45 protein-coding genes (1 of these 45 running past the window's edge) are annotated in these 57671 nt (G+C 51.7%); 22 read left to right on the forward strand and 23 right to left on the reverse strand.

Features of this window, described 5'->3' with window-relative positions:
• Positions 1-382: hypothetical protein (locus AJE_RS18790; protein WP_008950852.1), on the forward strand; the 382-nt coding region annotated here is incomplete at its 5' end.
• A gap of 146 nt (positions 383-528) precedes the next feature.
• Positions 529-1548, forward strand: coding sequence for a serine hydrolase domain-containing protein (locus AJE_RS10710; RefSeq protein ID WP_008950853.1), 1020 nt, complete (start codon positions 529-531; stop codon positions 1546-1548).
• A 429-nt stretch (positions 1549-1977) separates the two neighbouring features.
• Here AJE_RS10710 and AJE_RS10715 read toward each other — a convergent pair whose 3' ends face one another.
• Together AJE_RS10715 and AJE_RS10720 are read right to left on the reverse strand one after the other, a co-directional pair.
• Complete coding sequence (locus tag AJE_RS10715) at positions 1978-3303, reverse strand: type II toxin-antitoxin system HipA family toxin (RefSeq protein WP_008950854.1); 1326 nt, start codon at positions 3301-3303, stop codon at positions 1978-1980.
• On the reverse strand, positions 3304-3558 hold the full coding sequence (locus AJE_RS10720) for a helix-turn-helix domain-containing protein (RefSeq protein ID WP_008950855.1): 255 nt from the start codon (positions 3556-3558) through the stop codon (positions 3304-3306).
• Positions 3559-4803: 1245 nt separating this feature from the next.
• On the opposite strand from AJE_RS10720, the gene yjjJ reads away from it, so the two are divergent.
• Positions 4804-6117, forward strand: coding sequence for a type II toxin-antitoxin system HipA family toxin YjjJ (gene yjjJ, locus AJE_RS10725; RefSeq protein WP_008950856.1), 1314 nt, complete (start codon positions 4804-4806; stop codon positions 6115-6117).
• A 148-nt stretch (positions 6118-6265) separates the two neighbouring features.
• On the opposite strand, the gene AJE_RS10730 is transcribed toward yjjJ, so the two are convergent.
• Positions 6266-10261: a DEAD/DEAH box helicase gene (locus AJE_RS10730; protein ID WP_237709343.1), complete on the reverse strand. Its 3996-nt coding sequence runs from the start codon at positions 10259-10261 to the stop codon at positions 6266-6268.
• 227 nt (positions 10262-10488) lie between these two features.
• Between AJE_RS10730 and AJE_RS10735 the strand changes: the two genes are divergently transcribed.
• Complete coding sequence (locus tag AJE_RS10735; RefSeq protein ID WP_008950858.1) at positions 10489-10902, forward strand: GNAT family N-acetyltransferase; 414 nt, start codon at positions 10489-10491, stop codon at positions 10900-10902.
• Between the two features lie 20 nt (positions 10903-10922).
• Here the strand turns inward: AJE_RS10735 and AJE_RS10740 are convergent, their stop codons facing one another.
• Positions 10923-11255: a hypothetical protein gene (locus tag AJE_RS10740; protein ID WP_138984230.1), complete on the reverse strand. Its 333-nt coding sequence runs from the start codon at positions 11253-11255 to the stop codon at positions 10923-10925.
• Between the two features lie 301 nt (positions 11256-11556).
• Positions 11557-12465, reverse strand: coding sequence for a LysR family transcriptional regulator (locus AJE_RS10745; RefSeq protein ID WP_008950860.1), 909 nt, complete (start codon positions 12463-12465; stop codon positions 11557-11559).
• A 112-nt stretch (positions 12466-12577) separates the two neighbouring features.
• Here AJE_RS10745 and AJE_RS10750 point away from each other — a divergent pair, with 112 nt between their 5' ends.
• From AJE_RS10750 to AJE_RS10760, 3 genes are read left to right on the forward strand one after another with little or no spacing between them, the layout of a single operon-like run.
• The gene (locus tag AJE_RS10750; RefSeq protein ID WP_008950861.1) at positions 12578-15328 is read left to right on the forward strand and encodes a TonB-dependent receptor; all 2751 of its coding nucleotides are present in this window, start codon (positions 12578-12580) and stop codon (positions 15326-15328) included.
• Positions 15329-15370: 42 nt separating this feature from the next.
• Complete coding sequence (locus tag AJE_RS10755; RefSeq protein ID WP_008950862.1) at positions 15371-16249, forward strand: N-formylglutamate amidohydrolase; 879 nt, start codon at positions 15371-15373, stop codon at positions 16247-16249.
• On the forward strand, positions 16249-17682 hold the full coding sequence (locus tag AJE_RS10760) for a YfcC family protein (RefSeq protein WP_008950863.1): 1434 nt from the start codon (positions 16249-16251) through the stop codon (positions 17680-17682). Before AJE_RS10755 ends, AJE_RS10760 begins: the two co-directional genes overlap by 1 nt.
• A 77-nt stretch (positions 17683-17759) precedes the next feature.
• Here AJE_RS10760 and msrA read toward each other — a convergent pair whose 3' ends face one another.
• Positions 17760-19055 carry a peptide-methionine (S)-S-oxide reductase MsrA gene (gene msrA, locus AJE_RS10765; RefSeq protein WP_008950864.1) on the reverse strand — a complete coding sequence of 432 codons (1296 nt, stop codon included), beginning with the start codon at positions 19053-19055 and terminating at the stop codon, positions 17760-17762.
• A gap of 466 nt (positions 19056-19521) precedes the next feature.
• Between msrA and AJE_RS10770 the strand changes: the two genes are divergently transcribed.
• Entirely contained in the window at positions 19522-20517 is a 996-nt protein-coding gene (locus AJE_RS10770) for a catalase family peroxidase (protein ID WP_008950865.1), read from the forward strand.
• Positions 20510-21037 (forward strand): cytochrome b, encoded by a 528-nt coding sequence (locus tag AJE_RS10775; protein ID WP_008950866.1) that lies wholly within the window; start codon positions 20510-20512, stop codon positions 21035-21037. The genes AJE_RS10770 and AJE_RS10775 overlap by 8 nt, the downstream gene beginning before the upstream one ends.
• 57 nt (positions 21038-21094) lie before the next feature.
• Here the strand turns inward: AJE_RS10775 and AJE_RS10780 are convergent, their stop codons facing one another.
• The gene (locus AJE_RS10780) at positions 21095-23365 is read right to left on the reverse strand and encodes a TonB-dependent receptor (RefSeq protein WP_008950867.1); all 2271 of its coding nucleotides are present in this window, start codon (positions 23363-23365) and stop codon (positions 21095-21097) included.
• A gap of 249 nt (positions 23366-23614) precedes the next feature.
• On the opposite strand from AJE_RS10780, the gene AJE_RS10785 reads away from it, so the two are divergent.
• The gene (locus AJE_RS10785) at positions 23615-24646 is read left to right on the forward strand and encodes a LacI family DNA-binding transcriptional regulator (protein ID WP_039928601.1); all 1032 of its coding nucleotides are present in this window, start codon (positions 23615-23617) and stop codon (positions 24644-24646) included.
• Between the two features lie 7 nt (positions 24647-24653).
• Here the strand turns inward: AJE_RS10785 and pgmB are convergent, their stop codons facing one another.
• Both pgmB and AJE_RS10795 read right to left on the reverse strand, forming a co-directional pair.
• Complete coding sequence (gene pgmB, locus AJE_RS10790; RefSeq protein WP_008950869.1) at positions 24654-25298, reverse strand: beta-phosphoglucomutase; 645 nt, start codon at positions 25296-25298, stop codon at positions 24654-24656.
• Entirely contained in the window at positions 25295-27601 is a 2307-nt protein-coding gene (locus AJE_RS10795; RefSeq protein ID WP_008950870.1) for a glycoside hydrolase family 65 protein, read from the reverse strand. Before AJE_RS10795 ends, pgmB begins: the two co-directional genes overlap by 4 nt.
• Positions 27602-27782: 181 nt before the next feature.
• Here AJE_RS10795 and AJE_RS10800 point away from each other — a divergent pair, with 181 nt between their 5' ends.
• Positions 27783-29012: an MFS transporter gene (locus AJE_RS10800; RefSeq protein WP_008950871.1), complete on the forward strand. Its 1230-nt coding sequence runs from the start codon at positions 27783-27785 to the stop codon at positions 29010-29012.
• 82 nt (positions 29013-29094) lie between these two features.
• On the opposite strand, the gene AJE_RS10805 is transcribed toward AJE_RS10800, so the two are convergent.
• Positions 29095-30858 (reverse strand): alpha-amylase domain-containing protein, encoded by a 1764-nt coding sequence (locus tag AJE_RS10805; RefSeq protein ID WP_008950872.1) that lies wholly within the window; start codon positions 30856-30858, stop codon positions 29095-29097.
• Positions 30859-31219: 361 nt separating this feature from the next.
• Positions 31220-32056 carry a DMT family transporter gene (locus AJE_RS10810; RefSeq protein WP_237709350.1) on the reverse strand — a complete coding sequence of 279 codons (837 nt, stop codon included), beginning with the start codon at positions 32054-32056 and terminating at the stop codon, positions 31220-31222.
• A gap of 173 nt (positions 32057-32229) precedes the next feature.
• On the opposite strand from AJE_RS10810, the gene AJE_RS10815 reads away from it, so the two are divergent.
• A complete protein-coding gene (locus tag AJE_RS10815; protein WP_008950874.1) occupies positions 32230-32559 on the forward strand; it encodes a hypothetical protein in 330 nt (109 codons plus the stop codon).
• Here the strand turns inward: AJE_RS10815 and AJE_RS10820 are convergent.
• Both AJE_RS10820 and AJE_RS10825 read right to left on the reverse strand, forming a co-directional pair.
• Positions 32546-33562: an AraC family transcriptional regulator gene (locus AJE_RS10820; RefSeq protein WP_008950875.1), complete on the reverse strand. Its 1017-nt coding sequence runs from the start codon at positions 33560-33562 to the stop codon at positions 32546-32548. The genes AJE_RS10815 and AJE_RS10820 overlap by 14 nt on opposite strands.
• A gap of 4 nt (positions 33563-33566) precedes the next feature.
• Entirely contained in the window at positions 33567-34466 is a 900-nt protein-coding gene (locus AJE_RS10825) for a GGDEF domain-containing protein (RefSeq protein ID WP_008950876.1), read from the reverse strand.
• A 226-nt stretch (positions 34467-34692) separates the two neighbouring features.
• Between AJE_RS10825 and AJE_RS10830 the strand changes: the two genes are divergently transcribed.
• From AJE_RS10830 to AJE_RS10840, 3 genes are all read left to right on the forward strand, one after another.
• A complete protein-coding gene (locus tag AJE_RS10830; RefSeq protein ID WP_008950877.1) occupies positions 34693-37527 on the forward strand; it encodes a TonB-dependent receptor in 2835 nt (944 codons plus the stop codon).
• 62 nt (positions 37528-37589) lie between these two features.
• Entirely contained in the window at positions 37590-38999 is a 1410-nt protein-coding gene (locus tag AJE_RS10835; protein WP_008950878.1) for a purple acid phosphatase family protein, read from the forward strand.
• A gap of 14 nt (positions 39000-39013) precedes the next feature.
• Positions 39014-40393: a histidine-type phosphatase gene (locus AJE_RS10840; protein ID WP_008950879.1), complete on the forward strand. Its 1380-nt coding sequence runs from the start codon at positions 39014-39016 to the stop codon at positions 40391-40393.
• 148 nt (positions 40394-40541) lie between these two features.
• Here AJE_RS10840 and AJE_RS10845 read toward each other — a convergent pair whose 3' ends face one another.
• From AJE_RS10845 to AJE_RS10860, 4 genes are all read right to left on the reverse strand, one after another.
• Entirely contained in the window at positions 40542-40730 is a 189-nt protein-coding gene (locus AJE_RS10845; RefSeq protein WP_008950880.1) for a hypothetical protein, read from the reverse strand.
• 233 nt (positions 40731-40963) lie between these two features.
• Positions 40964-41467 (reverse strand): CC0125/CC1285 family lipoprotein, encoded by a 504-nt coding sequence (locus AJE_RS10850; protein WP_237709344.1) that lies wholly within the window; start codon positions 41465-41467, stop codon positions 40964-40966.
• Positions 41468-41483: 16 nt separating this feature from the next.
• Positions 41484-42188 (reverse strand): anti-sigma factor, encoded by a 705-nt coding sequence (locus AJE_RS10855; protein ID WP_008609449.1) that lies wholly within the window; start codon positions 42186-42188, stop codon positions 41484-41486.
• Positions 42179-42673: an RNA polymerase sigma factor gene (locus AJE_RS10860; protein WP_008609448.1), complete on the reverse strand. Its 495-nt coding sequence runs from the start codon at positions 42671-42673 to the stop codon at positions 42179-42181. Before AJE_RS10860 ends, AJE_RS10855 begins: the two co-directional genes overlap by 10 nt.
• A 120-nt stretch (positions 42674-42793) precedes the next feature.
• Here AJE_RS10860 and AJE_RS10865 point away from each other — a divergent pair, with 120 nt between their 5' ends.
• Positions 42794-44161: a S8 family serine peptidase gene (locus tag AJE_RS10865; RefSeq protein WP_008609447.1), complete on the forward strand. Its 1368-nt coding sequence runs from the start codon at positions 42794-42796 to the stop codon at positions 44159-44161.
• On the opposite strand, the gene AJE_RS10870 is transcribed toward AJE_RS10865, so the two are convergent.
• From AJE_RS10870 to AJE_RS10890, 5 genes are all read right to left on the reverse strand, one after another.
• Complete coding sequence (locus AJE_RS10870; protein ID WP_008950882.1) at positions 44144-45079, reverse strand: surface lipoprotein assembly modifier; 936 nt, start codon at positions 45077-45079, stop codon at positions 44144-44146. The two genes, AJE_RS10865 and AJE_RS10870, sit on opposite strands and share 18 nt — an antisense overlap.
• 51 nt (positions 45080-45130) lie before the next feature.
• A complete protein-coding gene (locus AJE_RS10875) occupies positions 45131-45826 on the reverse strand; it encodes a hypothetical protein (protein ID WP_008950883.1) in 696 nt (231 codons plus the stop codon).
• A gap of 144 nt (positions 45827-45970) precedes the next feature.
• The gene (locus tag AJE_RS10880) at positions 45971-48661 is read right to left on the reverse strand and encodes a M14 family metallopeptidase (RefSeq protein ID WP_008950884.1); all 2691 of its coding nucleotides are present in this window, start codon (positions 48659-48661) and stop codon (positions 45971-45973) included.
• Between the two features lie 132 nt (positions 48662-48793).
• Positions 48794-49120 carry a helix-turn-helix domain-containing protein gene (locus tag AJE_RS10885; protein ID WP_008950885.1) on the reverse strand — a complete coding sequence of 109 codons (327 nt, stop codon included), beginning with the start codon at positions 49118-49120 and terminating at the stop codon, positions 48794-48796.
• A gap of 204 nt (positions 49121-49324) precedes the next feature.
• Complete coding sequence (locus tag AJE_RS10890; protein ID WP_050858391.1) at positions 49325-50002, reverse strand: HipA N-terminal domain-containing protein; 678 nt, start codon at positions 50000-50002, stop codon at positions 49325-49327.
• Between the two features lie 214 nt (positions 50003-50216).
• Between AJE_RS10890 and AJE_RS10895 the strand changes: the two genes are divergently transcribed.
• The 6 genes from AJE_RS10895 to katG all read left to right on the forward strand — a co-directional run bounded on the left by AJE_RS10895 (position 50217) and on the right by katG (position 56862).
• A complete protein-coding gene (locus tag AJE_RS10895; protein ID WP_008950886.1) occupies positions 50217-50714 on the forward strand; it encodes a YqhA family protein in 498 nt (165 codons plus the stop codon).
• Between the two features lie 98 nt (positions 50715-50812).
• Positions 50813-52507 (forward strand): class I SAM-dependent methyltransferase, encoded by a 1695-nt coding sequence (locus AJE_RS10900; RefSeq protein ID WP_008609440.1) that lies wholly within the window; start codon positions 50813-50815, stop codon positions 52505-52507.
• A gap of 176 nt (positions 52508-52683) precedes the next feature.
• Positions 52684-52824, forward strand: coding sequence for a hypothetical protein (locus AJE_RS18560; RefSeq protein WP_008609439.1), 141 nt, complete (start codon positions 52684-52686; stop codon positions 52822-52824).
• 3 nt (positions 52825-52827) lie between these two features.
• A complete protein-coding gene (locus AJE_RS10905; RefSeq protein ID WP_008950887.1) occupies positions 52828-53721 on the forward strand; it encodes a ribose-phosphate diphosphokinase in 894 nt (297 codons plus the stop codon).
• A 31-nt stretch (positions 53722-53752) separates the two neighbouring features.
• Positions 53753-54370 (forward strand): TatD family hydrolase, encoded by a 618-nt coding sequence (locus AJE_RS10910; protein WP_008950888.1) that lies wholly within the window; start codon positions 53753-53755, stop codon positions 54368-54370.
• A 266-nt stretch (positions 54371-54636) separates the two neighbouring features.
• Positions 54637-56862 (forward strand): catalase/peroxidase HPI, encoded by a 2226-nt coding sequence (gene katG / locus AJE_RS10915; protein WP_008950889.1) that lies wholly within the window; start codon positions 54637-54639, stop codon positions 56860-56862.
• Positions 56863-56907: 45 nt separating this feature from the next.
• On the opposite strand, the gene AJE_RS10920 is transcribed toward katG, so the two are convergent.
• Positions 56908-57671, reverse strand: partial view of a GGDEF domain-containing protein gene (locus AJE_RS10920; RefSeq protein ID WP_008950890.1) — the 3' portion only. Its footprint extends 412 nt past the window's final position; only the last 764 of its 1176 coding nucleotides appear in the window; its start codon lies off the right edge, out of view; its stop codon occupies positions 56908-56910.

The raw sequence follows: 57671 nt of genomic DNA on the forward strand, positions 1-57671 counted from the left end.
TACACTTTTGTTTTCCGCTGCTTTAAGCGTTAGGCTCGTAAAGTCAAAGAGAGGAGTTTCCATGGCAACGAAGTGCCCTTTCTGTGGTAGCGACATCTTGCCACAGGCAACCGTTTGCAGAGGTTGTAATGCCCAGTATGGGTATAATTTCGGCAACGAAAAAATTGGAGAATTAGGCCCCGCGCTTCGATCTGTAGTTATTATGCTTGGAATTTTCGCAGCATCAATGCTTGGGCTACTGCTAATAGACTTGGACTCAAGCACATTCGCAACAGTGTTTGTGCTATTCGGCATCGCGGGAGTCTTAATTGGGCTATTTGGAGCTTACTCGTTTCTCGTTCTCATAATGGCATTGATGAGAGGGAGAAAATGGTGGCGATAAAAATCAATGATTTTTTCTATTACGTCTAACAAACAAAAGCAGGCGGAACGAAAATGCCTAACCAAGCGCTGTTGTCGCCGCTATCGCGGCAGGGACGGCTTACGCTGTGTTCCAGCCGCCCCAAAGCTTGTCGTTAGGCTATCAGTGTGAATAGACAGTTCGACGAAAACATTAAAGCCTTTGTTGCTAAATCTTCTATTCCTCAATTAGCGGTTGGAGTTTGGCACAATGGTGAATCGTATTACGCCAACTACGGTCATGAATCACAAGCATGCGTTGATGTTTTTGAAATAGGCTCTGTCGGGAAAACCTTTACAGCGACATTACTTGCTGTTTTGGTCGATAAAGGACTAGTCAGTTTAAATGACAACGTTAATAAGTTTAAGCCTGAACTACCATTTGCAAAAGATGTGACCTTGTTGCAGCTTGCCACCCATACATCAGGGCTGCCAAGCGATCCTTTTACAGGTTTTGTATTACATGCTAAAAAAGCCGTTCAAAATTTTAGCCACTCGGATTACTGCAATTTTTTGAATGGGCTTAATAAGCCTTTGAAGAGCGGCAAGTTTAACTATTCAAATATTGGTATGGCACTGCTTGGTAATCTTTTGGCTGATCATGTGGGGAGCACTTACGAAGAGGCAGTAAAAACCTATATTCTCGATCCTCTTGGTATGAGCGATACGCATGTCTCGAATACAGTTTATGACGAGCATCGTTTAGCTATTGGGCACGGTGGTGATGGTAAAGCAGTAGCTCATTTTAAATGGGACAGTATGGAACCTGCGGGGCTTTGGCGTTCGACAACCAAGGATATGATTGTTTTTTTAAAAGCACATTTGGGTTACTCCGGTGAACAATGGAAGAACCTATTGGCTAAAACAACTGTGGCGGCAATTAATGATCCAAAATGTGATCATGTAGGACTGGCCTGGATGCTTGCCTGCGGTGACGTGGTCGGGGATTATGCCTGGCACAATGGGCAAACATTGGGGCAAAAATCTATGGCGGTTTGTTGCCCAAATCAAGATACAGCAATAGTAATGCTATCTAACAAAGCTCCAAGGCTTTGGCACAATTTTTTTAGCAGTTATAGCATTGAGCAGTTATCGTTTGAAATGTTAAAAGAATTAATAGGTGGCAAAGAGCATGAAGAAAAAGCCTAACAAAGTGCGGCATTCGTGTCCTTCGGCCACTGCGACGCTCACAAGTTCGCGCGCATGCGCACGGCGTTCTGCTAACACCTAAAAGCGGACTTTACAGCCTTAAAGTTGGAATGTCTGCAATTGGCACAAAGCCGAGATCCGACGAAGTGGTACTTTCCGTGAAATTTGTGGTGCGATTAATTTGCAACACGTGGTAAGGAGCGGTTGCAATGTGGTGGTAAATTAAGTGCAATTAATCAGCTTAACATACTTTTTGCGAGCGTAACCGAGTATGCTGCCAAGGGTTCGAATATTTGAAACAGTCAACACAACGTTTAAATTCACTTGAACTACGCCGGAATGTCGACCGGCAAGGACAAAACGCTGATCGCTGCGCAAATAGAGATATTCAAAGCTGTGTGCAAGTGTAGGAAAAAGTTTTTATAAAAGTTAGCGCTGTTTAGCTAAGCTAAGTAGTCGCTGGCTATATCTTTGCATACCTTCAAATATCGGTTCGGCTATAAAACTAGGAAAACCAGCGGGCAATTCACCAGCAACCTTATTAATCAAATCTGCAGTCATGCTTCCCATTTCATGTAGTATCCGCTCCATGCTCGATAATGGAAAACCGACTTCACCAGCGGTGTTAAAAAAGTGTTCAGGGCCGATCAACCGGCATTCTGTTTCTCTGCCTTTGGAGCCCTTTAATGACATTGCCAAACGCAAGTCTTTTTCATGTAGACCTTTTTTAGAGATTGCAGGGAAGGCGGACAAGATATCGTATAGCGGGGTTAGCCGGTATTGATCTTGCCGTTCAAGAAAAATGGAGAAATTCTTAGCGTGACCATCTGTTGCACCCAGCAGCCAGAATAAAACCTGGGTGCGCATAAAGGTTTCCCGGTCATGTATGGGGTTCGCAGCACCAAGTAACTCTTGCATGATAATGGAAATGCTGGGACCGCCGTCTACTTCATATTTTCTAGCGGGGGAGGTGCCGCTAACCTGGCAGAAATCCTCTTGTGGTAGTCGCATGATCCAACTGTTATCAGGCGCCATCTTGCGATCAAAGCGCTCAACCGCCAACGCCTTAATGCCGTCCGGCATTATCATCTGACAGTTTGCCGTTTCAAAGCCGTAGGCTTTGGCGATTTTAAGACATAGATACTCATTCTCAACACTGTGTGTCATATCAATCACACGATCATGTGAGCGTATTTCGCCTATTGGCAGCTTAATAATATGCGTCGTGGGTGTCGCATTATGTGGTAGGCACCAATGGCCTTGATGAAATAATAGTGCCGTTTTTTCCTGAGCACCGGCCAGTGAAATACGAAAATCTTGAGTATCGTCCAGCATGCCTAATGGTTTTTTTGCCTGATAGCCATTTAATATCTTTGCAAGTTCAGTATCTGTTAGCGCACTCGCCTCAATCCGCTTTATGGTAGGCGCAGCTGCACCTGATGGAACCAGCTGTATTGCACCGACACAATCCCTTCCAACCTGGCTAAGGATATCAAAAGGCTCGGTTGAATTGGCTTTAAAACGTGCCACCATTCGCTCGCGAATTTCGCGAGAGTCGGGCAGTAAGTTATCAAAAAAGTTATAGACTTGCGGTCCTGTATAACGTTCTGGTCGAAGTGTTAAGGAAAGCGATAAGCTTCGACGTCCTGGCGAGCTTAGCCAATCAGTATCGTAAGTGAAAATATTCGCTCCTCGTCTATCGCGCTGGTATTCACCAACCCTGATCCCATTCATGTAAATATCAAGCGTGTCCATTTACCAGCCCTCCTGCCATTTATTTTCGTCTGGCTGTAAGGATGTTTCGCGGGGCGAGATATCCAGCTGAAGTTGCAATGCGGCAAGGATTTTGAAAAATGTGGCTAACTTACAGGATTCAGGTTTGTTCTCAAAATCAGAAATCGTCGCCACCCGGAGACCGACCAGCTGAGCGATCTCTGCTTGCGTAACACCATGCTTTTTGCGATATGCTTTTATCAGTGTGCTAAGTTGTTCTGGACGGGTAATCTGCATCAAACACACTCCACCTTGTTAGATGTAATTTGTTATGAGTGTATACGCCTTACCGTAATTATTGTCAATATACGCTAGGGCGTAATTTAAATTGGTATACGCTAAGGCGCAATAAAAGATGTTGAGTTTGGTGCTTCATGGCTGGAGCATTTCTGGTATTTTTAGCTGTTCAAATGCCAAAAGTTATCTAAAAAGTGTCGAAAAAATTCGACATAAAAACTCAGATTTTTTTTCGGTTTTAAAAAATTTTGTCGTAGGCCTCCTGAGGAAAAGGTCAAACTTTTGGTACCTAAAAGTGACTAAAAATGTGACTAATTGGGTTTAAATGGTAGTGTTTTTGGGTTAATCTAGGTGTCGATCTTTATATAAGCATCTGATATATATAAAATATTGTGATTTGGTGAGATAGGTTTCTGCGCTCCGGAGGCAGAGGTCTCAGGTTCGAATCCTGACGGGTGCGCCAAACGTCAAAACCGCCATAGGGCGGTTTTTTCGTTTGTGGACCTTGTCGGATGAGAGCCTGTCGTTCGACAAAACGGCAGGAAAGCCGTTTTGGACGTTGCGTAGCAACGCCCGCAGGGCGAGGTACAGGATGTACCGAGTCAATCCTGACGGGTGCGCCAAAACAAACAACCAACCGCCATTTGGCGGTTTTTTGTTTTGTGGTACTCGCAGATTTGAACCTTCTTCGACACCAATTTGCCTGGAGCAAATTGGAACAGCGCAAGCTGGCCCCTCTGGGGCGAGTATCAGGATGATACGAGTGAATCCTGACGGGTGCGCTATATAAATCAAACGCTTACGTGAAAGCTAAGTGGTTTTTTTGTGCCTTGTGACCATCTGGTGACCATTCAGTTTTCATGAAACAAACTTAACCAGGTTTTTTGATCTCTGCTTGTTTTAATATGTCTAAAACTTAGTAGGCAAAATAAGCTAATATTTCATCCTAAGACTTAGCGGGGCAACTCTGGTTAAGTAAAGTTGCTCTAATGCTTCTGGAATTGTCATTTCTTCATTCTCTCTCAGATATCGTTCAACTTGCTTATGAACAAAGACGATACGTTGTTTTTGCCTGCGGTATTTTTCCATCTAGTGAGATCCTTAAATTTAACGTCTGATTTCGTAAGGTAGCTAAACTCTGAAGGTATACGTCAGCTATAAATTTACTAATTATTGATGCAAATATTGATGCGGTAATTGTGGTAAGCTTTTATAGGACACTGAAATTAAGAGTTTTAAAGAAATATGCCTAGCTCAGCTATTGATGCAATTGTTGATTTTTTACGGCGTGAACCTGCAAGTTCAAGCGAAATCGCCAGCTTTTGTGGTTGCGATCGCTCAACGGTGACACGTCATCTGAAGCGACTTGAAAAGCAACTCGTTACGACAGGCCGTGCCCGCTCTACACGTTATTATTTACGCAAGGGAACAGGCGCTGAGTTACCACTTTATCGAGTCACTGAGGCTGGCCAAGCAGAGCTTTTTGGCACTATGGTCGCAGTGATGCCGCGAGGCTACATTGTAAATACACATCATCACGCCGAGTTTTGTTACTACGATGATTTACCTTGGTGGATGCAAGATTTAAGACCTCAGGGGTTTCTCGGCCGAAATCTCGCCAAGGCGCTTTTCAGAAGAGAGATTGTTGACACTGAAGATATTACTTACTGGAAAGATCAGGATATTTTTAACGCGTTATTGCATGCCAAAGGTGATACACCGGGAAACTTACTGATCGGGACCTTAAGTTATCAGGAATGGCTACAGCATGAACCGATAGCAAGATCTGAAGGTGATTTTGTGATGCTGGCAGAGCATGCCATGTCAGGAGAAGTAGTGGGTTCTTCTGCCGGTGGCGAGCAACCTAAGTTTTGCGCTTTTGTTGATGGTAAACACCGTCTGGTTAAGTTCACTGAACCGGTTATCAACGCGAACAGTCAGCGCTGGGCTGATTTATTGGTGGCAGAGCATCTTGCTTTAAACACCTTAGCGAATGATGGCATTCCAGCAACCTGTTCTAAAATTGTCAGGCGTGAACAACGCACATTTTTAAGTTGTGCGCGTTTTGACCGAATAGGCGAGATCGGACGCAAAGGTCTGGTCTCCTTGCGTATGGTAGAGATGCAATTTGTCGGCAAGCCAGCGGAGTGGCCAGTGATAGCGATGCATTTGCAGCAGGATAGACATATCACTGCTGAAGAGGCAGATACAATCTCCGTGATTTGGTGTTTCGGCCGTTTGATTGCGAATACAGATATGCATACCGGTAACTTATCTTTTTTCTACTCAGCAGAGGGGGGGCTTACTCTGGCACCTGTATACGATATGTTACCTATGGCCTTTGCGCCTTTACGCAGTGGCGCTATGGCATCTCACCATAACTTAACCATTAACGCGATTGCTCAAGGCAAACACTGGCGACAAGCTTATATCCTGGCTGAGCGGTTTTGGAATGACTTAGCCAATCATGTTGAAATATCCCCAGATTTCAGGCGTGTCGCCGAATCGATGCGACTTGAACTTAAGGCTATAAAGCGTTTGGTGGATAGGATGGCATGATTAACATAATGGACGCGAACCGGCCAAAATAGTTGACGCCGAACACTCCCATTTGCCATAGCGCGACAATTTCTATAAGCCAGTAGCGCATTAATAGCGACCAGCGCACCGGCCAGCCGCTGCTAACAAAACCGCCATTGCATCTAGGCTATTGCGCCCGCAACAGCTGCAGTAATTGCTCGGTGCTTAAACGTGCTGCCATATCGCCACCTTCTAACAACGAATCGGCGAGCTCGCGTTTTTGCTGGTGCAATGCCAAGATTTTTTGCTCGATGGTGTTTTCAGTTACCAGTCGGTAAATGGTTACCGGCCGGGTTTGGCCAATACGATGCGCACGATCTGATGCCTGATCTTCTACTGCCGGGTTCCACCAGGGATCAAGATGGATTACATAATCCGCTGCTGTCAGGTTTAAGCCGGAACCTCCCGCTTTTAAACTAATCAAAAACACCTCGCCATCACCTTGTTGAAAGGCGCTGACGCGCTTTTGGCGTTCGGCAACGGGTGTGCTGCCATCCAGATATTGATAGCGGATCTGTTGCTGTTCCAGATACTGCCGCACCAGTGCCAGATGATCAACAAACTGGCTAAATACCAGCACTTTATGCTGGTTATCCAGAATTTCTGTTAAGGTTTCTGCAAATACCTGGAGCTTACTGCTGCTTAACTTATATTCTGGCACGACCAGGCTGGGGTTACAGCAAAAACGGCGTAACTTCATAATTTCAGCCAGCACCTGAATGGCCTGGCCGCTTTCGGCATTAGCCAGTTGCTCTATTGCTTGTTGACGCAGCGCTTCATATAAATGGCGCTCATCGTCGCTTAGCTCTACCGCCAGGGTGATTTCGGTACGTGAGGGTAATTCGGTTAATACCTGCGTTTTGGTGCGGCGCAGCACAAAGGGACTAAGCAGTTTCTTTAATAGGGCGCGGGTTTCAGTGTTACCCTTTTCAATTGGTGTAGCGAAGCGTTGGTTAAATTGTTCCTTAGTGCCCAGCAAACCGGGATTTAAGAAATTAAATAAGCTCCACAATTCGCCAAGATGGTTTTCAATTGGTGTACCGCTAAGTGCCAGTCGAAAATCAGCGTTAAGCGCCATCGCAGCTTTCGCTCGTTTAGTACTATCGTTTTTAATGGCCTGGGCTTCATCCAGTACCAGGGTGCGCCACTGCACCGCAGTAAATTGTTCAGTGTTATTTTGCAGCATGCCATAGCTACAGATCACCAGATCAAAGGGGCCAACAGCAGAGAGATCACGGTTTTCATAGAACCAGTGGATTTTTAAAGTTGGCGCAAAACGAGCCGCCTCGGTTTGCCAGTTATTAGCGACCGATACCGGTGCCACAACTAAGGCCGGGCCTTCTGCTGCGCGTTGTAGTAATAGTGCCAGAGTTTGCAGGGTTTTGCCGAGCCCCATATCATCCGCCAGGCAGGCGCCAACGCCCCAATGTGCTAATTTAGTTAACCACTGAAACCCCTGTAATTGATAATCACGAAGCTCTGCCTGCAAGGTGTTTGGTAACTCAGGCTGCAATTTCTCCATCTGCTGTAGTCGCTTGAGTTGGCTTTGCCAGGCTTTGTTGCTGCTTAGCTGTTGCGCGCCTTCTGCAAACTCGGCGACGAAAGGCGCCGTTAGGCTATTTAGCTGTAACTTGTCTTGTTTGCCTGGGTTTGCCAGTGCGGCTAAATCTTTTAACTGTTTATGAAATGCGGCACTCAGTGCCAGATAATGTTTATCTGTTAGGGGAATGAAACGGTTATGACTTTGCTGCAGCAACTCCAGCAATGTTTTAAGTGATAGCACCTTATCCTGATCTAAGGCTAACTCGCCATCCAGTTCCAGCCATTGACCTTGCTGACGAATGTTTAGCCGGAAATCGCGCGTTTCAACCTTATTCGTGATCTTAAAGGGTTCGCCTTCAGGCCAGACCAGGCTAAAGTGCTCCGCAGGCAGATCCTGTAGCTCGCTTAATAGTTCCAAGCAGTGTTCTGGCTCGGGGATTAGCCATTGGCTGCCATCAAATTCGCTTTGTTGCAGGCTGGGGCAGGTTAAATTCAGCGTCGCCAGATGCTGCTGCTCTGCTTTCAAACTGCGTTCTGTTTGCACCGGCTCGCCAGCCTGCTCGCCTACCAGTAAGGCATTGCCTTTGCCGGGGCTAAAAAAGGCGCTACCATCTAGTGGTTGCACTAGCGGCTGTAACCGCAGCCCATCCTGGTAACGCGATAAGTAAAGTTGCAAAGTCGAGTTCGGTGCTATGGTTTTTAACGCGCTTGGTAGGCTAATGGCGTCGGCTTGCACCGGGATGCTGGGCGCTAATTTACTCACCGTGGCCAGCAATAGTTCTTTGCCTGCAGCAGGCACAGTTAATCCGGGGCCAATAATTTGCATTATCTGCATAATCTGCGGGCTAAAGTCGTAAACCAGTATTTTATTCGGCCCAGCCAGCTGCCAATTTTGGTCGCTGTATGCTGCCTCTTCCGGTTCCAGGCTAAGCTGGTACTGTTGCTGATGTTGTTTTACTTGCAGGTAAAAGGTACCTGCTTCAACCTGAATGGGGGTATCAGGTTTCCCCTCCCAAAATACCAGTGGGTGCCCCACTAACTGGCGCAGCGCTTTTTCAGTATCAATTTCATAATTTAGCCCGCCATAGTAGCCCTGATACATCGGCTCAATACAGGCGATAACTTTTTTATCCGCTGCAGTAACAAAGGGTAAGTTGTCATCTTCCTGAGCTAAACGCTTTAGCGCGACGGCGCGGCCAGCCGACCATTGTCCTTTAGCATTACGTTTTTGTTCGCGCGGCTCGATGCGAGTGTAAAAATCATTAGCCTGCACAAACCAGCATAAGCGGCTACTTTGGTTATCAGGCGAGGTGTTTTTTGTGGTTTGGGTGAGCAAATTTAACGCATTAAGCGCGCGCTGCCATTGTGCTTCTTTTTGTATTAACTGACAAAGGGGCCGCAGTTGCCGTTGTTGGTGCCAGTCTGGCCATAAGCGGTTTTGCCCATAGGCAGCCGCAATGATGGCATCCAGCTCGGCGGCAACCCAGCTATAGCCGCGGGCCTGATATAGCTCCCGCATTCTGAGTAACTTAGGCTCAATAATCTCCGTCAGCGCATCCTGCCAAAACAACGCCAAAATATAGAACAGGCCATCTAAACCAAACGGGATCATATCGGGGTCCCAGTCATGGTGATAGTGATTGGCGGTAGTTTGTTCTAACTCATCAACCAGGCGCAGCCATTGTTGGTAGCACAGACCATCGTTTAATTGCAGGCCGGTTTTTACTTGCGCTTTTAAGCGTTTTTGACTCTCCGGGGTAGCGCAGCCTAGGTACGCCAGCATTGCAAACCAGCCGTCAAGATGCCGGAACTGAAGTTTACGTTTACCGGAATGTTTTTTAAGTTGCTTCTCCAGGTTTCCTAACTCACTAGCGGCCTCGGTGGTTTTGCCTTTTAACACCAGCATAGCGCTATGCAGAAAGCCTGAGTATTGTTCAATGTCTGGGGCTTTGGCTTGGAGCTGGTCGGTGAGTAGCAGATACCAATGATAGAGTTGTGCCACATCGCTATCATGCGGCACGCGCTTTAGATACGCCTCGGTTGCACGGTATAAATGCGGACAATCGGGTAAACGATAGAGCGCCGTCAGCATACTATGTAGTATGACAGAGTGCTGTATTTCCAGTGGCATAGCGTTAAAGAAGGTGCTGCCATCTGCCGGATCGGCCATAAAGCTCAACGGATAAACACCACCGTCAGGTTCGGTAGCAAAATAGCCACTGTTATAGTCCAATAGGCTTGGGAAGTCACCTTGGAGCATCGCAAGCCACATTTGGCGGCGGTAATAGCTACGTTGCTGTTTAACATAATAGCTGCGGTTATTGCGGCTTAGCCAGTCACGGGCTTGACGCAGCCAAGGGTTGCGCTGGCTATTCTGCTGGATGTATTCAAATATACTAAATAACGGTGCCAGATTATTTTGGGTGTTTAACTGATACCCTGCGCCAGCCGGCTGTTCAATCCAGCCTTGGGCTTTCAGGTTTTGTATGGCTAATTTAATGTCAGCAAAGGTAAGTGCTTTACCACTATCCCCTCTGGCTCCGGTTAGCCGGATAATATCTAGCCATTTGCTTTGTGCCATTGGTTCTTGTAACAGAGCCATCATTATGAGTAGCGCGCGTTCTAATTCAGGTAGTGAAGCAACAGCAGTGCGTTCCATAAATTTTGGGATTATAAGCAGTTAATAATTGGACAATTTTAGCATGATAGACTTGCATGGTCTTTAACCATATTCAGCAAACGATTTACCCATCAGTGATATGCAAATCAGGGCAAACTACAGAACTTACTACTATTACTTGGTGTTAGATGACGGACTTTATTGTTGATAACAGCAGCGACTTTGCCGAGCAGGCGAAACAAAAAATTGCCGAGTTTAATGCTCAGCATTGGGATGCCAGCCAGCGTCAGGCTTTAGGTTTAAAGCAGTTTAATGCGCATGGCGAAGTGGTGGCCATGCTGGCCGGGCGGACCTTTGGCAACTGGTTTTACCTGGAATCCTTCTGGTTGCAGGAAAGCGAGCGCGGTAAGGGCCTGGGCAGCGCTATGCTGGCTGAAGCAGAAGCGATTGCCAGACATCGCGGCTGCCGTTTTGTGTTATTAGATACCCTGGAGTTTCAGGCAAAACCCTTTTATCAGCGCCATGATTATCGGGTGGTGTGGGTACAGCAGGATTACCCCTTTGCCGGTGGTGCCAAGTATTTTATGACCAAGATCTTGTGAAATTGGTACCGCACTTTGCGTTATAAATCCCGGTACTTACTATGTACTATTACTCTCTTCTGCGGGCTTAGTACCAGTGTCGCTGCTACGGCATAGAGACTACCTTGTGGATTGTAGCGATCCCCTTGTTCGAATCTGAATATCACCTGCCAGGTTTTGCGCTCTGCGCCGTCATTCTTAAGCGGAACGCCTTCACTATTGGTAACAATAAACCAACTTACCGGTGCCGGCGGCATACGCTGCCCCGGACCTGCATCGTTTTCCCAGGTGCCGCTGCCGTCACTATTGAGTTGCACGCAACCTGCATTTTTGGAAGGACCACTCTGACCACCTTCGCACAAAAGTTTATCCATAAACTCCGCCGGGAAATCTGCAGTAGGTCCTTTGTGCGCCGTTACTGCGGCACCCCGATATTCCATCGTCTCCAACTGAGAGGCTGCTACTGGAAGGACCATAAAGCTGAAAGCAAGTATCAGTGATGTGAATAAATTTAAAACCGGATTATGTCGAAACACAGAATAACTCCTGTATGAGATGGGCGAGCTGAACTTGAGCATAGCTTAGGATTGGATAATCGCCAGCGCGTGCTCGCCAATTAAAGGAATAAACTCGTATCGTTTGAAGCTATGACTAAGAAAATAAAACCTCATACCATTAAGCCCCGGCCGTGCTATTAAAATAATCAATACAGTGTTTATAAAATGCCTGTACCAGCCTTGGCATTGGGGCATAGGCGGAATAGATAAAGCCATACTGATGCTCAATTACCGGCTCCAGCGGAATCAGTAAGATCTGGTCATCGGTATATTGCTGAGCCAGCACCTGATTCAGGATGGCGACACCCAGGCCACGTTTTACATAGGCACAAGCTGTTGCCACACTATGGGTTTCCAGCCGGATCTGCGGTTGTACCTGAGCGGCTTTAAACATTAGATCGATCTTTTGCCGCGTTGGCCGACCTTGTCCAAGCATAATCAAAGGGGTGTTAAGCAGCTCATTGACGCCGATCACTGTCTTGCCGGCCAGAGCAAAACTGGCCGGTACCGCGCACACCATCGGGCTGCGCAGAATGGGCACACTGATTAAGCCAGGATGGTTTTCCGGTAATTGGATAAAGCCACAATCAATAGAGCGCTGCGCCACCAAATCTCTGGCAACTTGCGGATTATGCGAGTCAATGCTGACCGATACCCGCGGATACTTCTCAATAAAGCTGGCGACGGCATTCACCAAAGGGCCGGAATTAAAGCTTGCCGGTGCAACTACCGTTAGAGAGCCGGTTTCTGTTTTATGAAGATTACGGGCCAGCTCCAGAAAACGCGCGCTATTGCTAAGTAACAGATCGATTTCCGGGGTTAGGTGTTTCGCTTCTTCAGTGGCAATCAGCCGGCTGTGCTCACGGTAAAACAACTGAAAACCAACCAATTCTTCCAGGCTAGCCAGTAACCGGCTGATCCCAGGTTGGGTCAGGCCAAGTTGTTTAGCTGCAGCGGTAGCGGAGCCAGTTTGCATAATGGCCTGAAATGCCTGCAGGCTTCGCAGATTCAAATGCGCTATTTGCATGACGTTTTGTTATGGGTTGATAACAGTAAATCATAATATTGCATAGCTTTGGCGGCTTTGCTAGCTTTTTGGTTAAACAATAACCCATACATAAAAAGCAACGGGGATAACTATGCAGCACAAACCGCTTTACCCAATCTCAATGCTCAGTTTGGCGATCAGTACCGCCTTACTGATGAACAGTGCACACCTCAGGGCGCAGGATGCGGCAGCAACTGAACAGGCGCAGCAAAAAGCTGTAGAAGTGATCTCGGTAACCGGCTCGCGAATTTTACGCCGTGGCGAAACCGAAGGTAGCCCTATTCAAACTATTGAACGCTCAGAAATGGATATCAAGGGTGCGATGTCGATCGGCGAGATCCTGCAGCAGTTGCCGAGCGTCGGTGCCAGTTTAAATGACAATGGTTCAGCGGGTACCAGCCATGGTACGGCCAGTATCAACCTTAGAAATCTTGGGGAAAACCGCTCCTTAATTCTGGTAAACGGTAACCGCTGGGTTAATGGTGCCGGTAGTCGGGGATTCAGAGATTTTGTCGACTTAAACACCATCCCCTATGCCATTATTGAGCGGGTTGAGGTGTTGCAGGACGGTGCTACGGCTATTTATGGTGCCGATGCCATTGCCGGTGTGGTGAATATTCATACCGTGAAAGACTATGACGGTGCTCAGCTTAAAGCCTATGCCGGACAAACATCGAAGCAGGATCGTGAAACCGTTAATCTTGATCTGAAACTCGGCCGTGATTGGGGTAAGCATAACCTGTTTTTTGCTGCCAGTTATTCTGACCAAAAGCCGATCCTGACTCAGGACCGGGCCCTGACGGCTATTCCGTTAAATGGCTTATCACTGGGTACTGCCGAAGGGCTATTCCGGGAAGCTAACCTGGCACAGGTAATGAATTTCCCGATCCCGGCTCAGGGCATTACCCGTGCGCCGGGCTCAGATGGTAATAATCTGGCAAGCTGGCGCCCGGCAACCACCAATGATCGGTTTAACCGTTACCACGATAATTACGTGGTTGGGCCAAATGAGCGGTTAAGCCTGTATGGACAGGCACTGTTCCAGTTACCCGATACTGCGGTATTTCAGGATACCCGGTTGCGGGTCGAGCTGTTACATAACAAACGTGAGTCTGACCAACAGTTTTCGGCGGTTATTCCTACGGTAACAGGTGCCCGTGGCTTTGTGATTGTAAATGATCCCAGAGTGAACCCCTTCGGTGTCGAATTCTCCGGTAATGACTTCTCGCTGAATAACTTCTTTGTTGATAACGGCTTGCGCCGTAACATTCAGGAAGTCAAAACCAGTCGTGCCGGACTGGGAATTGAAGGCTTTTTACCGGGAGACTGGCGCTGGGATATGTTTGCCTCGGTGGCAAAGAACGAGGGCACCTTTACCTCCGCTAACCAGTTACATCTGGATAAACTGGCGTTGGGTATGCGGGCCTGCGGTACGGCCGGTTTAACCGCAGATGTCAGCGATTTATTGGCTGGTTGTGTACCGGTAAATATGTTTAACCCTCTTACCGCTGATATGGTGCGATACATTAATTTCACGGGTGAAGATCGTAACCAAACTCAGCAGCAACACCTGCGCTTTAACCTGACCAATGCCGTGGCCGAGCTACCGGCCGGCGATCTGTTACTGGCTACCGGTGCGGAATACCGCAAAGAAAAGGGTACCGACACCCCGGATAGCGTCATTAATGCGGCACCGCGCGTGAATCGTTATCAAACCACCTCCTCTGCGCCACGCACCGGCACTGTCGGTGAGTATGATTTATCTGAGGCCTATCTGGAGCTGAATATTCCACTGTTGGCGACACAGCCACTAGCTGAATATCTGGAACTCAATCTGGCCAGCCGTTACTCCAATTACAGTACCTTTGGTAACACCACTAACAGCAAGGTAGGGTTGCTCTACCGGCCGGTAAGTGATCTGATGTTAAGAGCTACCTGGGCTGAAGGCTTCCGTGCGCCTTCTGTTCTGGAGCTGTATGAAGGGGAACGCGCATCCTTTGCCCCGGTCAATGACCCTTGTGCGGCAAACAGCAGTTTGCCTGGTTGTGCCGGTGTGCCCGCCTCTTACACCCAAACCGATGCCAATGTACCAATCACCATTGGTGGCAATAATCAGCTAACCCCTGAAACATCCGAGAATATTTCAACCGGCTTGGTTTACACCCCAGCCCGGCTGTCAGGATTCAGCCTGACCATGGATTGGTACAATATCAAAATTGATAACACCATCAGCACCTTTGGTACTCAGAACCTGATCGACCTGTGTGCATTTACCGGGCGTAATTGTAATGTGATTAGCCGTGCCGGATCGGGTGAGATCCTGAATGTGGTAGATGGGCCGGTTAACCTGAACCGCACTGAGGTGTCGGGTATTGATACCGTAATCCGTTACAACCTGGATACCGCCATCGGCCGCTGGGATTTTAGTACCAGTGTCTCGAAGTTAAATAAGTTTGCTGAATCTTCAACCCTGGCAGACGGCTCTGAGTTAACCACCGACAAAAAAGGCTTTGCCGGAGTACGGGAGGCCTATCCTAAATGGCGCGGTAACTTTACCACCCAATGGCGCAAAGATAATCTGAGCGCGGCCTATAACCTGCGTTATATCGGTGATACCACGGAAACCTTCGCGAATCAGCCAAGAAGTATCGGTTCTATGGTGTATCACAACCTCTCTGCCGGTTATAAATTTGAGCAAGGACTGTCACTACGTGCAGGGATTAATAATCTGTTTGATAAACAGCCTCCAACCTCGCTGGTAAACGTCAATATTAACTTTGATCAGCAAACCTACAATGCGGTGGGCCGTTTCTACTATTTACAGCTGACCTACGACTTTTAACCGCGCCGGGGCACCCAAAGGGTGTCCGGTATTGGATGTATTATGAGAACAGAGTTAACACAAGGCTATAAGTTATTTTTGCCTGCCGGCAACCTTATGCCGCTGATTTTCGACTCGCCGCACAGCGGTATGGAATTTCCGGCCGATTTCCGGTGTTTAGCGTCTGACGTACAGTTACGTTCAGGCTGGGATGCCTTTGTTGATGAGTTGTGGCAGCCTGCCCATTTGGCAGGCGCGACCTTGATCGCCGCCAGAGCGTCACGAATGTATATTGATCTGAACCGGGCTGTGGATGATATCGATCCTGAGCTGCTTTCTGGCGATTGGCCCGGCGAGTTAAAGCCTACCACCTACAGTAAAAGAGGGATGGGTTTGTTACGTCGCTTTGCCTTACCCGGCGTGCCGATGTATGAGCAGAAACTCGCTGTTAGCGAGGTGCAGCAGCGTATCGCACAGTATTATCTGCCTTATCATCATTGTCTGTCTGAGCAAATTAGAGCCTTGCATCAGAAGTTTGGCGCGGTATGGCATATTGATTGTCACTCGATGAAATCGCAGGGTAACGCCATGAATATCGATCAGGGGCAGGCCAGAGCCGATATCGTGATCGGCGATAAGGACGGGCAATCTGCTGAACCGGGTTTCACCAGCCTGATTGTGCAGTTTTTTCAGGATAGGGGGTATAGTGTCAGTGTAAATTATCCCTATAAAGGGGGCTATCTAACCGAGTGTTTCGCCGCCCCCGCGCAGCAGATCCACAGTGTGCAAATTGAGATCAACCGGGCGCTCTATATGAATGAGCAAACATTCATGAAACATCAGGGTTTTAACAAGCTACAACATGATTTGCAGCAATTGGTGGCCGCAATCCGTACTTATATTACCCAGCGCTTGCCAGCACTGGCCGACGAGGTGAATTAATGTCAGATAAAGCCAAGGTTTCCGCTACGGTTGAGCCCGCTGTCAGTATCGCTGTACCGCAGCGTTCCGGGGCAAACCCGATAGTGGTGTTGCTGTTTATTTTACTCGTTGCCGCCGGCCTCACCTATTTACTCGACTCGGGTAGTTATCAAAGAACTGATGGTTTGGTGGTTGCGGGTAGTTATCAGGTAATAGAAAAAGACCGTTCTCTGAGCAATCTGTTTGGTTCGGTTACCCAGGCGCCTGCAGGTGAGGCCAGACCCGTGGGGGTAATTGATGTGCTGCAAGCGATACCCGCAGGTTTGCAGCGGGGAGCCGGGCTGATCTTTATGGTGCTGATTATTGGCGGCATGTTCGGCATTCTGAATAAATCAGGTGCAGTCGATGCCGGGCTTGAGCGGCTAATCAGTGCGGTAAAGGGCAATGTCTACGGTCTGGTGATCTTTCTGATGACCATGTTTGCGTTGGGTAGCACCTTTTTAGGCCTGGCTTCGGAGTATTTACTGATTATTCCGCTGATGGTTGAGCTGGCACGCCGGCTGGGTATGTCAAATCTGATCGGTTTGGCCATTCTGACCATTGCCGTAAAAGTCGGTTACCTATCCTCTATTACCAACCCCTTACCACTTACTATTGCACAGCCGCTTCTCGGTTTACCTATCTTCAGCGGTGCCGGGATGAGAACTTTGTTTTTCGCTGTTTTCTTAGTGTTTGGTATTGCTTACATGCTGTGGGTGATTAAGAAAACCGGGTTTAAAAAGCAGCTGGAGATCAGTTTTGATAGCCGAAAACTCAGTTTGCGCCATCTGGTATTGTTGTTGATCATGCTGGTTGGGATCGCCGGTTTGGTCTATGCCTCCAATACCTGGCAATGGAAAAATCAGCAGCTGTCTGCCTATTATATCGGTATGAGTATCTTGCTGGCCTGTTGTAGCGGGTTGGGAGCCAGTGGCGCTGCCGATGCCTTTGTCTCAGGGATGAAGAAAATCCTGCTGGCCAGTATCCTGATTGGTGTTGCTTTTGCTATTGCCATCACGCTGGAAAACGGCAAGGTCCTTGATGCGGTAGTGCATGGTCTGGTCAGTATCATCGGAGAGGATAACTCCTATCTGGCTGTTTTGGGAATGTTTGTGTCTCAGTTACTGCTGGATGTGATGATCCCCTCCACCTCTGGTCAGGCGGCGGTCAGTATGCCGATCCTGGGGCCTATAGGTCAGCTGTCCGGCGTGGGGGCACAAACCACAGTGCTGACATTTCTGTTCGGTAATGGCATAACCAATATGATTACTCCAACCTCCGGTACCTTGCTGGCCTATTTGGCTACTGCTCAGGTGAGCTGGACCGACTGGGCCAGATTTATTCTGCCGCTAGTGCTGATTTTTATCGTGTTGGCCTGCCTGATGTTATTTTTTGCGGTATATGTCGGTTTTTAGTTACCCGGTGCTGCACCGCACTGCCGGGGACTGACTCCGGCAGTGCGTTGGGCTAAGTAGTTGCTGTCAGTATGGCGCTACCTCGCTACAAAATTCAGCACCGTCGCATTAATGCAGTAGCGCGGCTGACCATTGGGGCCATCGTTAAATACATGCCCGAGGTGAATGCCGGAGACCGCGGCCAATACCTCGGTTCTTACCATGCCATGGCTATAGTCGGGGCGGGTGGTGACGGCGCCGGCGACCGGCCGGGTAAACGACAGCCAACCGGTGCCGGAATTAAAGCGATCTTTGGTATCAAACAGTGCGGCACCGCTTAGCGCATCAACAAAGACCCCATCCGGTGTATTGCGAAATTGCTCATACTGCTGACAAAACGGCCGGTCGGTACCGCTTTGAAACGCCACCCGGTAAGCTTCGCTTTGTTCGCCCAGGCTAAAGTGGCCCAGCACCCGGTAAAAATCGCTGGCAGGCAGATAGCCCTGAATAGCAAACACTTCTTTACCCTGCTCCAGAAAATATAAGGTCGGTGTGGCAACGCTGGGCGTGCTAAGCTGCAGCCCCTGTAACTGAGAAGATTGTCGCAGATGCAGCGGCACTGGTCCCTGATAATGCTTAACTACATCGGCTTTAAACTTATCGCAGTAAGGGCAGTCGGGTGAGTCCAGCATCAGGATCTGCTTGCCCTGTAGCAGGGCACTATTGTCCATCGCCAGCTGTGCCGGTGCGCTATCCGGGTTAAAGCGCACGCCAGTGGCATGATCCGGGCAATAGCCATTCGGGTTTTTCGCCAGATAGTCCTGATGAAACGCTTCAGCGGGGAAAAACTCGGGCAAGGGCAGAATTTGCGTTTGAATAGCGCCAAAACCTGCTGCGGTCAGTAACGGCTGGTAGCTTGCGGTTACCGCCCGGGCAACGGCGGCTTGTTGTTCATCCTGATAAAAAATTACCGAGCGGTACTGAGTGCCGACATCATTACCCTGGCGATTACTTTGCGTCGGGTCATGCATTTCATAAAACTGTTGTAGCAATTGCTGCAGACTTACCTGCTGCGGCTGAAAGTGAATTTGTACCACTTCGGCATGATTATTGGGGTTAAATTTGTGCCGTTGTTGGGTGATTTCCCGATACAGCGGCCGCACGCCCTTACCGCCGGCATAGCCGGCTATGACGTCTGTTACGCCCGGTGTGGCTTCAAAGCGTTTCTCAACACCCCAGAAACAACCGGCGCCGACCACCAGCGTGGCAGTTTGCGGCTCAGAGATTGCACTAAAGGCCTTAGTGTTGGCAACGACTGCCACGCTGACACTCAGAGCGACTATCAGTGTCAGGCCCCGCCAGAACCCGAGGTTTATACCAAGCTGCCGATTCATCTTACCCCCCAGATCGCAAATGCCAGCGGCGTGCTGTTGCTTACGTACTAACCGGGCATTGGGACCACCACGTTAAGTGTAGCGGGTACGGGGCGATAGCTGCCGGCTTTGTTGCGACTAACTGATCGCTTTCGCCAGCGGAGCGTATTAGGGCGTGTTGACGTTTGCTGCTTAGATTTTGTTCGCACTGTCGGCACTTTGATCGCGAAACGAGGAGCGCAGTTTAGTCATTCTAAATAAGTGACGAGTGCCAAAGAGCAAAGTGTCGCCAGTGCGAACCCTTCGGGCAGCGTTTGGCTGGCGTTTCTACTGCGTTATCGCTTGTTCATGTAGAATAACTACACATCACAAGCTCTGCCTTGTATAAACACCAGCCAAACAGCTGCAAAAACAAGCAGCAAACGTTAATACGCCCGAAGCTGTTGGCCAGTTGCGCCCTAATGTCTAACCAAAAGAAGTCATGCTTATGCGATATGTTATTTTTGCTGCCGCTGCGGGGGCCGTAGTGGCTGCGGCCATTTATGCCGTGAGTTTTAGCGGCCGCGCCCCGGTTAGTGCCCAGGATTTTGTCAATTTACAGCAAGGTTCTCGGCTGCAGGCCGGTTTCCGACGCGCTCATGCCAAGGGCTTTTGTATCAGCGGTGAGTTTCAGTCTTCGGGGGCTTTGGCTGCCTATTCCAGTGCCCAGGTGCTGCAAAGTGGCAGTTATCCTTTTATTGGCCGCATCTCGATTGCCGGTAATAATCCATCTGCCCCCGATCTGAAAGCACCGGTCCGCAGTCTGGCGCTAACTATTCTGCCCGATAGCCCGCAGCAGTGGCGCACGGCAATGAATACGCCGCCGGTATTAGCGGTCGCGACCCCCGAGAAGTTTTATCAGCAGCTGTTGGCCATTCAAAACAGCACAGTGCCGGAGTTTTTTGCCGCCCACCCGGAAGCCCAAAACTTTATTAACTGGCGTAACAGCTATCAGCCCAGCCAGAGCTTTGCTACCGAGCGCTATCACAGTATTAATGCTTTTTATCTGATTAATGCCCAGGGACAGCAACAAGCGGTGCGCTGGGCGGCACTGCCGCTAACGGATGACGTTGGACAAATTACTGATGCAGAAGCCACAGATGCGCTACAGCAGGAGTTTTTGAGCCGGCTGCAGCAAGGGCCGGTGCGCTTTGATTTACAGTTTACCCTGGCCACCGCCAACGACAATCCGGCTGATGCCACTATTCCCTGGCCGGACACTAACCCGCAACTAATCGCCGGTACTATCGTGATTGAGCAAGCCAGTTTGCAGGACGCTGGCGCTTGTAATGCGATTAACTTCGATCCCTTGGTACTGCCGGCGGGTTTTGCGCCTTCAGACGATCCGATTTTACGCGCCCGTGCCGCAGCCTATGCCGAGTCGCACCGCCGCCGTGCCCGCGAAGTGTTAATGCAGCAAGTTACCGGAGGTGCCAATGAATAAGCCAGCAGTTTATCCCCTGGCGATGCGGGTAATGCATTGGTTAATGGCGGCTTTAGTGCTGAGCCTGGTGTTCGCCGGTTTAACCATGGTTAAGTCGCTGGGCCCCTGGCAGCAGCAATTGCTGGCCTGGCATAAAGCCATGGGCTTACTGGCCATGTTGGCGATATTAGTGCGACTTTATCTCCGCTTGCGTAGTGACACACCAAAGTTGCCAGATAGTGTGCCGAAAATGCAGCAAATTGCAGCGAAACTCACGCAGCTTGGCTTTTATATATTGTTAGTTGTGATGCCGTTGTCCGGTTATTTAATGCAAAATGCCGCTGGTCGCCCGCTGGAGCTGTTTGGATTGCCGCTGCCATCCTTGCTCAATACCGATTTAGCGCTCTATGGCCTGTTTCGCGAGATTCATGGCTGGGCGGCGCTGTTGTTAGTGCTGCTGATTGTGGTGCACATTATTGCCGCGCTCTATCACGGCCTGATCAAGCGGGATGGGGTGTTTAGCAGTATGCTGCGTCGTTAGTCGGGCGGATAAAAAAGGCCTTTACCGCAGTAAAGGCCTAAACCACACAGGGAGGGATTAGAAACGGTAGCTGACGCTAAAGTCGATCGTGCGCGGCATAATATAGCGGCCATTCGGCGAAGCCGGATTCCGCGGATCCCCTTCGGTAATACCTGCTTTATCAGTCAGGTTGGCCACTGCCAGTTGCGCCGTCAGGTTGTCAGTGACCTCCAGCTGCAACCCAAGATCGAGCTTGGTATAGCCTGCAAGGGTGACGGTATTGCCATTATCACCATAGCGATCTGAGACACTGGATACAGTACCGTACAGGGTGGCGAACATATCCGCTACCTCGAAGCCGTAGCTTGGCGTTAGCCGCAGCTGCCATTTCGGCTGGCGGATCGCCTGATTGCCGACCACCAGCGGATCCGGGTGATTGGTAATTTCCGTATCCTGAATAGTCGCATTCAGGTTCAGCATAAAGCCATTGTCGGCAATATAGTTGGCATCAATCTCAATACCTAATGCCTCAGTGGTAAGCACTTCGGCCGGCGCGCCGGGCCGGGTAACAAACAATTCACCCTCGACTTCGTTGTAAAAGCCGGTTAGGTACAGGCTATGATTACGCTCGGCCCATTTGTAACCCAGTTCGTACTGAGTCACTTCTTTAATTAACTTGTCACCGGCGGTAAAGGCATCAAAATTATCACGAAAATCGTCAAAATGCGGCATCTTGTTGCCCTGATTGACGCGGGCAAACACCCCCATATTCGGCTGCCACATATAGTTAGCACCCACAGTCCAGGCGGTTTTGCTTTCATCGTAATCAACGGCTTTGCTGACCCGACCGGTTAACCCCTCGTCCACGGTATAGGCAACCTGATGATTTTCACGGCGTGCGCCGGCATCCAGGCGTAACTGTTCGGTCAGTTGATATTCCACTGCAGCATACAGGGCGCGTGTGGTGCCATCACCGGTGGCATCAATATCATAGTTCCAGCTACAACTGTCCTGCAGGTCATTACACGCCAGACCACTTAAGCGCTCACCACCTTTTTGCAGCACATGCCAGGCCTGATTTCCGATAGACCACCAGTCTTTTACCGAGTAGCGGGTTTGGTATAAGCCAAGAGTATAGACGGCGTTGTCGGTGCGTTGGCTTAGTGCCAGGTCATTAGTAAAGGCATTGATATCTTTTAATACTACCCAGCGGCCAATTTGCTGCACAAAGGTGTCATCGCTATAGCTGTTACCGGTGGCGGCGCCGGTCACCACCTCATTGGCGCCCCGGATATCACCCAGCCGCACGGCACCACCTTCCGGTACCAGACCAAAGGTGTTGGCCTGACCATCAATATGGCTAAACCGATAGACGAGGCGCCAGCTGTCGGTCAGATCCAGATCGACACTGCCGCCACTGATACCGCCGTTCCAACCGCGGCCATCGCCAAAGTCAAAGCTGGCGGTTTCGCCGCTGGCGCCATAAGCGATAGTGGCCTGGCGGTTTAACGGGCCAATTTGGGTAAAGGTATTATCGATGCCATCGATATTGAGCGGTACCGGTAAATGCCAGACCCCATGGTCGTCAGTTTGGCGGGTATAGAAATTAATGCTGCCGTTATCCAGTTCTTTGGTCAGGTTAATCGTAAACTGATGGCCTTTCTCCGAGGTAAAACCGGTTTCGCGTGGTCCTTCCGACTGATTAATATAGCCACCGGCCATAAAGTACAGCCGATCAGCCAGTTTACCGCTTAATACCGCGTCAATGCGTTGTTGACCGTAATCGCTGGTACTGTATTTCACTAAACCTTCGGTTTGGTCACTGCCTTCTTTTAACACAAAGTTGGTGGTCAGGCCGGGCTGGCCGTGGCTGATCACCGGGTTGGCGCCGCCGCGTAAGGCTTCCATAAAGTGGATGGTTTCATCGAGGCGGAAAATCGACGAGTTTTCCAGAAACGACAGCGTCGAAGGCGGATAAATTACAGCGCCATTCAGTTGAATACTGAGGAAGGGGGCATCACCGGTGCTGGGGAAGCCCCGGACGAAGACGTTAGCGCCCGCCACGCCGCCAGAGCTTTCAGACCAGACGCCCGGCACCACGGTAAATAACTCGGCAGTGCTTTTGGGGGCCAGTTTGGTAATGTTTTCTGCGGACACACTGGTAATGGCATAGCTTTGATCAACCCGTAAGCCCGACATGCCGCTGGCCTTACCGGTGACAACAATCTGCTCAATCTGGCTGTTTTCAGTGGTGTTTTCTGTCTGTTCAGTGCTGTTAGTCTGGGCCGCAGCCGGCAGACTAAAGGCTAAAATGATGGCACTGGTGATCTTATTAAGCGGTAACCTCATGCGATGTCTCCAAGTCTATCCTGTTGATAAGTTGCCGGCGGTTTTTTGAACATTATTTGCCGTACGCGCTAACATTAGGACAGTTTGCAATCGATTGCAATAGGACTTTTGTGCTTTTTGCATACGATTGCAGAAAATTTTTCGCCGAATTTTTCTTCTCAGCTGTCTGCCGGGGTCGCGAGCATTGCAGCCAGAGATCTGATCGGGCATTATGCGGTGAGTACGGCTAACAAAACGAACAGGTATGTTGTGGTAAAAGAGTGTGCAAAAGTGCTGACGCTGGCGGATATTGCCAGGTTAGCTGGTGTTTCAGAGTCAACAGCGTCGCGGGCGTTACGGGATAACCCGGTGATCAATGCCGCTACCCGGGAAAAGGTGCAGCAAATTGCCGCTGCCCATCAGTTTAAAGTGAATGCTACCGCCCGCAGCCTGCGCACGCAAAAAAGCCATACCATAGCGGTGATTATCCTGTTTGATGCCAAAACCCAGCAAAGCATTACCGACCCATTTTTGCTGGATATTCTGGGCGTGATTGCCGATGAGTTAACCCGTCAGGGTTACGATATGTTGCTTAGCACCAGCAAGACCACCGACAAAGACTGGCGCAGTTACTACTTTGATTCAAAACGGGCTGATGGCCTGATTGTGATTGGACAGGGCGAGCACGATGAACGGGTGCAACAGCTGGCAGAAGCGGGTGTACCCTTTGTGGTGTGGGGCGCGGCGAACGGTGATGAGACCTTTCCGGTAATTGGCAGCGATAACCGTCAGGGGGCGCGGCTGGCAGTTGAGCACTTGCTGCATCAGGGCTGTCAGCGGGTGGCCTTTCTCGGCGATATCCGGCATACCGAGATTGAAATGCGGTATCTCGGTTATCAGGATGCATTGGCGCAAGCCGGCTTGCCGGTCGAGCCGGCCTTACAGCTGAACACCGACTTTACTGCTCAGGATGCCTATCTGAAAACCCAGCAAGTGCTGTTTCAGCAATTGCCAACACTGGATGCGATCTTCGCCGCCAGTGATGCGATTGCCATGGGTGCGATGAAGGCGCTGCTGGAGCACGGCGTGCAGGTGCCGCAACAGCTGGCGCTGGTTGGTTTTGACGATATAGCGATGTCTGCCTACTGCACTCCTTCGTTAAGTACTGTGAAGCAAGATACCCAGGCCGGCGGTAAGTTACTGGTCAGCGCCTTATTGCAGCGTATTCAGGGCGCGGCGGTGCCGTCAGCTCAGCTGCCGGTGCGCTTGTTGTGTCGGCAGTCGAGTTTACGGCAGTTATAATCCGCGCTTACAGTGTCAGCAGTAGCTCAGCGTCCAATGCCTGCAGTGTTGGGAAAACCATTAGCGCTTCGCGTAGCTGCTCTGGCTGGCCGATACCGATAGCGCGCATCCCGGCACGGTTAATCGCCGTCACGCCAGCGGCGGCATCTTCAACCCCGAGGCAATGCTCCGGTGCAATCTGCAGCAGCGCCGCTGCCTGCAAAAAGATCTCCGGATCCGGTTTGCTATGTTTAACTGTGGCGGCATCGGCAATGGCATCAAATTCCCCGGCAATGCCCAGCCGCTGCAACACAAAGGCTGCATTTTTACTGGCCGAAGCCAGGCCCAGTTTAATACCGCTTTGTTTCAGCCGGGCGAACAACTCGCGCACCCCCGGAAATAAATCCGCTGCCGTCATGCCGGCAATTAGCTGCAGATAATGTGCATTTTTACGTGCCATTAAACGTTCTTCTTCGGCCGCAGGCAGTGTCAGGCCGCCTTTTTGTAAGATCAGTCGCAGTGAGCCCAGCCGGTCCACACCTTTCAGGTGCTCGTTATCCTGCTCGGTAAAGGCTATTCCCAGAGAGTGCGCCAGTGCCTGCCAGGCCTGAAAATGATAGTGGGCGGTGTCGGTCAGCACGCCATCTAAATCAAAAATAACCGCCTGAATCATAAGTGAGCTCCCGTTGTCAGCGTAACAGGTTTACCATGGAGATAAAGCGTCAGCGGCTCGCCTCTTAATAGCTCGCACCGGGCTTCTGTGGCCGTGACGGTAATGCGCAGTAAGCGCTGCTGATACTGCAAATGAAAGCGCAATTGCCCCAGTTGCGGTGGCAGCTTGGGCGCCAGATACAGGCCGTCAGCTCTTACCCGCACGCCGGCAAAACCCTGCACCAGGCTTAACCAGCTGCCGGCCATACAGGCGATATGTACACCCACTTCGGTATTGCCATGGTGGTTATCCAAATCCATCCGTGCTGAGTCGCCAAAGAAGTGCTGCGCCCGGGTAATATCGCCGGTTTCCGCAAAGGCGATACTGTGAATACAGGCCGACAAACTGGAGTCATGCGTCGTCAGAGGCTCGTAGTACGCCAGATCACGGGCTTTCTGTGCCGGGCTGATCTGATCATCCAGCAGCACATTCGCCAGCACGGTATCGGCTTGTTTCAGTACCTGATGCCGGTAAATCACCAGCGGATGGAAGTGCAGCAACAGCGGGTACTTTTCCGCCGGCGTGTTGGCAAAATCCCAGCGCTGCTTTTGCAAAAAGCTATCATCCTGCGCATGGATTTGCAGCTCACTGTCGTAGGGCAGGTACATCTGACTGGCGGCTTGTTGCCACTTGGCCAGTTCTTCGCTACTCACGCCCAGGCGGTTTGCCCAGGTGGGTTCTGCCGTCAGCAATTCACAGCAGAAGCTCAGCTGCAGCTTTACCATGGCATTGGTGTAGTAGTTGTTGTTAACGATAGCGGTGTATTCATCCGGGCCGGTAACCTGATGGATCTCAAAGCGACCGCCGGCACGCGGATTAAAAAAGCCCAGCTCCAGCCACAGCCGGCTGGTTTCCACCAGCATTTCCATCCCCATACTGGCCATAAAATCGCGATCGCCACTGGCCAGGTAATAGCTACGGATCGCATAGGCGATGGCAGCATTAATATGGTATTGCGCGGTACCTGCCGGAAAGTAAGCGGAGCACTCCTCGCCACCTATGGTGCGCCACGGATAGAGCGCGCCACGTTGATGTGACATCTGCCGTGCCCGCGCTCTGGCGGCCGGTAGCTGGCTATAGCGATGCGCCAGTAACTGTCTGGCCAGCCCGGGTTGCAGCAGGCTCATCACCGGGATCACATAGACCTCGGTGTCCCAGAAATAGTGACCATCATAACCCGGCCCGGTCAGGCCCTTGGCCGCGATATTACTCTGGCCGTTACGGCCGGCAGATTGCGCCAGGCTAAACAGGTTAAAGCGGATCCCTTGTTGCAGCGCCAGATCGCCGGCAATTTCCAGATCCGCGCCCTGCCAGAACTGTTGCCACCATTGCTGCTGTTCGGTCAGTAAGGTGTTAAAGCCGGCAGTGGCGGCATCCTGTAACGTCTGCTGTGCCTGCTGGCATAACTGTGCGGTATCGGCACCGGCTGCGGCGTGTTGGTAGACCACCAGCTTGTGTACGCTCAGCGGCTTACCTTGCTCCAGGTGTAGCTGATATTCCTGCTGTAAGTAGTTATCTGCGGTTATCGCTGGCGGCAGAGATGGTGTTGCCGCCGGTAATTGGTCCTGCCAGCAGGCGACTACCCAACTGTCACTGCCTTTGGCCTGATGCAACATCTGGCCCCCCTGAGGTAATAACGCTTGTTGCCGCAGGCTCAGGCTATCAGCAATCGACATCACGCCAACGCGCGGATCGTCGGCTTTATGATAACCGGCGTAAGCCGCATCCAGGGCACTACTCAGTGTTACCGGGCCGCTAAAATTCAGGGCAGTCAGGGTCAGTTCGATAACCAGTAGCTGTGGTCTTTGCTGGGAAATAAAACGCCGGCTCTGCAGCTGCAGTTGTTTACCGCTCTGGCTTTGCCAGATCCAGTTGCGATGCAGTACGCCGCTTTGCATGTCCAGTTGCCGCTGATGAGATAGCGCCCCCCCGATGTTGACGCTTTGCTGGTCCACACTTACGCACAGTACCTTACCATTAGCTACCTGCAGCATCTTATGATTGTGTTTGGCGAAGGCATAGGCGCTTTCGCCATAGACAATAGGCTCACTGCTGTAGACGCCATTCAGGTAGGTGCCCTCACAGTGCGGCACGCCGGCCGGTGCGCCTTCTTCAAAACTGCCGCGGGTACCCAGATAACCATTGCCCAGACTAAGCAGGGTTTCTTTAAGCATATAGTCCGCAGGCCGGTAGTCGTTATCCGGCAGTTGCCAGGCGGCCAGGGCCAATACAGTTTCGGATGGGGGTTGCGCTTGGGTTGTCATCACATCACCTGTTTGTTTGCACGCGTCTTACCGTTTCGGGCACTATACAATGAAGATTTATTTAATTGCAATCGATTGCAAAGATAAACTTAAGCGGTGTATAGTGCAAGCGCAATGCTTAAAAAAACCGCAGTACAGACAGGGCTGCGCACAGCGTTTATAACGATAAGAGCAAATAACTATGGCCATATTCCGGATCAAACTCAGTTTAATCCTGACCTATTTTGTGTTCGCTATCCTGCTGAACAGTGTTGGTACTGTGATCCTGCAGGTGATTCACAGCTACCAAATCAGCAAAGAAGCCGCCAGTGTGCTGGAGGGCTTTAAAGATATCCCGATAGCAGTAGTGTCTTTTCTGATCGCGGCCTGGTTACCCCGGCTCGGCTATAAAAATGCGATGCTGATAGGCGTGGCGCTGTTATTCGCCGGTTGTCTGGCAATGCCGCTACTGCCATCCTTTCTGACTACTAAGCTGTTGTTTTTATTGGTAGGCGCCGGCTTTGCGCTGGTAAAGGTTTCGGTTTATGCCAGCATAGGTGTGGTGACCAGCAATCAGGCACAGCATGCGTCTTTGCTCAATACCATAGAGGGCTGCTTTATGCTGGGCGTGCTTAGCGGCTACTGGATCTTTGCTTATTTTATGGATCCGCTGCAGCCCGCGTCTGCCGGTTGGTTAGAGGTGTACTGGTGGCTGGCGGCGTTAGCGGCAATTAATCTGCTATTGCTGTTAAGTACTCCGTTTCCACGTCTGGTATTGCCGTCGGTAACGCATGCCGCAGAAGATTTTTTCGACATGCTGAGGCTGGTTTACCGGCCGCTGGTGTTTGTGTTTGTGATGTCGGCATTTTTGTATGTGTTGATGGAGCAGGGGATCGGCAGCTGGTTGCCGACTTTTAATAATCAGGTACTGGGCTTGCCGAATCAGTTGAGTGTGCAGCTAACCAGCATCTTTGCCGCCAGTCTGGCGCTGGGGCGTCTGCTGGCCGGTCAGTTACTGAAAACGCTGAACTGGTATGGTTTGTTAAATGGCTGCCTGATAGGCATGGCAGTACTGATTTTACTGACGCTGCCGCTGACCAAAAATGTGGTATTGGCAGCGGAACTCAATTTGCTGAACGCGCCGCTGGCAGCCTATCTGTTTCCGCTGATTGGGTTATTTATGGCGCCGGTGTATCCGGTGATTAACTCGGTTATTCTCAGTGCCTTACCGCAAACCAAACATGCCGCCATGACCGGCCTTATCGTGGTGTTTTCGGCATTGGGCGGCACTACCGGCTCCATTATCACCGGCTTTACTTTCGCCCGCTTTAGCGGTCAGACTGCTTTTTATCTGACCTTGCTACCGTTATCGTTGCTGGCACTGAGTCTGTACTGGTTAAGGCGGCTACGTCAGCACACACCCGTCAGCTAGTGTTGTGATACCGGTGATAGGGGCGGGATAATCAGGGCGTCATTTAAAGCATGACGCCCTTGTTTGTTACTATACAGCGGTATCAAAAGCCGCCGTTAAAGCTCGGATGCAGATTGTTCTGGTTGTGATTGCTGCCACTTTCCCAGTCCTGCCCACTACCACCGGTGGGGCCTTTGCGGGTTTTCCACTCGAAGTTACCTTGCGCCGGAATAGTGACTTCCCAGACGTTGCCACTGGTCCAGGTACCCTCAATGCCGCCACCCCAGTTGGTCAGATCCGGGCTGCTGCCGGTGAAAAATAACGAGAAACCATAACCAACATCTTTGGTCATCCGCAACGTAATAGTGCCTGGTTGATTGGCCGCTGGCGCCTGAGGCACCCAAACCGACCAGCCATTCCCTTCACTGATATTAACCGGGAAATTGGCAAAGCCCTGTGCATTAGTGGTGATGGTGCCGCTGATATTGCCGGTGTAATCGTAAAAGGTGGTGTTGGGTTGACGGCTGTTGATCCAAAACGATTGTTGCACACCCCAGTTACGACCCGATATCAGCATGACTAAACCGGTGCCAGGCACATTGCTTAGCCCTTCACGTACATAAGCATACACGGCCTCGGTATTGCCAGAATATTCATGGCCAGGGCCATAGGCAAAGTAACGGCGGGCTTCAATCAGCTTATCCAGCGTCGGAGCCATTCCAAACTCATCGTAATCGCGGGCAAAGACAGTCGGCACACCATGTTCACGTAGCATGATGTAGGCGTAGGCCTGGTTCTTATAGCTGATCACCTGTGGCATACCATAAGGATTGCCGGCACGGCTGGTATCATGGTTATCGACAAAGGTTACCGCCCGGTCTCGGTGCCGGCTATTTACCAGGCCTCCCCACCAGCGCATATCTTTGCTACCACTACTTAAGGCCACAAAGTCTTCGCGTAGTTTAAAGTCAAAGGCACGTAAATGCGGCGTATTGACGGCGTCCAGATAGCCATTGATATCACTGACCCAGGCTTCTGCGACAAAGAATATATCGTCGCTGGTCGCCCACTGCACATGATTGATCCAATCGCGGGTAAAATCAGTGTCGACATGGGCAATCGCATCCATCCGAAAGCCACTAAAGCCCACATTGTTGATGATCCACTCACCCCAGGCTTTCATTTCCTGCTGCACTTCAAAGCGGTTGTAGTCAACATCTTCGCCCATCAGATAAGGAAAATGGAACGTATTGCCCCACCATTTGCCGGGATATAACTGGTTGTCCGAGCCATTAAAAGCCGTCCAGTTCCAGTCGAAGTCGTGCCACAGATAGCCCCAATTTTGCTGGGTATAGTGTGCCTGGCGACCTTGTAAGTGATACCCGGTCCAGGCCAGGCCAAAGCCGGGAATATTCTCTTGCACATCGGCGCCCATCCGGTGATTAAACACCACATCAAAATAGGCCTGTATTCCCAGTTGATCGAGGGCACTTAGTGCCTGCTGCAACTGTGCGCGGCTACCATAGCGGGTCGCGATGGTTCCTTTTTGGTTAAATTCTCCCAGATCCCAGAAATCGTAAACATCGTAGCCAACGCTGTTGGTGCCATTCATGCCTTTAGCCGCAGGAGGCAACCAGATCGAGGTGATGCCGCGTTCTGCCAAGGGCGCGGCCATAGTGGGTAAATTGGCCCAGAGGCCCGGATAGGCGTCCCAGTAAAACGCCTGATACATGGTATTGTTTACCTGTTGCGGCGGGATCTGCGGTAACGGATTGGCCTGCAGGCTAAGGCAAAAGCTGAGTGCCGTTACGGCAATAATGCTGTGGCGCAAGCGCTGCCAAATGGAGGTTTTCGCTGTATTTTGCATGGTTTTACCTGAAAATAAAAAGTTTTATTTCCGGCCTGTCGTTGTACTACCCGGCTTCATGCCTTGCCGTCCCACGACTTTGTCCTTGTTGTAACTCCCCGCGCTTCCAAGCGCCACCAGCTGTACCTAACAGGCCTCACGATCTTTGCACTAAAAGTTTGCACAAAGCCCTACTGTTATGGCCAAGTTGGTGCAGGTGAACAAGATGAATACGTATGCAACGACTAATTAACGAAAAATTTGCTCTGTTTTAGGGAAACAGGGGGGCATACGGATCGCTTCCTTAGCTCTGCGCAGATCAAGGCAAATCGCAATCCGGTTAATGGCCGGGCGGCGTTCAGAGCGCCCGGCGTGTCGGACACTAGGCCCACATCACTGCGATGGCGGCCAGTACTATCAGCGCCAGGCCGCCGTGATCGGTTCTTTGCAGCTTTTCTTTAAAGAAAAAGGCGGAGATCAGCAGCATAAACAACACTTCGACCTGGCCCAGTGTTTTTACCAACGCGACTGATTCCAGGCTCATGGCGGTAAACCAGCCGATTGAGCCGATGCAACTACTGATACTGATCAACAGGGTCAGCCGCGGACGTCGCCACAGAGCAAGTAAGGTGCTGCGCTCCCGCCACAGCAGGTAGCTGAGTAAGATTAGGGTTTGCAGTAAAATCACGACCAACAGCACCCAGGCTGCACCGTGTGGGAAAGGTAGCCCCAGCGCCAAACTGGCTTGCCGCACCCAAAGCGAGGTTAGCGCAAAGCTTAAGCCACTGCTGATGCCAAGTAATAATACCGGCCACGATAGCTGTCGCCAGCTGGCGCCGCTTAGCAAGAATACGGCTACCGCACCCAGTAGTACCCCGACCCAACCCAGCAAACTTAACGATTCACTAAAAAAGGCGACTCCCAGTATCGCAGCCAGTATGGCTTCACTTTTCGCCAATCCGGCGCCAATGGCGTAGTTGCGCAACTTAAACAGTTTGACCATTAAGGCGGTGGCAATAATTTGCGCAACAGCGGCACCGACAATAAAAAAAACAAAGCGGTGGTTGAAGGTAGGCAAGGCCACGGGTTGCCATTGATAAAGACCCGCCAGATACAACGCTGCCAGTGGCGAAGCCCAGATAAAGCGAGCCAGCGTCACGCCAGCAACACTGACGTCTTTACTCAACTGTTTTTGAAAAGCATTGCGCCAGGCCTGCATAAAGGCTGCCAGCAAGGTAAAGGGGATCCAAAGCACTGCAATTACTCATAAGACGTCAAGATGGCTATGCTAACCGATGTTGCACTAACACAGAAGAGAGCGGTCTAACTTTGCATCAGCAACGTATCTGGTTGTAAGGGTCATTTGCCATAGCCACGCCAAAGGAGGCTGAAATGTTTATTCTGTTAACAGCCTTGTGCTGTACCGCAGTACTGTATGCGCTTTATCAGGCGCTGGGTAGCTTTTGGGCTGAGCGGCATGCCTACCAACATGCCCGCCGCCATGCTCATAAAACCCTGCATGATCAGGTATTGCGTCAGGCATTGCAGGAAGCGGATGCTGCCGGATTAGGCGGGGCCTTTCGTGCCTATGTCAGTGGCGTGATGGTAGTGACCGGCCAGGTCAGATTACAGGTTGGCCAGCTACTGTGGATCTTTGAGCAACTGGAGCAGGGTAAACGCTTTGACCCGGCGCAACCGGTACCCCGTTTTACCAAAGTCTGACGCTGCTGGGGACATGACCAGTCCAGCGTTTAAAGGCTCGCCGGAAGTTATGCTCGTCGGAATAACCTAATTCGCTGGCCAGTTGCCGGTTGGATAACCGGCTTTGCAACAGCAGTAAGTTGGCCAGATCACAACGTAAATCATCGGCCAGGGCGGCAAAATGGGTGTCTTGTTGTTGCAACAGGCGCTTCAGGCTACTGCTGCTTAGCCCCAGATAACTGGCAAGCTGCTCCAGACTGGCTTGTTGCGGCAGTGCCCGATACAGCTGGCGCTGGATCAGCTCCAATAAACCACGTTGCGGTGGCAAACGGCTGTTTAACTGATAGCAGGCGCGGCTCAGATCCCGGAATCCGGCAGCCTGGCGCGTAATAAAAGGCTGATACCAGAGACTAAGCGGAATATGCAGCGCATCCAGCGGCTGACTAAAGCGCGCCGGGCAGGGCCAGTGACTATTAAAATGCGCCAAATGCGCAGGCGCGGTTTGCTTTAACTGAATATTCAATTCGTCGGCGCGCTGCGTGCCCAGCTGCACCAAACGGACTAAGAATGCCATCGCCAGTTTGATAATAAAGGCTTGCTGTGCGCCCAATTGCACTGCGGGCTTGAGCACTATACTCAGGTGGCTGTCGGTTTTGCGCAGCAACACAAAGATCCCCGGCAACAATTGGTGCCGGAAATAATAAAGCTGGCGCAGGCTGGTCGCCAGGTTTGCCGCCAGCGGCAAGCTTTGACAGAGCGAGCTGTGCTTATTGTGTAACAGGCTATCGGCCAGAATAAAGGGCAGTTCCGGGCTGGCTAGCTGCTGGCTGCGTGCAACTAGCGTTAGCCAGTCGCGATGATGGCAGCGGCTCTCGGCCAGGCTTAAATCCTGCTCAAATATCTGGGTGCCGTGTAACAGTTTGTGCAGGTTGGCACCACGGCGCTGCGCTAATTGCAGCAGATCGGTAACACCATGCCGCAGTAGCAGGTTTTTGTCGCTGAGGTTAAAGGCGCCCGGCAGCAAGGTATTAGTCCGGCTGTAGCTGATAAGCCTGGCTTTTACGCTTTACCGCCAGTAGCTGTTGTTCGGCGCGGGCCAGCACAGTCGCCGCTTCCGCATGATTGACCTGCTGGCTGGTGATGGATAAGCTTAACTGCTGCTCGCTGCTGTCAAGCAAGGTCAGTTGTTGCTGCAGGTGCTGCGCCATAATATCGGCCTCGCGCTGGCGGGTATTGACCAGTAGCACAACAAAGCGATCACCGGCATAGCGGCACAGCACGTCAGAGCTGCGTAATTGGCTACTGAGTAATTCAGCCAGCTGCACCAGGTACTGATCGCCGGCGGCCATGCCGTGCTGGCGGTTAAAGGCGCTAAATTGATCAATCCCCAGCATCAGCAAACTGAGTGGCTGCTGTTGTTCGCGGTGCAGTTCAATTTCGCGCTTTAGCACCGCATACAGGTAATCCAGACCATACAGCTGAGTCAGAGGATCCAGCAAGCGGTGGTCACGCAAAAACAGCTCCCGCCCTTGCAGTTGCCGGTTAATTATTCGCTGTTCGCGATGCCAGCCCACTAAACCATAGGTTAGCGCCAGCATGCCAAGAGGCGCAGGTAGTGACTCCAGCCAGCTCATAGTACGCAAATGTGCCGGGTAGCGTAAAAATTCATCCAGTAAATCAAGGGTAAAGGAACAGACCAGCAGCAGGCTGCCATAGTACAGCCACTCGGTAATATGGCCGGCGGGTCTGCTGGTAACAATCAGGGTCAGCCAGCACAAGGCCACCAGTAACACGATGCCTTCGCCCAGAATATCCAGCCAGTCGATACTGGCCCAGGGTTTTACTTCGCCCAGCTGAAAAGCCAGAACAAGGGCTGCCTGCAGCAGTAGCAAAGTAAGCGCAATTTTATACCGGTGTTGTCGCCACATAGAGAGATCCGCTATTTCAGGTACAGCCGCAGCTGCCCGCTTGATAACGGGTATTTTGTGGCAAGCAGATGACACTGCCATGACAGTAAAGAGACGGCACTATTTTAGTCTGAGCTAAAATGACCCGGGTCAGGGGAGCTCAATCTAGCGGCAATTTGTCGTTTTTTTGTCATATCCGCTTAGCACACTTGAGCGCTGAATTTGTTGCCTCAGGAAAAACACTAAGATGAAAGCTTTACTTCAACCTGGATTTAACCCGCGCTTTAAACGCAGTTCCCTGATGCTGGCTATTGCGGCGGCTGGCATCTTCAGCGGCGCCGTGCAGGCGCAGGGCGCCGATGTACCGCTAACGGTTTCCGTTGTGCAACTGGATAGCCCGGCTATTCGCGGTCAGCTCAGTGATGATCGTAACGTGCTGCTGCAAGGGGCTATTATCCGCCTGGTCGGCACCAACCGCGAAACTACCACTGATCGGCAGGGCCGCTTCCGCTTTGATAACTTAGCCGCCGGTACCTATCAGTTGGAGGTGAGTTATCTTGGTTATGCGGTAAAACAGGTAGATGTGTTGGTGACAGCGGAGCAGGGCGCTGCCCTGACGTTACGTTTCGCCAACAACCAGGTTGAAGTATTAAATATTGTTGGTAGCCGTGATGCACAGTCACGGGCGCTGAATATCCAGCGCGCCTCCGATAACCTGAAATCGGTGGTGTCGTCAGACTATCTGGGCCGCTTCCCGGATGATAACGTGGCCGAAGCGATGCAGCGCTTAGTTGGCGCCTCCATTCAGCGTGACCAGGGCGAAGGTAAGTATGTTAACGTGCGCGGTGCGCCGCTGGAATTTGCCAACGTCTCAATTGATGGCGTGCAGGTGCCTTCGCCGGATAGCAGCACTCGGGCCGTTGATTTGGACACCATACCGTCAGACATTATCTCCTTGTTAGAGCTGACCAAGGCCATTACCCCGGATATGGACGCCGATGCCATCGCCGGTAATATCAATATCGTGACCCAGGGTGCTTTGGATAGCAAAGGCCGTATTTTACGCGGCAAGGTATCCGGTGGCCGTAATGAAAAAGGCAATGGCGATGCCTATAAACTGAACCTGACCTATGGCGATAAGTTTAACGGTAACGAAAAGGCCGGTTTTTTATTCTCCGGTCAGCATAGCGAAACCAACCGGGTCACTGATAACGTTGAGCATACCTGGATGCAGCTGGATAGCGGCGCCTATGTGCCTCAGGTTACTGAATTTAAAGATTACGAATTAAAACGCATCCGCTCTGGCTTAAGTGGTCGCTTTGATTTGCGGGTAGATGATAATAAGCACTTTTACTTAAGCCATAATTACTCACGGTTTGAAGATAATGAATTCCGCGATACCTTGACTATCGAGTGGGAACGTCATACCGCTGGCTCAAACCAGCAGCAAGGTGTGGCCGGACGCGCCACCTTTGATAAAGAGTTACGGCACCGTACCTTTGTTAACCGGATCAATACCTCGGTAGTGGGCGGTCGTATCGATATGGATACCTTTAGTACTGATTTTCAGGTCTCACACTCTTCTGCCAAGCAAAGCTATCCAAACCGTGATTACTTAATTTACCGCGAGCGCAGCCGGCCGCGGGTCGCTTATGATTTTAGCAACCCCGACTTACCGACCTTTCAGGTATTAAATAGTGCCGGTGAGGTGGTGCGCACCGACTTTAACTTTGCGCCTGCTGATATGAACTGGCGTCGTTATGAGCGTCGTACCGGTGGTGCCGAAGAAACTGAGCAGGCTGCCGCACTGAATTTTACCCTACCAGGACAGTGGCGCAGTGCTTATTCGGAGCTGAAGTTTGGCGCTAAAGCGCGGCTAAAAGAAAAAGAGAATGACGAAAACCGCTTCCGTAACTCGGTAGGCCGTAATGCGCCTACCTTCGCCGAGGCGATTATCGATAAGCAATCGCGGCCTTTCGATGGTTTTTATAATAATGGCCCGAAACTACGCCGTGATTTTGTGTCGATTTATCGTGATATCTTTGAAAATGCCGACTTCCTGGATCGCGGTGCTGCGTCGGTTACCGGCGATTACAAAGCGAAAGAAGATATCTATGCGGCCTATGCCCAGAATAAACTGGATTGGGACAATACCACTGTGCTGTTTGGCGCCAGGGTGGAGCAAACCAAAAATAGCGGTGATGCCTTCGAGTACGATTTGGATACCGACACCGCGACGTTGCAACAAGCCAGTAAGAGCTACACCAAGTTCTTCCCCAGTGCCCATTTACGGCACGAGCTGGACAGCGGCCTGATTATTAAGGCGGCCTATAGCACCGGTATTCGCCGGCCGAACTTTGCCGATTTAGTGCCCTACTTTATTATTGAAGATCGCGAATCGGGTCGTGGTACTGTCGATATCGGCAATATTGAGTTAAAGCCAACCTATGCACATAACCTGGATCTGACCGGTGAGTACTATATGCCACCAGTAGGGATGATTTCTGCCGGGGTGTTCTACAAGAAGTTATCAGATCCTATTTTTAAAGCGCGTAGCCAGTTCGTCGGTGGCGACTTTGACGGCTTTAATATGGTGCGGCCAGAAAATGGTGACAGCGGTTACCTCTATGGTCTGGAACTGAACTGGCAGCAAACGCTGGACTTCCTGCCAGGTGCCTTAAGTGGCCTGGGCTTTATTGCCAACTATACCCATACCAAGTCGCAAGCGGATCTGCCGTTTGGGATTGGTAAAACCGAGTTAAATGGTACCAGCCGCCATACGGTAAATCTGGCCTTGCAATACGATATTGAAAAGTTTAGTAGCCAGTTAGCCTATAACTACCGCTCTGAATATATCGACGCCTTTGATACCGCTAATCCGGATCTGAACCTGTACTGGGATGGCCGTGGCACCCTGGACTTTAGCGCCAGTTATAAGTTAACCAAGCAGCTGTCGCTGTTTGTCGAGGCCACTAACCTGACCGACAGCAAAGCCATCCGCTATCAGGGCGAGCGCGGCCGGGTGTATGAACATGAGCAATTTGGCCGCGCCTGGCAGCTGGGTGTCAGCGGCAAGTTCTAACCTTTTTGCTAATCGGCTGTTGCAGGTGTCGCCGTCTGGCGGCCCTGCTGTTCGGAGTTTCTATGAAGTTAACCCTATTCAGCTGCGCTATGCTGCTGGTCAGCACCTCGCTGCTGGCTACAACCGAAATGGGCGCGCAGGCCAAACACTATACGATGGTGCCGGAGCAGCTTAGCCGCTATCAGGCGAGCGTTTTTCCGGATCGGATTATCCTGATCCCAACAACACAACCGGCGCATAGCCAAACCGTAAATTGGCGCACCAACACCGGCTTACTGAAGCCAGAGGCGGAAATTGCACTGGCGCAAAGCGGTCCGGGCTTTGTTTGGCAAAGTAGCCGGGTGGCAGCGACTAGCCAGAGCATTCAAACCGAGAATGGTCTGGCGCTGCAACATAGTGTGACTTTTAGCGATCTTAAAGCAGATACCCAATATGTGTATCGGGTAAAAGGGGCCGGTACCTGGAGTGAATGGCTGCAATTTCGTACCGCAACAGCGGGCTTTGCACCCTTTTCCTTTATCTATTTTGGTGATGCGCAAAACCACAATAAGTCTCAGGTATCGCGGGTAATGCGCGAAGCGCTGTTAACCCGGCCAAGAGCCAAACTGATGCTGCATGCCGGCGATTTGGTCAGTAGCCGTGAGGGCAACCACGACAACGAGTGGGGCGAGTGGTTTGATGCTCTGGGCTGGGCTGGTGCCATGCTGAACCAGTTTATTACGCCGGGTAATCACGAATATGTTGAGGACGAGCAGGAGCAGCATCATCTGGTGCCGCAGTTCGCGGCCCAGTTTAACGGGCTGCGCAATGGTCCGGCACCGCTGCAGGAAACGGTGTATTACACCGACTATCAGGGCGTGCGCTTTATCTCGCTTAATTCAATGGCGGCGCTGCAGGACGAGGCCATGGCAAAGTTACAGGCACAGTGGTTAAAACAGGTGCTTGGCAACAACCCGGCGCGCTGGACAGTGGTCACTTACCATCATCCGATGTTCTCGGTATCCCAGGGCCGCGATAACCCGCTCCTGCGCCAGCACTGGCAGCCGGTACTGGATCAATTTTCGGTTGATCTGGTGCTGCAGGGCCATGACCATACCTATGGCCGCGTTAGTCAGCAGGCAAGCAATGGTCAGTTGAGCGGAGCGGTGTATATCGTTTCGGTGGCCGGCCCGAAAATGTATCTGAGTAGCGACACATCACGCCAGCACATGCAGCGCCTGGCGGAAGATACACAGCTGTTCCAACTGATTGATATCACCGAAAACGAGCTGAAATATCAGGCGTTAACCGTGACCGGTGAGCTGTACGATGGTTTTGTGATCCAGAAACAGGGCAAGCAGCGCACCTTAAAAGAAGCCGCTAACCTGCCGGCAACCCGGCTCTGTGGAACACCAACAGAGTTAAGAGTGCGGGCTAACCGCTGCTGGAACAGTACCGAATTTAATTTACCGGCACTGCCGTTTAATCTTTAAGTGATGAGAGTGCTATGCAAAAAACGCTTTTAACGTTAAGTCTGACCTGGCTATTAACAGCCTGCCAGCCCGTGCAGCAAGCGGCTACACCAACTGGTGAGCAAGCTACCACGACGCCGGTCGCGGAAAGGTTTTTACTGACCAGTAAAACGCCCTACCAGCCGCAGCAAGACTGGCATAGTTACAGTGCTGCGCCAGCGGGCTTTACTGCGGTAGGCCTGCAACATGTGGCGCGCCATGGCTCGCGCTTTTTATCCAGTAAAGGCGACGATATCTTAATGCTTGAGCTACTGGCGCTGGCCGCCGCTGAGCAGGGCTTAACTGCACGTGGTGAGCAGTTGGCAGAGCTGGTGCAGCGGCTGCATCAGGCGCATCAGCCAGATAAGTATGGTGAAATCTCTGCTTTAGGTGTGCAGGAGCAGCAACAAATGGCCCAGCGTTTACTGGCAAGGTTGCCGGGGTTATTTGAGCAGGCCATCGCGCAGCAGCTGCGGATCGAAGTGCTACATTCGGGCCGTGAGCGTGCCGACCAAAGTGGCGATGCCTTTGTAGCAGGATTAACGGCGGAGCTGCCGGCACTTGTACCCTTGCTTGATGCTGCCAGAGCGGATGAAGCTACGCTGTATTTTTACAAAGCCGAGGGCAGTGAAGATTTTGAGCGTTACCGCGAAAGCGATCCGCGGCTAATGCGGGTGATGAAACAACTGGAAGCTGACCCAGCGCGGCAAGATGCCGCCCTGGCGATGTTGTCCAGACTGTTTAGCCCGGCATTTCTTAGTCGCCTGCAGCAGGGTGAGATTGAGCTGACCCTGCCGGACGATGATGACGCTATTCGTAATCCGCTGGATGCGGCCAATGTACTGTTTAGCCTGTACAGCATTGCCAGTAATCTAACGCTGGAAGGTCCGTTTGATTTTGCTGATATCTTGCTGGACGAGCATCTGTTGCCGCTGGCTGAGCTGGATGATGCGGATTCTTTCTATGGCCGTGGCCCGGCGTTTGCCGGCGATGATATTACCTATCGCTTAGCCGGGCGTTTAGTTGCCGATATGCTGGATAAAGCCGAGCAGCCAAACGGCTACGTGGCCAGTATCCGTTTTACTCATGCCCAGGTGTTAATGCCACTGGCGGCCTTTCTTGGCATAGCCGGCGCCAGTGAGCCGCTACCGGAAAACGTGCTTTATCGCTACCAGAATAGCCCCTGGCGCAGTGGACGGGTCGCACCGATGTCTGCCAATGTACAGTGGGAAGTCTATCGCAATGCTGAGGGGCTAACCCTGATCCGGATGTTACATCACGAACAGGAAACCGCCTTTGCCGCACACTGCCAGCCTGTTGCCGGTAGCCGATATTTTTACAGCAGCAGCGAGCTGCGCCGCTGCTTACTGTTTTAACCCTTTTTCATGGAACTGCCACTGAGGTGTCACAAAAAGGTCATGGGGCAGGGGTAAGATAAGCAGAGTAGTGGTTACCTCTACTTCCTTCCTGGATGTTTACCCAAGTGGTTTTGGTTGGGGGCAAAAGCCCCCAACATTTTTGGGATCAAGCGAAATCCTGGCGGGAGCTAAAGCGTTCCGGCTGGCTACTCAGTTCCTGAATGATCTGCGTAATTTCTTCATCTTCCAGTAACACTTCCTGTAAATGCGATGCAATTTGCTGCGGGTCGCAGCCAGCTTCCTTCAATTTAAAGGCAAAGTTTTTATGTACTGTCAGTACGAATGGCGAGGTCATATGGCACCTGTTGGGTTAGCTTGGGAGTCATAATTTGGTCAAAAAATGCGCTAACGTCTAATGAAAAAATCCCGCACTTTGTGCAAAAATTAAACGGAAAAAGCATTGCATAAAATGCAGCTGGCGCAGTGCTGCGCTACGCCAATCTGGCTGCCTATGTTATTTCCAAGCCGTGAGGGCGCTCCGGTGCGGTATTTGGTCAGCGCTCGCCATTCCGGCAGCGACAACAAGGGTTAGTGACGATGTACGCTTGCCGGATAAGCGCCACGTTCCGGCATCACGCCCTTACCCATTCTGATCTGCAGCACCACCTCGACCTCATTACGCTTATCCAGGCCGATACCGGCTTCATATTGTGGTCGATGAACAGTACGGGTGCGACAGCCCAGCAATGAACAGTCGCGCACCGTATCCTGCTGATAGCTAACGCCAAGCTGGCTGCTGTTATCGCGTTGCCGCTCCCGCAGCGTTTCCTGCTCAACCACGAGGTACCAGTCGAACCCCTGCTCTGCAGTAAGTTCGGCAGCGCGCTGCATCGCATAAGCTTTGGCCCGCTCGCGATCTTCACCACGGCTTTTAAAGCTGACCCGGTAAAAATTATCGGCTATGCGCTGTTCGGCATAGCCGAAACCGCCGTTTAGTGCAGGCCGGTAATCCGGTTTGCTGCTACAGGCGGCGAGCAATAACACCGCCAGTAACAGCCCAGGTTTTGCTAAAGAGGACACTTTACTCATCATCACCTCCGAAACATGCTTAGTGTTGTGATTTTAAATATCGCTGTTCAGCCGTCGCATCTAATGCCTGCCCCGCCATTAATTGGTCCAGCATCGGATCCAGCAGCATGGCGGCGCTGGCGGTGTGATAGCCGCCCGCCTGACGGTGCTGTGCCACCGTGATACTGGCCTGTTGCTGCCAGCCGTTTGTGGTACGACAGGCGATGGTTTCGGTAAGCTGCGTTGCACTCTGCAGGCTGACGTAGCGGCAAAACTCTCCGCTGTGATTAATAAAACTCAGTTGCGGCGTTAACTGCTGATCCTGCACCTGCACCTGACGGCCACTTGGCGTGCTATCGAGTGCTACCGCCAGTTGTGCGGCGAAGCTATTGCCACTGTCGGGGAGCCACTGTGCTACGCCATAGCCGGCAAGCAGTGCCACACAAGCGACGGCAGCGGCGTGACGTTGTAGCTGTTGACTGGCGCGGCGCCACCACGGAAAGGGGATCACTTCTGCCGTTTCAGGCGTTGTTGCGCCGTGCAGCAGTGCGGTGATCGCCTCAGGAATAGGCGTTTGCTCAATTTGTCTGGCATGTTGCTGCACCAGCACATCCACCATGGCCAGGCTGGCGAGGCGATCCACTAAGCTTTCATCTTCCAGCAACTGCTGACGCACCAGGGCCATCTCAGCTTCGGATAGGCTGGCATCCAGAAAGCCAGATAACAGTTCATCGGTTAATTGCATGTCAGCCCCCCGGGTAATTTTAACTTGTTGGCGATGGCAAGCCGCGCTCTGGCCAGCCGGCTCATAATAGTCCCAGCCGGAATCGCCAGAACTGAGGCCGCTTCCTGATAGCTCATCCCTTCCACCGCCACCAGCGATAAAACTTCACGCTGCTCGGGCGGTAGCGTATCCAGGGCCTTACCAACCTGAGTCAGCTGAATATCATTTAATAGCTGCGCTTCGCCATCGGTTTCGGTCAGGGTTTCATACTCTATCTGTGGCTGGGCCGTCTGCCTTACGCGCCGGGCGCGGTATTCATCTATCCATAAATTACGGCAAATCCGAAAGGCCCACTGTGCCGCTGGCACACCATCGGGTGTCGGGTGGTCCAGCAAACGGACCAGAGTGTTTTGGGTTAAATCATCGGCATCAGCGCGGCTGCCCGTTAGCGAATAGGCAAAGCGGCGTAAGGCCGGGAGTAGTAATTGTAAGTCAGCTTTGGTCATAAGCGCTCTCCTTTTACCGGGATAACGGCTGAGGTTGACCTTTTATTCCAGCAGCAGGGAATTTTTTTTGACACCAGCCGTTAGCATGATACAAGTTATGCAAGTTAAAGAGGTGTGTTGATGAAAAAAACCTTAGTCGCAGCACTGTTTCTGGCCGGTTTGCCTGCTGTCAGCCCAGGGCAGGTAGTGCGCCCCCCTGAGCTGCCGCCGCCTCTGGTTGATACCTTAAAGCAACCCACCGCCGAGTTGTTGCGGCAAACTGAGCAACTGCAACAACAGCTTGCCGAGCAGCGCTTGCGCGAGCAATTGGCCACGCTGGCGACCTTGCCCGACCCACTGCAGCTACCGGCGGTACAGGACATCCTGACCCTAAGCGGTGAACCACTCTGGCGCGAAGTTGAAGTGGAGCAGGGCTTTCGTGCCATAGAACGCGAGTGGCTATTGTTACTAACCGCAGACGAGTGGCAGGCTTTGCTGCAGCGCTGGCCTGAGCTGGCCGGTTATCTGCAGCGACAACAGCCTTTACCTGCTTTGCAGCTAACGTTAGTGACATTAAAGGTGCCAGCAGCCCTTGATTCGGCGTCTGCATTAGCGCAGCAATTTAGTGCCGAGCTACTGCGTTACAGTGGGCGTAATCATTTGTACCAGCCGCAGCAGCAAGCCAGCACCGCAGCGCCGCAGGCCGCGGCTCAGAGTAAGGCCAGCATGTGCAATTGGCCGGTCAGCCTGGGAATGGTCGATACCGATATTAATACTGAGTTGCCTGCGCTGGCCGTGCAAAGCGGGCACTTTAATCTGGTGGCGCGGCGCTTTTTACCTGAACAGCTGGCAGCCAGTTATGCCCATGGTACGGCGGTGGCCAGTTTGCTGGCGGCGCGCGACCCGGCGATCACGCCGTTATTACCGCAATTAACTTTGTACAGTGCCGCGGCTTTTTATGCCAGCAATGCGGTGCAGCAATCCGCCAGTTTAGAGCACTTACTGACGGCACTGGACTGGCTGGCGAGTCAGCCGCTGCAGGTGATTAACCTCAGTCTGACCGGACCTGATAACCCGGTGCTGGCGTTACTGATCCAACAATTACAGGCCCGCGGACTAAGTTTGGTGGCGGCTGCCGGCAATGGCGGCCCTGCGGCAACCCCTTTATATCCGGCGGCCTATCCGGGAGTGATTGCAGTAACCGCAGTGGCACCGGATATGACTCCCTATCGTTGGGCTAATCAGGGCGACTATATCGATTTCGCCGCCGTCGGGGTAAGAGTAGCAGCACTGACCGCCAATGGTCAGGTGCAGCCACAAAGTGGGACCTCTTTGGCAGCACCCGTCGTCAGTGCTGCGGTGGCTTGCTGGCGGGCCGCACAGCCGCAATTAACGCATCAGCAGGTGTATCAGTTACTGATGCAGCAGGCCCGCGACCTTGGCGAGCCGGGTAAAGATCCGGTAACGGGGCACGGGGTGATCGAACCGCCGCTAGAAACTCAGTTGTAGCGACAGTGAGCCGCGACTTTCGGTGTAATCTGCGCTATCGAGGATGGACTGAAAATCACCGAACTCCAGTTTGCTAATCAGGGCAAAGTGCTCTGACAGCCCCAGTTGCCATTGCAGATCCAGCTGACGTTGCAAGTCGTTACGGGCAGCTGCAGTATTGGCCACACTATGGCTCTGATACTGGCGCCGGGCGACACGGGCGCCAAACTGCAGTTGCTGCGGCAAGGTCCAGGCGGTAAAGCGGGTCGACATTTTCAGTTGCACGGCCGGTGCCTGGTAGCGGAACTCAGTGGCATCGGCGGCCTCCCAATCGTAACGCAGGCCCAGGCTGATAAAGCGCTGACCATCAGCACTAAACCAGAAACTGTCGGCACTAAGGCTACGTGTTTGGGCATCACGGCCATTGATGTTATCGAAACGCTTTTGGCCAAGTGTTAGTGCCGGGCGCAGATACCAGGTATCACTGGCACTGTGCATCGCGTAGACACTGCTTTGGGTTAAGGTTAAAAAGGGAGCAGACGCCAAGCGTGCATCGGCATGGTACAGGTTGATGCCTAAGCTGGTGGCACCCAATTGATACTGGCTGTCTAAAAAGGCCAGCTGCAATCTGAGATTATAGTCGTCCGCATTTTGATACTGTTTATCCTGCAGCGAATAGCCAGCAAACACTTGTAGCTTATCAGTGGCTTGCCAGCTGGCATTGACATCGGCTTCCAGCAAACGGGCATTATCGGAGCGGCCACTGGCCTGGTTTAATTCACTGACATTGACGTTAGATTGATATTCTAACCCCGCCCGCACCTTACCGGAAAAACCCCAGGCCGGTGCGGCGGACTCTGTAGTTTGTGCCGCCAGCGCCGGGGTAAGCAGCAGGCTCAGCAGGGCGGTAGCGGGCAAAGTATGGCGAAAGCATAACATGGGAATACTCCTGCAAAAGCGAGCCCTGCAGCGGGCAGGGCCCGGTGCATATTACAGACCGGTGGTCAGCCGCAGGCTGTTCCGAACGCTGTTCGAGACTTCAGCGTTAACAGCCTGATTGACGTTTTGCAGCACTTCAGCGCTGGCAGCTTGCTGCACCAACTGGTTGGCTGAACCCTGAACCTGCTGTTGCACTGCCTGGCTGACATTCGCAGTAACGGCCCCGGCCGTTTGTTGAGCGGCCTCTGCACTGCCTGACGCCAAACCTTGCACCTGAGAGCTCACCGTCAGCGCATTGGCAACGGTGCTGGCCGCATCAATACTGGCTACCGCCTCGGTTACCGTGGCAGTGGGTAGCTCAGGCAGAGCCGGCTGTGTCATAGCTTTGTCTGCCAGCAGGTCGGTTAAGCCCAGTGCCAGCTCACCTTCACTTTCAGTGTTGGTGTCGGTTGCTGCATCGGCGTTACCGGCAATGGTAGTAGGTACTGCAACGGTTTCTTCATCTGCTGGCTCGGAGTCAGCACCAGGCAGGGTATTGGGTGTGCTGACCGAAGCAGTGGCAGAGGCCTGGGTATTGCTACTTTGGCTAGCTTGCGCATTGGCAGAACCGCTTTGCGCCTGGCCAGCAGATGCAGACATCGCGGTTTGAGCCGATGTTTGAGTGCTGACACTCAGGCTAACATCCGCCAGCGCCAGGGTAGAAAAACAGGCTAAAGCAATTAATGATGGTTTAAATACTGTTTTCATGATCGTTTCCTCTTTTTGTCACACTGACACCGAGGTAACGGATCAAAACACTATTTTATTCCCGTTTTTTTGAAACTTATCCAGACATCTCAGGCAGTGGCATAAGGCATAACTGCCACTGCTCGGGATGAAAGACAATCCTGCTTAACGCAGGGCGCCGGCGTGTGCGGCGCCGCGGAATACGGCGTTGATATACAGCAGGTGCATACCATCGACGTAAGCGCGGAAGTTTGGCTCCTGGGTAAAGGCAATCACCTGGCCACGGCCGTGCGACTGCACCATCACCAGCGGTTTATGCGCTATTTGCTGGCGGTTTTCTTCCCACACAAAGCCACCGGCCAGAAGATCTTTAGGGGCGGCGAAATTAACCACATTGCGGCCATCGTTAATCCGCAGCGGCTGGTAAATATGGTTGCCAACATAGAGGCTGCGTACCTGTTCGGCGATACCGGCGGTTAGCCAATGGTTTTGATCAACCACAGCATTGGCAATAAAGCCCGGCACCCAGTCCGGATCGGCCTGATACGGCTTTAACATCTGCTCGAACTCACGGTATTCCGCCAACACCCGGCCTGGCACTCTTGCTTCGCTGGCAGGTTTATCCTGCTCACTAACCTGATACTCGCGCTTGCTGCTTAGCAGTGGCTTATCGCCTTCCAGCAAATAGCTGGTGGCATTGCCAAGGGTGATCAGTACACCACCACGCTGCACAAACTGGCGTAAATTCTCGCTGCCGACACTCCCCAGTGCCTGCTGATAACTGCCAGCACCTGTCGCCGGTAGAATCAGCACCTGATAACGGCTTAGATCGGCACTGCGTAGCTGCGCCGGGCGAATTGCCGTGACCGGATAACCGATACCACGCTCCAGTACAAAGCGGGCACTGCCGGCACTGAGCGGATTCGTCGGCTCATCCCACAGCATCGCGACATTAATCTTTGGCACAGCCGGCACATTAAAGGAGCCAAAGTTCGGCCCCTCCGTTACCCAGCTGTTATCCAGCCCCTGTACCCTGGCGCCGCTTTGCTGTGCCAGTTGTTGTACCTTGGTGGTTAAGTCAGCCGGATTATCGGCACGGCTTAATACCAGGGTGCCGGCCGGGTAACGCTGACCATTCTGATGCGTAAAGGGCAGATCACTGCTGCGTAGCATTAACCCCTGTTGCAGTGCTGCGCTTAAAAAGCGCGCCGCCGCCATATCGCCCCAAGGCACGACAAAGCCGTAGCGTGCATCCGGGTTACTAACGCTACCGGCGATCAGGGTATCCGGGCCCACCACAGTGGTATTAACCCGCGGTGCCTGATTACAGCGCTGCATTTCCAGGTTATACATCAATGGTAACGACCAGGCGGTAACATCGTAAATCTGATCCGGCAGGTTATTGGCGCGGCGCTGCTCCTGTTTCTCTAAAAAGGCTTTATCCATCGGCACCGTATCATCGAGCAGGGTGCGCATTAAATGGTAGCTCGGCTGATTGGTGCGAATAAGATAACTGCCCGCCTGATAGTCTTTGCCACAGGCACGAAACGCCTGCTGCGCCTGCTCTACTTTAATGCCATGCTGGGTTAGCACGCCCATCAGTTTCTGATGGCCGGCCAGATCGCGCTCGGCAGCAAAGATAAAGCTACGCAGGCCATCTTTTTCGCCCTGTGCCGCCGCAGTTTTGCGGTACTGATAAAAGTTTTGCAGTAAGGTACTGGCCTGCTGGCTGGCGGTTTCCAGCGTGGCTTTAAAGGCGACAAAATTACGCTGAATACCATCGGCAAATGTCAGGATCTGGCCATCCTGCATCCGGTAATGATGGCCGCGTGCTGAGGCCATCTCATAAGTCATCGATACGCTGCCGTAATACAGCGGCCAGCTGGCGCCATAGCCGGGGTAAAAGGCATCGAAAATCTCGCGGGTAAAGTAGTGATAGCCCAGCTCGTCAAACCATTTGGCATTATTCTGGCCCACCTTACTCAGCACCTGGCGCTGGCTGGTCTGAATATGCGGGTTGTAGGGCTCGGCCTCAGGGCTAAAGTAATATCCCATATCGCCGCCCATTTCATGCGAGTCGACAAACAGCAGCGGATACATTTGCTGCAGTGCTTTCACGCGGCTGGCGGTTTCCGGTTGGGTTAACGAAATCCAGTCGCGGTTCATATCAAACAGGTAATGGTTGGTACGGCCATTGGGCCAGGGCTCGTTGTGCTCGGCCGACAACCGATCCGGCGAATGCTCCAGGCCTACTGTGGCATAGTAACGGCTTACAAAACGGTGATGGCCATCCGGGTTTTGCAGCGGGTCGATATAGACCAGGGTGTTGCTTAATATTTGCTGGGTCAGGGCGCTTTGGTCAGCCAGTAAATGATAAGCCAGCGCCATAGCGGCATCGGCCGGGCTAATTTCGTTGCCGTGCAGGCTACCGGCAATCCAGACACTGGCCGGCAGGCTGGCGATCAGCTGTTTGGCTTCTGGCTCACTCAGACTTGCAGGCGCTGCAAGTTTACGCATCCCGGCTTCAATTTTGGCCAGCTGGCTGATATTGCTGCTACTGCCAATTACCGCATAAAATAGTGGCCGGCCCTGCCAGCTTTTGCCATAGTGCACCAGCTTAACCTTCTGCGGATAACGGCTGGCCAGTTGCTCAAAAAAGCGGGATATCGCCGCCGGCTCTGAAATGCGCTCACCAAATTGATGGCCCAGTAATTCCGGCACCGGGCTGATATCCGGCCGGTAATCACTTTGTGGAAAGTACGGCACCGGCTGGGCGGTGCTTATGTCAGCAGCTGAGGCAACACAAGTTAAGGCTGCCAAACTGGCAGTAAGCAAGCTGGTATAAAATAAGCGCATAGGTTCCCGCGAAGTTATCGTGTTTTTTGCTTACCTTAGGCGCAGCAGGGCAGCGGCACAAGAGGCCGCACTGTGGATTGCGACCAGTGGCTGCTGTAAACGGTTAGCAGGTTGTACGGGGTATTAGTGCACTCAGTCGTTAGTTAAGTGTGGTATCAGACTCTCCAGCTCAGCACGCTGTCTTGGCAAAACAGCGAGCTCCAAACCTAATAATTTAAAGTAACTGCGTAAATTATCTAAGCGAGGATTGCCATTATCATTCTCAATGTCACTTACAACTTGCCGGCTAAGTCCGGTAAGCTTACAAACCTGAGTTTGTGACATTTTTAAACCTTGACTCCGCAGTGTTTTGGCAAGCTCGCCTAGCGTAATAGTTCCGGCAAGCATTTGTTTCAATAGAGTGTTTTTTAATGCAAATCTGTCGGCATTACTGGCGTTGTCTCCTTTGGTCGTACTCATTTTAACAATCCCCACTTGTTTAATCGTTGTTCTAGATGTGTAAACCCCATCACAGGCATTTTCAAAATGCTATCTGGAACACCCCTTGCAGCCAAACGGGCTGGCAAGTCTACTAATTGATCGGCGAGTTGGCGTAATGCCTGCTTAAAACCGTCAGGATCGCCGTAGCACTCCAGACGCTCGCATAATTCGAGCCAGGCGATATCACCTGCTTTCTCGATTTGATTGCTCCAATTCGTGGTGCGTACCACAATCTCTGGATCGGCTTTCATAGGTGCAAAGTCGTATATCCAGATAATGTAGATCAGGCTCGTTATCAGACTGCAAGGGGTCGATCCAAACTTCACGCCGCTGGTTAAGCCTCACGAGTAGTTTGGGAGCAGCTCCACCAGCACCGGTTGCGCCACCCGAAACGGCACCTCGTTGGCGTGCATAGGTTAAAAAGTCATGATCACGTTCAACAACGGCGGCTTGCTCAAAGCGCAAATCAGCTAATTGCTCAGACAACGCCGTTATTGATTCTTTCAAGCGTAAATTACCAACGGGGGCGATAGTACCTGATTTTAACAACTCAAGATCCTGTTGAGCGCTGGACGCTTGTTGCAAATTTAACAGATCTAACCAGAGTTTCCGGGCATAGCCCATCGGCATAATATCTTCAAATATCGCCGGCCAACTTTTGAAAGCATGGATATCCATAGGGTTAACAGGGTAAAGTGCTGAAAAGCTTCGTGCCCCGGCTTCATCAAAGTACAAGGCAGCGTAGTCGAACAGAGGCTGTAATGTTACACGACCTAGCCGACCAGCTTCCGGTTTGTCCAGGCTGATATGATAGGCATCATGCCAATGGCCATCGTTAAATGCTTGTAAGGTAAGTTGCATAGAAAATCCTTACCAGTTGGAGGTGGTGTCTAATATAGCCGACAAAAACTGGATTTGTGTAGGTTTTTGTCTGAAATATTAGTCAAAAACCCAAGGTTTTTCTAATTTTGTCTAGCAAGTTAGTCATTGAGTGAGTGTAAACGTAAGTACACCGGAACTTGTCACACCACTATTACTCCAAGTTGCTACTAACGTCAGTAAACGGAGCAAACCTATGTTAAAGGTAAAACCGATGGAAAAAATCTTACAAAGCAGCCGTATTCTGGTGCTACTGACGATAGTGGTTTGTGCTGCCGCCGCTTGCTTGCTGTATCTGAGCAGTGTGGTGATTGTGTATAACATTATTTGGGAAACCCTAAGCCAACTGCCCGATACCGCCGATTTAGGCAAAAGGTTGGCAGTAAAAATGCTGAAAGTACTGGATATCTTACTGATCGCATTAACCTTTCAGATTATTGCCACCGGCCTGTACCGGCTGTTTCTGGGCGATGTGGACAATCTCGACAAAGGCTTACTCAAAGCCATGGATATCAAAAACTTCCATGATCTAAAAATTACCTTGATGCAGGTCGCCAGCGTCATTATGGTGATTCTGTTTCTGGAACAAGCAGTAGAAGTCGGCGCTACGCTGGAAACCCTGTACTTTGGCCTGGCCATCGCCGTAGTGGTGCTGGCCAGTGTATTTGCGGCAAAGCAGATGCGGCATTCTTAATGTGAGCCGGTAAATTTTCCGACAAAGATTGCACTGACTGGGCGTAGCTGCTACAAAGACCTAAAGTAGCAGCGACAACAACGGCTTAGCTATCCTCAATGAGCAAAACTATCGATATTTATCATCAGCAAGCTGAGCTTTTTGCCGCCCAGTATGATGCGCTAAGTTTTGAACAGGTGCATCAGAGTTGGCAAACTTACTGGCCGAAAGAACAATTGGTGCTCGATATCGGTGCCGGCAGTGGCCGAGATGCATTCTGGCTGGCCGCGCAAGGCAATCAGGTTATCGCCGTGGAGCCGGCAGAGGATCTGCGCCGGCTGGGGCAGTTAAAAACCAGTGCCGCGCTGGCTCCCAAAGTGCAATGGCTCTCTGATAGTTTGCCGGAGCTGAAAGCGACCTATCAGCTCAATCTGCGTTTTAATACTATTTTGCTGAGCGCAGTCTGGATGCATATCAGTCCGTCAGAGCGGCAGCGCACCTTTCGAAAAATAGCCAACTTATTGGCCCCTGGCGGCCACTTTGTTCTCAGCTTGCGCTATGGCGACTTTAGCGATCATCGGGCTGCTTATCCGGTTTCGGTAGATGAAATCAATGAGCTGGCCAGCAAATTTGGTTTAGTGCTTAAACATCTCTCCGCGCGAACTGCCGATGCCGGCGGTCGGGTTGATGTTGCATGGCAGACGCTGGTACTGACGCTACCGGATGACGGTAGTGGCAGCCTGAGTAAAGTGCGGCACATTGTAGTTAACGACAACAAATCCTCGACTTACAAGCTGGCGCTATTACGTACCCTGGTGCGGATCGCCGAGGCGCATCCTGGCGCCGTTATTGACCGGCAAGATGGGCAGGTAGGCATTGCACTGGGTTTAGTTGCCTTATATTGGATCCGCTTGTTTAAGCGTCTGGTCGATAGCGATATGCAGCAGAACGCTGATCCGGCGAAAGGCTTAGGTTTCGTAAAGCCGGATGGCTGGGGCAAGCTTGCCAAACTCACCGCTGATGATTTCGCGATCGGTAACTTTTATACCGGTGAGGAAGCTCAGGCGCTGCAACAACTGTTTTCGGATACGCTCAGCACCATAAAGGCGGGGCCTGTTACCTATATCTGGCAGGGCGAGAAGAGTAATACGCTATTCCGGATGGAGCGCCATAAAGTAGCAAAACTCAGCCATCTATTGATTGATCGCGATTTCCTGGCAAGTTTCGGCTGCTTTGTTTTAAGCGAGGATCTCTGGAATTGCTTCCGCCAGTACGGCTGCTGGATTGAGCCGTTACTGGTTCAGCAATGGATTGCCGAGATGCAAAAGTATCAACGTAATGCTGAGCGACAAATCTCTCTCGAAAGCTATCATAACCAGCTGCGTTGGCTGGATCAGCAGCATGATACTCGACTGGTGCGGCAGAAAGTTGCAGGACTGCGTAGCAGCGGTGCTCAGGTATGTAGTGTCTGGAGTGGGACGCCACTCTACAGTTTTGATATTGACCACTGTGTACCCTTTAGCTATTGGCCAAATAATGATCTGTGGAATTTGCTGCCGGCCAGTCAGGCCGAAAATCGCAAAAAGCGCGACCGGCTACCGAGTCAAAGCCGGATGCAGCATTGCGCCAACCATATTCAGGATTGGTGGCGGCAAGCCTGGCAAACCGATGCGGAACAACAACGTTTTTTTATCGAGGCAGGGCTTTCCCTGCCAAATATCAGCCCGGGTTGTCGGGATTTCGCCGAAGTGCTGTATGCGATGCAACTACAAATGGTCGGTATTAAACAACGGCTGCAAGTCGCTGAATGGTAAGCCGCCATATCCTGATCTGGCACAAGCTTAGCGCGACAAAAATACTGGCACTGCCATAGCAGCAGGAGTAGATTAAACTCGATATCGTTTTTGGTGAGTTTTTATGACCGCATCCAAAGCAGTAACCGAAGCCCAGCCTGCCAGTACTTCGAAAACCACTACCACTAGGTGAGCAGGTGGAACAGAGACAAGCGCTATACCGGGTGTATGCGGCTTACCCCACCGAGTTAGCCTTTGCCCGCCAGGCTTGTCAGCGCAGCCTGGGTTACCGGATTGGCGCCCCTGAGTTGCTGCTGCCACTGCAGTTGGAGTATTAAAGTATGTCGGTATTTGTATTATGCGCACCGGACGAGGTGCAGGCAGCGAACCGTTTAGCCGACGCCGCCGGTTTACCGTTAATCAGTTATCAGCTGCATCATTTTCCCGATGCCGAGTTAAAACTTACCCTGCCGCTTGCTGAAGCCGTACCCCGTGAGCTGGTGCTGTACCGAAGCCTGGATAAGCCTAACGATAAACTGGTGGAGCTGCTGCTGATCGCCCGTCATGCCCGGTTACAGGGCGTGCAGAAAATCTGGCTGGTGGCACCTTATCTGGCCTATATGCGGCAGGATATTGCTTTTAATCCGGGTGAAATTGTCAGCCAGAAAATTATCGGCCAGTTTTTAGCCGAGCTGTTTGATGGCGTTATTACTGTCGATCCGCATCTGCACCGTATCAGCGAATTAAGCGAAGCCATTCCACAAGGTGCGGCGATAGCACTCAGTGGTGCGCCGCGTTTGGCCGAGCTGATTGCCAGCAAACATAGTCGGCCGCTGTTAATTGGCCCCGATGCCGAAGCCCTGCAATGGGTGGCGCTGGCGGCTGAGCACATTCATTGTGATTATGCAGTCTGTAACAAGGTGCGGCATGGTGATACGCAGGTTGATATTGCCTTACCCGATATCAGGGTGCAGGGTCGCAATGTGGTGCTAATGGACGATGTCGCCAGCTCCGGCCGTACCCTGGCGGGCGCCTGTAGCAAGTTATTAGCTGCTGGTGCTGCCTCAGTCGATGTGGCCGTTACCCATGCACTCTTTGCCGGCGATGCGCTCGAGGTGATTAAGGCCGCCGGTGTCGGCGAAGTCTGGAGTACCGATTGTATCGCCCATGCCAGCAATGCTATTAGTATGGCGCCGCTGCTGGCAGCAGAACTGAACAAGCTACTTACCCGCTGATCCGATATGGCTTAATGCCGGAATAGAAAAAATGAGTATATTGAGTTACTTCCAGCAACAACGTCTGACTTTACAAAGTGGCACAGCCTTGCCAGCGGCGCAGTCTTTACTGCAGTTAGCCGGGCAGGGTGAGCTTGAGGTGACGCTCAATCCCAAGCCTGATGCCGCTGCCCTGCTGGCGGCGATAGCGCAGGCTTATCAGGATGGCTATGAGCAGCAGGCGTCAACCGAGTTTGAACTACAAGGTATTGCTTTTGCTGGCAGTGGCGATCCTTTGTTGGCTCTGGAGCTGCTATCACAAGTATTACCGGCTTTTAAAGCACAGCGCCATGGCGTGCCGGTTACGCTGGTGACTTATGGCCTGGTGCCGGCTGCAGAGGCAGAGCAGCTATGCCAGCAGTTAGTGGCGCTGGAGGTCGAGCGGCTGGAAATCTATTTGCCGGCCGCGAATCCACCGGCCTATCAACAGGCGGTACAGCCACAGCAATACGGCTTTGCCGAAGTGTGTCAGTTTATCCATACTGCAGCCGAAGCGGGATTACAGGTAAGCTGCTTTGCCTATGCCCCGGTAAAACAGGCCAGTGAAATCCGCGCGCTGGCCAGAGAGCTTGGTGCCAGGGAGTTTGTGGTATTGCAGGCTGATAGCTAAAAAGATACTGCTTTTTGGCCAGGCGCTGAGACAGAAATGGGCTGGAGCCAGCATTATTGTTCATCATTTGCTTAAGTATCATTTTTTTAGATTGATTCAATCGTTTTTAATTATTTTGTCCTTTTTTTCACTTCAACTAGGCTTTACACACTGAGACCCAAGGCGGTGCCGGTATAGGCTGCCGGCTGGGTGTTGACCAGTTTTAATACTTATCAGGTGTTGAACTTGCGCCGGTTTTGGCGCTGTGTAATCCAGAGGTGACAAAAATGCAAAGTAAAAAAGGTCCTATTTTATCGGCTCTCACCCTCGCGGTAACCCTGGCAATGAGTTCAGGTGCTGTCATGGCGAAAGGCAATATGACTGACAACCAGTTCTGGTGGCCAGAGCAATTAAACTTAGCCCCACTGCGCCAACACAGTATTGAGAATAACCCTTACGGCCCCGGCTATAACTATGCCGAACAGTTTAAAACTCTTGATCTGGCAGCAGTTAAAGCAGATATTGAAACTCTGCTAAAAACTTCGCAGGATTGGTGGCCGGCCGACTGGGGACACTACGGTCCCTTTATGATCCGGATGGCGTGGCATAGCGCCGGCGTATACCGGATTTTCGACGGTCGTGGCGGTGCCAACGGTGGTCAGCAACGTTTCGAGCCGTTAAACAGCTGGCCGGATAACGCCAACCTCGACAAAGCCCGTCGTCTGCTGTGGCCAATTAAGCAAAAATACGGCAGCAAAATTTCCTGGGCTGACCTGATGGTATTAACCGGTAACGTGGCGCTGGAATCTATGGGCTTTAAAACCTTTGGTTTTGCCGGTGGCCGTACTGACGACTGGGAAGCAGAAATTGTAAACTGGGGTTCAGAGAAAGAGTGGCTCGACAGCAAACGCTACAACGAAAAAGGCGAGCTGGCAAAGCCAATGGGCGCAACCGAGATGGGCTTAATTTATGTTAACCCGGAAGGTCCGAATGGCGTGCCGGATCCGCTGGCCTCAGCGAAAGAAATTCGCGAAACCTTCGGCCGCATGGCAATGAACGATGAAGAAACGGTAGCGTTAATTGCCGGTGGTCACACCTTTGGTAAGGCACACGGTGCCCACAAGCCGTCTGAGTGTACCGGTAAAGAGCCGGCTGCTGCAGATATTGAAGAGCAGGGTTTAGGCTGGACCAGTAAGTGCGGTAAAGGCCATTCTGAAGACACGGTGACCAGTGGTTTAGAAGGTGCCTGGTCTGCTAACCCAACTGCCTGGACTACGCAATTTCTGGATAACCTGTTTGCGTTTGACTGGGTACAAACTAAGAGCCCGGCCGGTGCGATTCAGTGGATCCCGGCTAACGGTCAGGCTGCAAACTTAGTACCGGATGCACATATCCCAGGTAAACGTCATGCACCTATTATGTTTACCAGCGATATCGCGCTGAAAGAAGATCCAATTTACCGTGAAATTGCGCTGCGCTTTAAAGAAGATCCGAAGCAGTTTGAACTGGCCTTTGCTAAAGCTTGGTTTAAATTAACCCACCGTGATATGGGACCAATGAGCCGCTATTTGGGTGCTGAAGTGCCAAAAGAAGTGTTGATTTGGCAAGATCCGATCCCAGCGGTAGATCACAAGCTGATTGAAAGCCGTGATATTAATGCTCTGAAAGGCAAGCTGCTGTCATCTGGTTTAACGGTGCAGCAACTGGTGAAAACCGCCTGGGCATCAGCTGCCAGCTTCCGTGGTACAGATATGCGTGGTGGTGCTAACGGTGCCCGTTTACGTTTAGAGCCGCAAAAAGACTGGGCCGCCAATGATCCGCAAGAGCTGGCACAAGTGTTAGCTGTGCTGGAGAAAGTACAAACTGACTTTAACAAAACCTTACGTGGTGGCAAGAAAGTCTCTCTGGCCGACGTGATCGTGTTAGGTGGTGCTGCTGCGATTGAGAAAGCGGCGAAAGACGCCGGCTTTAATGTTACCGTGCCCTTTACTCCGGGTCGTACCGATGCAACTCAGGCACAAACTGATGCTGAATCTTTCGCCGTGCTGGAGCCAAAAGCAGATGGTTTCCGTAACTACTATAGCAGCGATGCCATGTATTCACCGGCCGAAGCGCTGGTTGACCGTGCCAACATGCTGACCCTGACAGTACCGGAAATGACCGTTCTGGTAGGTGGTTTACGGGTGCTGGATGTCAACAGCGGCGGCAGCAAGCACGGGGTGTTCACGGATAAACCAGGCCAGTTGACTAACGATTTCTTCGTTAACTTGCTGGATATGTCTACCCGCTGGGCGAAAGCTGAGCAGGAAGGCTTATACGACGGTTTTGACCGCAAGAGTGGTCAGCGTAAGTACACGGCTACGCCGGTTGATCTGGTGTTCGGTTCTCACGCTGAACTGCGTGCCGTAGCCGAGGTGTATGCGGCGAACGATGGTAAAGAGAAGTTTGTTCGCGACTTCGTGGCCGCCTGGAACAAGGTGATGACCTTAGATCGCTTTGATCTGAAGAAGTAAGTTTTAGTTAATAACCAAGCCCCGCCAGTCGGGGCTTTTTTACGGTTAAATCTTTAATACAAAGGTATTGCGGCCGGCCTTTTTGGCGGCATATAAGGCCTCGTCTGCCCGTTTTAACAGCTGCATTGGCGTTTCGCCTTTTTGTTTAACACAGCAACCCAAACTGATGGTCACGTTGACGGTTTTCTCCGCACCGCTGCTGCCGCGGGCTTTTTTCCCGCTGCTGCTGTCTTTGGGTCTGTTATCGTTACGGATCACCAGAGGGTACTCGGCAACTGCCAGCCTTACTTCTTCCAGTTTTTCTTCCAGCAGCGCTTTTTTATTATGGCCAAATACCAGCGTAAATTCTTCACCGCCATAGCGGTAGGCGGTTAGACCTTTTACCTTGCCCAGAATAGATCCGAGTAATTTCAGTACCTGATCGCCGACATCATGGCCATAGGTATCGTTAAACTTCTTAAAGTGGTCGACATCCAGCATACAAACTGCACTGTTTCGTCCCAGGCGGTTAAGGTGTGCCATCAGGGCGCGACGCTGCGGCAGTTGAGTCAGTTCATCAATATAGGCCAGATGTAACATCTGAAACGCCAGTGCCAGCAGGATCGCCAGACAGGCGGCGACCAGTGGCCAGTTTGCCAGAGCGGTACTTGCCGGTAAGGCCAGGTCTAATACCAGCGCCAGAAAGATCGCAAACTCGCCCCAATATGCTGCCTTGCGCGGTTTAAGGTTAATGGCAATCAACCAAAGGCCAGCGAGAATACTAAAGCACCAGCCGTGTAACCAGGTCAGACTGCTGCCGCTAACAGGCG

The sequence above is a fragment of the Alishewanella jeotgali KCTC 22429 genome (genome assembly GCF_000245735.1).
GTDB classification, from domain to species: Bacteria; Pseudomonadota; Gammaproteobacteria; order Enterobacterales; family Alteromonadaceae; genus Alishewanella; species Alishewanella jeotgali.

What these genes read in the sequence shown, in the direction of transcription:
- AJE_RS10880 (WP_008950884.1), bottom strand. Translation starts at nt 48,661, where the DNA reads ATGCGCTTATTTTATACCAGCTTGCTTACTGCCAGTTTGGCAGCCTTA.
- AJE_RS10910 (WP_008950888.1), top strand. Translation starts at nt 53,753, where the DNA reads ATGAGTATATTGAGTTACTTCCAGCAACAACGTCTGACTTTACAAAGT.
- AJE_RS10870 (WP_008950882.1), bottom strand. Translation starts at nt 45,079, where the DNA reads ATGTTATGCTTTCGCCATACTTTGCCCGCTACCGCCCTGCTGAGCCTG.
- AJE_RS10730 (WP_237709343.1), bottom strand. Translation starts at nt 10,261, where the DNA reads ATGGCACAAAGCAAATGGCTAGATATTATCCGGCTAACCGGAGCCAGA.
- msrA (WP_008950864.1), bottom strand. Translation starts at nt 19,055, where the DNA reads ATGAATCGGCAGCTTGGTATAAACCTCGGGTTCTGGCGGGGCCTGACA.
- AJE_RS10850 (WP_237709344.1), bottom strand. Translation starts at nt 41,467, where the DNA reads ATGATGAGTAAAGTGTCCTCTTTAGCAAAACCTGGGCTGTTACTGGCG.
- AJE_RS10755 (WP_008950862.1), top strand. Translation starts at nt 15,371, where the DNA reads ATGAGAACAGAGTTAACACAAGGCTATAAGTTATTTTTGCCTGCCGGC.
- AJE_RS10775 (WP_008950866.1), top strand. Translation starts at nt 20,510, where the DNA reads ATGAATAAGCCAGCAGTTTATCCCCTGGCGATGCGGGTAATGCATTGG.
- AJE_RS10745 (WP_008950860.1), bottom strand. Translation starts at nt 12,465, where the DNA reads ATGCAAATAGCGCATTTGAATCTGCGAAGCCTGCAGGCATTTCAGGCC.
- AJE_RS10795 (WP_008950870.1), bottom strand. Translation starts at nt 27,601, where the DNA reads ATGACAACCCAAGCGCAACCCCCATCCGAAACTGTATTGGCCCTGGCC.
- AJE_RS10895 (WP_008950886.1), top strand. Translation starts at nt 50,217, where the DNA reads ATGTTAAAGGTAAAACCGATGGAAAAAATCTTACAAAGCAGCCGTATT.
- AJE_RS10815 (WP_008950874.1), top strand. Translation starts at nt 32,230, where the DNA reads ATGTTTATTCTGTTAACAGCCTTGTGCTGTACCGCAGTACTGTATGCG.
- AJE_RS10900 (WP_008609440.1), top strand. Translation starts at nt 50,813, where the DNA reads ATGAGCAAAACTATCGATATTTATCATCAGCAAGCTGAGCTTTTTGCC.
- AJE_RS10715 (WP_008950854.1), bottom strand. Translation starts at nt 3,303, where the DNA reads ATGGACACGCTTGATATTTACATGAATGGGATCAGGGTTGGTGAATAC.
- AJE_RS10845 (WP_008950880.1), bottom strand. Translation starts at nt 40,730, where the DNA reads ATGACCTCGCCATTCGTACTGACAGTACATAAAAACTTTGCCTTTAAA.
- AJE_RS10760 (WP_008950863.1), top strand. Translation starts at nt 16,249, where the DNA reads ATGTCAGATAAAGCCAAGGTTTCCGCTACGGTTGAGCCCGCTGTCAGT.
- AJE_RS10735 (WP_008950858.1), top strand. Translation starts at nt 10,489, where the DNA reads ATGACGGACTTTATTGTTGATAACAGCAGCGACTTTGCCGAGCAGGCG.
- AJE_RS10800 (WP_008950871.1), top strand. Translation starts at nt 27,783, where the DNA reads ATGGCCATATTCCGGATCAAACTCAGTTTAATCCTGACCTATTTTGTG.
- AJE_RS10840 (WP_008950879.1), top strand. Translation starts at nt 39,014, where the DNA reads ATGCAAAAAACGCTTTTAACGTTAAGTCTGACCTGGCTATTAACAGCC.
- AJE_RS10905 (WP_008950887.1), top strand. Translation starts at nt 52,828, where the DNA reads ATGTCGGTATTTGTATTATGCGCACCGGACGAGGTGCAGGCAGCGAAC.
- pgmB (WP_008950869.1), bottom strand. Translation starts at nt 25,298, where the DNA reads ATGATTCAGGCGGTTATTTTTGATTTAGATGGCGTGCTGACCGACACC.
- AJE_RS10770 (WP_008950865.1), top strand. Translation starts at nt 19,522, where the DNA reads ATGCGATATGTTATTTTTGCTGCCGCTGCGGGGGCCGTAGTGGCTGCG.
- AJE_RS10875 (WP_008950883.1), bottom strand. Translation starts at nt 45,826, where the DNA reads ATGAAAACAGTATTTAAACCATCATTAATTGCTTTAGCCTGTTTTTCT.
- AJE_RS10885 (WP_008950885.1), bottom strand. Translation starts at nt 49,120, where the DNA reads ATGAGTACGACCAAAGGAGACAACGCCAGTAATGCCGACAGATTTGCA.
- AJE_RS10835 (WP_008950878.1), top strand. Translation starts at nt 37,590, where the DNA reads ATGAAGTTAACCCTATTCAGCTGCGCTATGCTGCTGGTCAGCACCTCG.
- AJE_RS10830 (WP_008950877.1), top strand. Translation starts at nt 34,693, where the DNA reads ATGAAAGCTTTACTTCAACCTGGATTTAACCCGCGCTTTAAACGCAGT.
- AJE_RS10805 (WP_008950872.1), bottom strand. Translation starts at nt 30,858, where the DNA reads ATGCAAAATACAGCGAAAACCTCCATTTGGCAGCGCTTGCGCCACAGC.
- AJE_RS10810 (WP_237709350.1), bottom strand. Translation starts at nt 32,056, where the DNA reads ATGCAGGCCTGGCGCAATGCTTTTCAAAAACAGTTGAGTAAAGACGTC.
- AJE_RS10825 (WP_008950876.1), bottom strand. Translation starts at nt 34,466, where the DNA reads ATGTGGCGACAACACCGGTATAAAATTGCGCTTACTTTGCTACTGCTG.
- AJE_RS10780 (WP_008950867.1), bottom strand. Translation starts at nt 23,365, where the DNA reads ATGAGGTTACCGCTTAATAAGATCACCAGTGCCATCATTTTAGCCTTT.
- AJE_RS10860 (WP_008609448.1), bottom strand. Translation starts at nt 42,673, where the DNA reads ATGACCAAAGCTGACTTACAATTACTACTCCCGGCCTTACGCCGCTTT.
- AJE_RS10750 (WP_008950861.1), top strand. Translation starts at nt 12,578, where the DNA reads ATGCAGCACAAACCGCTTTACCCAATCTCAATGCTCAGTTTGGCGATC.
- AJE_RS10740 (WP_138984230.1), bottom strand. Translation starts at nt 11,255, where the DNA reads ATGGATAAACTTTTGTGCGAAGGTGGTCAGAGTGGTCCTTCCAAAAAT.
- AJE_RS10855 (WP_008609449.1), bottom strand. Translation starts at nt 42,188, where the DNA reads ATGCAATTAACCGATGAACTGTTATCTGGCTTTCTGGATGCCAGCCTA.
- katG (WP_008950889.1), top strand. Translation starts at nt 54,637, where the DNA reads ATGCAAAGTAAAAAAGGTCCTATTTTATCGGCTCTCACCCTCGCGGTA.
- yjjJ (WP_008950856.1), top strand. Translation starts at nt 4,804, where the DNA reads ATGCCTAGCTCAGCTATTGATGCAATTGTTGATTTTTTACGGCGTGAA.
- AJE_RS10865 (WP_008609447.1), top strand. Translation starts at nt 42,794, where the DNA reads ATGAAAAAAACCTTAGTCGCAGCACTGTTTCTGGCCGGTTTGCCTGCT.
- AJE_RS10890 (WP_050858391.1), bottom strand. Translation starts at nt 50,002, where the DNA reads ATGCAACTTACCTTACAAGCATTTAACGATGGCCATTGGCATGATGCC.
- AJE_RS10720 (WP_008950855.1), bottom strand. Translation starts at nt 3,558, where the DNA reads ATGCAGATTACCCGTCCAGAACAACTTAGCACACTGATAAAAGCATAT.